50 protein-coding genes, 2 tRNA genes and 7 pseudogenes are annotated in these 44,509 nt (G+C 37.2%); 23 read left to right on the top strand and 36 right to left on the bottom strand.

The window, feature by feature from the left end; translation table 11 throughout:
- Positions 1-353: 353 nt before the first annotated feature.
- The 5 genes and pseudogenes from IPU53_RS16845 (at position 354) to IPU53_RS16825 (ending at position 4,014) form a co-directional block, all read left to right on the top strand.
- Positions 354-1,338 (top strand): annotated as a pseudogene (locus IPU53_RS16845) (IS30 family transposase).
- Between the two features lie 208 nt (positions 1,339-1,546).
- Complete coding sequence (locus IPU53_RS16840; RefSeq protein ID WP_242698363.1) at positions 1,547-1,729, top strand: hypothetical protein; 183 nt, start codon at positions 1,547-1,549, stop codon at positions 1,727-1,729.
- 402 nt (positions 1,730-2,131) lie between these two features.
- Entirely contained in the window at positions 2,132-2,827 is a 696-nt protein-coding gene (locus IPU53_RS16835; RefSeq protein WP_242698362.1) for an MgtC/SapB family protein, read from the top strand.
- A 53-nt stretch (positions 2,828-2,880) separates the two neighbouring features.
- Positions 2,881-2,953, top strand: a tRNA-Ala gene (locus IPU53_RS16830).
- Positions 2,954-3,525: 572 nt separating this feature from the next.
- Positions 3,526-4,014 (top strand): hypothetical protein, encoded by a 489-nt coding sequence (locus tag IPU53_RS16825; protein WP_207452166.1) that lies wholly within the window; start codon positions 3,526-3,528, stop codon positions 4,012-4,014.
- A gap of 638 nt (positions 4,015-4,652) precedes the next feature.
- Here the strand turns inward: IPU53_RS16825 and IPU53_RS16820 are convergent.
- The 3 genes from IPU53_RS16820 to IPU53_RS16810 all read right to left on the bottom strand — a co-directional run bounded on the left by IPU53_RS16820 (position 4,653) and on the right by IPU53_RS16810 (position 6,132).
- Entirely contained in the window at positions 4,653-5,024 is a 372-nt protein-coding gene (locus IPU53_RS16820) for a pyridoxamine 5'-phosphate oxidase family protein (protein ID WP_242698361.1), read from the bottom strand.
- A 154-nt stretch (positions 5,025-5,178) separates the two neighbouring features.
- Positions 5,179-5,424 carry a PepSY domain-containing protein gene (locus IPU53_RS16815; protein WP_207452165.1) on the bottom strand — a complete coding sequence of 82 codons (246 nt, stop codon included), beginning with the start codon at positions 5,422-5,424 and terminating at the stop codon, positions 5,179-5,181.
- A 198-nt stretch (positions 5,425-5,622) separates the two neighbouring features.
- Complete coding sequence (locus IPU53_RS16810; RefSeq protein ID WP_207452164.1) at positions 5,623-6,132, bottom strand: DUF3231 family protein; 510 nt, start codon at positions 6,130-6,132, stop codon at positions 5,623-5,625.
- Positions 6,133-6,487: 355 nt separating this feature from the next.
- Here IPU53_RS16810 and IPU53_RS25475 point away from each other — a divergent pair, with 355 nt between their 5' ends.
- The 5 genes and pseudogenes from IPU53_RS25475 to IPU53_RS16790 all read left to right on the top strand — a co-directional run.
- Positions 6,488-6,679, top strand: coding sequence for a hypothetical protein (locus IPU53_RS25475; protein ID WP_313886512.1), 192 nt, complete (start codon positions 6,488-6,490; stop codon positions 6,677-6,679).
- Positions 6,680-6,688: 9 nt separating this feature from the next.
- Positions 6,689-7,192, top strand: coding sequence for a catalase (locus IPU53_RS16805; RefSeq protein ID WP_313886511.1), 504 nt, complete (start codon positions 6,689-6,691; stop codon positions 7,190-7,192).
- Positions 7,193-9,154: 1,962 nt separating this feature from the next.
- Positions 9,155-9,718, top strand: coding sequence for a helix-turn-helix domain-containing protein (locus IPU53_RS16800; protein ID WP_207452163.1), 564 nt, complete (start codon positions 9,155-9,157; stop codon positions 9,716-9,718).
- Between the two features lie 56 nt (positions 9,719-9,774).
- The gene (locus tag IPU53_RS25675) at positions 9,775-10,062 is read left to right on the top strand and encodes an IS3 family transposase (RefSeq protein WP_207452162.1); all 288 of its coding nucleotides are present in this window, start codon (positions 9,775-9,777) and stop codon (positions 10,060-10,062) included.
- Positions 10,044-10,544: pseudogene (locus tag IPU53_RS16790) on the top strand (IS3 family transposase); the annotation flags it as partial. The gene IPU53_RS25675 and the pseudogene IPU53_RS16790, both read left to right, overlap by 19 nt.
- 78 nt (positions 10,545-10,622) lie before the next feature.
- Here IPU53_RS16790 and IPU53_RS16785 read toward each other — a convergent pair.
- Positions 10,623-10,769 carry a hypothetical protein gene (locus IPU53_RS16785; protein WP_207452161.1) on the bottom strand — a complete coding sequence of 49 codons (147 nt, stop codon included), beginning with the start codon at positions 10,767-10,769 and terminating at the stop codon, positions 10,623-10,625.
- Positions 10,770-10,938: 169 nt separating this feature from the next.
- On the opposite strand from IPU53_RS16785, the gene IPU53_RS16780 reads away from it, so the two are divergent.
- Positions 10,939-11,361, top strand: coding sequence for a hypothetical protein (locus IPU53_RS16780; protein WP_207452160.1), 423 nt, complete (start codon positions 10,939-10,941; stop codon positions 11,359-11,361).
- 155 nt (positions 11,362-11,516) lie between these two features.
- Here the strand turns inward: IPU53_RS16780 and IPU53_RS16775 are convergent, their stop codons facing one another.
- Complete coding sequence (locus IPU53_RS16775) at positions 11,517-11,714, bottom strand: hypothetical protein (protein ID WP_207452159.1); 198 nt, start codon at positions 11,712-11,714, stop codon at positions 11,517-11,519.
- A 177-nt stretch (positions 11,715-11,891) separates the two neighbouring features.
- The gene (locus IPU53_RS16770; RefSeq protein WP_207452158.1) at positions 11,892-13,001 is read right to left on the bottom strand and encodes an MGDG synthase family glycosyltransferase; all 1,110 of its coding nucleotides are present in this window, start codon (positions 12,999-13,001) and stop codon (positions 11,892-11,894) included.
- Between the two features lie 136 nt (positions 13,002-13,137).
- Between IPU53_RS16770 and IPU53_RS16765 the strand changes: the two genes are divergently transcribed.
- A complete protein-coding gene (locus IPU53_RS16765) occupies positions 13,138-13,749 on the top strand; it encodes a YkoP family protein (protein WP_207452157.1) in 612 nt (203 codons plus the stop codon).
- Positions 13,750-14,180: 431 nt separating this feature from the next.
- Positions 14,181-14,254 (top strand) — tRNA-Gln (locus IPU53_RS16760).
- A 151-nt stretch (positions 14,255-14,405) separates the two neighbouring features.
- On the opposite strand, the gene IPU53_RS16755 is transcribed toward IPU53_RS16760, so the two are convergent.
- Positions 14,406-15,254 (bottom strand): metallophosphoesterase, encoded by an 849-nt coding sequence (locus tag IPU53_RS16755; protein WP_242698360.1) that lies wholly within the window; start codon positions 15,252-15,254, stop codon positions 14,406-14,408.
- A gap of 371 nt (positions 15,255-15,625) precedes the next feature.
- Here IPU53_RS16755 and IPU53_RS16750 point away from each other — a divergent pair, with 371 nt between their 5' ends.
- Positions 15,626-16,645, top strand: a complete 1,020-nt coding sequence (locus IPU53_RS16750) for a DUF3231 family protein (RefSeq protein WP_207452156.1) — start codon at positions 15,626-15,628, stop codon at positions 16,643-16,645.
- Positions 16,646-16,756: 111 nt separating this feature from the next.
- Here IPU53_RS16750 and IPU53_RS16745 read toward each other — a convergent pair whose 3' ends face one another.
- From IPU53_RS16745 to IPU53_RS16730, 4 genes are all read right to left on the bottom strand, one after another.
- On the bottom strand, positions 16,757-17,203 hold the full coding sequence (locus tag IPU53_RS16745; protein ID WP_207452155.1) for a hypothetical protein: 447 nt from the start codon (positions 17,201-17,203) through the stop codon (positions 16,757-16,759).
- Positions 17,190-18,431 (bottom strand): replicative DNA helicase, encoded by a 1,242-nt coding sequence (locus IPU53_RS16740; protein WP_207452154.1) that lies wholly within the window; start codon positions 18,429-18,431, stop codon positions 17,190-17,192. Before IPU53_RS16740 ends, IPU53_RS16745 begins: the two co-directional genes overlap by 14 nt.
- Positions 18,421-19,254 carry a DnaD domain-containing protein gene (locus IPU53_RS16735; RefSeq protein ID WP_207452153.1) on the bottom strand — a complete coding sequence of 278 codons (834 nt, stop codon included), beginning with the start codon at positions 19,252-19,254 and terminating at the stop codon, positions 18,421-18,423. The genes IPU53_RS16740 and IPU53_RS16735 overlap by 11 nt, the downstream gene beginning before the upstream one ends.
- A 107-nt stretch (positions 19,255-19,361) precedes the next feature.
- On the bottom strand, positions 19,362-19,631 hold the full coding sequence (locus IPU53_RS16730) for a hypothetical protein (RefSeq protein ID WP_207452178.1): 270 nt from the start codon (positions 19,629-19,631) through the stop codon (positions 19,362-19,364).
- Positions 19,632-19,853: 222 nt separating this feature from the next.
- Between IPU53_RS16730 and IPU53_RS16725 the strand changes: the two genes are divergently transcribed.
- The gene (locus tag IPU53_RS16725; RefSeq protein ID WP_207452152.1) at positions 19,854-20,252 is read left to right on the top strand and encodes a hypothetical protein; all 399 of its coding nucleotides are present in this window, start codon (positions 19,854-19,856) and stop codon (positions 20,250-20,252) included.
- On the top strand, positions 20,249-20,755 hold the full coding sequence (locus IPU53_RS16720; RefSeq protein WP_207452151.1) for a hypothetical protein: 507 nt from the start codon (positions 20,249-20,251) through the stop codon (positions 20,753-20,755). Before IPU53_RS16725 ends, IPU53_RS16720 begins: the two co-directional genes overlap by 4 nt.
- 6 nt (positions 20,756-20,761) lie before the next feature.
- Here the strand turns inward: IPU53_RS16720 and IPU53_RS16715 are convergent, their stop codons facing one another.
- The 5 genes from IPU53_RS16715 to IPU53_RS16695 form a co-directional block, all read right to left on the bottom strand.
- Positions 20,762-21,220: a CBO0543 family protein gene (locus IPU53_RS16715; RefSeq protein WP_242698370.1), complete on the bottom strand. Its 459-nt coding sequence runs from the start codon at positions 21,218-21,220 to the stop codon at positions 20,762-20,764.
- Positions 21,221-21,567: 347 nt separating this feature from the next.
- Positions 21,568-21,936 carry a YybH family protein gene (locus IPU53_RS16710; RefSeq protein ID WP_207452149.1) on the bottom strand — a complete coding sequence of 123 codons (369 nt, stop codon included), beginning with the start codon at positions 21,934-21,936 and terminating at the stop codon, positions 21,568-21,570.
- 97 nt (positions 21,937-22,033) lie between these two features.
- Positions 22,034-22,495, bottom strand: coding sequence for a hypothetical protein (locus IPU53_RS16705; protein ID WP_207452148.1), 462 nt, complete (start codon positions 22,493-22,495; stop codon positions 22,034-22,036).
- Positions 22,496-23,101: an ABC transporter ATP-binding protein gene (locus IPU53_RS16700; protein WP_207452147.1), complete on the bottom strand. Its 606-nt coding sequence runs from the start codon at positions 23,099-23,101 to the stop codon at positions 22,496-22,498.
- Positions 23,102-23,184: 83 nt separating this feature from the next.
- Entirely contained in the window at positions 23,185-23,880 is a 696-nt protein-coding gene (locus tag IPU53_RS16695; protein WP_242698359.1) for a response regulator transcription factor, read from the bottom strand.
- A gap of 372 nt (positions 23,881-24,252) precedes the next feature.
- Between IPU53_RS16695 and IPU53_RS16690 the strand changes: the two genes are divergently transcribed.
- Complete coding sequence (locus tag IPU53_RS16690; protein ID WP_207452146.1) at positions 24,253-24,510, top strand: GlsB/YeaQ/YmgE family stress response membrane protein; 258 nt, start codon at positions 24,253-24,255, stop codon at positions 24,508-24,510.
- Positions 24,511-24,785: 275 nt separating this feature from the next.
- Here IPU53_RS16690 and IPU53_RS25315 read toward each other — a convergent pair whose 3' ends face one another.
- The 4 genes from IPU53_RS25315 to IPU53_RS16670 form a co-directional block, all read right to left on the bottom strand.
- Positions 24,786-25,655, bottom strand: a complete 870-nt coding sequence (locus IPU53_RS25315) for a GH25 family lysozyme (RefSeq protein ID WP_207452145.1) — start codon at positions 25,653-25,655, stop codon at positions 24,786-24,788.
- A gap of 397 nt (positions 25,656-26,052) precedes the next feature.
- Positions 26,053-26,298, bottom strand: coding sequence for a hypothetical protein (locus IPU53_RS16680; RefSeq protein WP_207452144.1), 246 nt, complete (start codon positions 26,296-26,298; stop codon positions 26,053-26,055).
- Between the two features lie 241 nt (positions 26,299-26,539).
- Positions 26,540-26,785, bottom strand: coding sequence for a GerAB/ArcD/ProY family transporter (locus tag IPU53_RS25670; RefSeq protein ID WP_396019960.1), 246 nt, complete (start codon positions 26,783-26,785; stop codon positions 26,540-26,542).
- A 633-nt stretch (positions 26,786-27,418) separates the two neighbouring features.
- Entirely contained in the window at positions 27,419-27,700 is a 282-nt protein-coding gene (locus tag IPU53_RS16670) for a hypothetical protein (protein ID WP_207452143.1), read from the bottom strand.
- Between the two features lie 410 nt (positions 27,701-28,110).
- On the opposite strand from IPU53_RS16670, the gene IPU53_RS16665 reads away from it, so the two are divergent.
- Both IPU53_RS16665 and IPU53_RS16660 read left to right on the top strand, forming a co-directional pair.
- Complete coding sequence (locus IPU53_RS16665; RefSeq protein WP_207452172.1) at positions 28,111-28,899, top strand: hypothetical protein; 789 nt, start codon at positions 28,111-28,113, stop codon at positions 28,897-28,899.
- 5 nt (positions 28,900-28,904) lie between these two features.
- Positions 28,905-29,363, top strand: a complete 459-nt coding sequence (locus IPU53_RS16660) for a hypothetical protein (protein WP_207452171.1) — start codon at positions 28,905-28,907, stop codon at positions 29,361-29,363.
- Positions 29,364-29,517: 154 nt separating this feature from the next.
- Here the strand turns inward: IPU53_RS16660 and IPU53_RS16655 are convergent, their stop codons facing one another.
- Both IPU53_RS16655 and IPU53_RS16650 read right to left on the bottom strand, forming a co-directional pair.
- On the bottom strand, positions 29,518-29,817 hold the full coding sequence (locus IPU53_RS16655) for a hypothetical protein (protein WP_207452142.1): 300 nt from the start codon (positions 29,815-29,817) through the stop codon (positions 29,518-29,520).
- A gap of 390 nt (positions 29,818-30,207) precedes the next feature.
- Positions 30,208-30,776, bottom strand: a pseudogene (locus IPU53_RS16650) (TerC family protein); the annotation flags it as partial.
- 369 nt (positions 30,777-31,145) lie between these two features.
- Here IPU53_RS16650 and IPU53_RS16645 point away from each other — a divergent pair.
- Entirely contained in the window at positions 31,146-31,616 is a 471-nt protein-coding gene (locus IPU53_RS16645; RefSeq protein ID WP_207452141.1) for a hypothetical protein, read from the top strand.
- A 333-nt stretch (positions 31,617-31,949) separates the two neighbouring features.
- Here the strand turns inward: IPU53_RS16645 and IPU53_RS16640 are convergent, their stop codons facing one another.
- From IPU53_RS16640 to IPU53_RS16625, 4 genes and pseudogenes are all read right to left on the bottom strand, one after another.
- On the bottom strand, positions 31,950-32,018 hold the full coding sequence (locus IPU53_RS16640; RefSeq protein WP_207452170.1) for a PTS transporter subunit EIIB: 69 nt from the start codon (positions 32,016-32,018) through the stop codon (positions 31,950-31,952).
- Between the two features lie 487 nt (positions 32,019-32,505).
- A complete protein-coding gene (locus IPU53_RS16635; protein ID WP_313886510.1) occupies positions 32,506-33,426 on the bottom strand; it encodes a glycoside hydrolase family 2 protein in 921 nt (306 codons plus the stop codon).
- Positions 33,410-33,652: pseudogene (locus IPU53_RS16630) on the bottom strand (SOS response-associated peptidase family protein); the annotation flags it as partial. The gene IPU53_RS16635 and the pseudogene IPU53_RS16630, both read right to left, overlap by 17 nt.
- A gap of 348 nt (positions 33,653-34,000) precedes the next feature.
- Positions 34,001-34,522, bottom strand: coding sequence for an ATP-dependent DNA ligase (locus IPU53_RS16625; RefSeq protein ID WP_207452140.1), 522 nt, complete (start codon positions 34,520-34,522; stop codon positions 34,001-34,003).
- 321 nt (positions 34,523-34,843) lie between these two features.
- Here IPU53_RS16625 and IPU53_RS25665 point away from each other — a divergent pair, with 321 nt between their 5' ends.
- Positions 34,844-34,930 (top strand): putative holin-like toxin, encoded by an 87-nt coding sequence (locus tag IPU53_RS25665; RefSeq protein ID WP_396019959.1) that lies wholly within the window; start codon positions 34,844-34,846, stop codon positions 34,928-34,930.
- Between the two features lie 869 nt (positions 34,931-35,799).
- On the opposite strand, the gene IPU53_RS16620 is transcribed toward IPU53_RS25665, so the two are convergent.
- The 8 genes and pseudogenes from IPU53_RS16620 to IPU53_RS16585 all read right to left on the bottom strand — a co-directional run bounded on the left by IPU53_RS16620 (position 35,800) and on the right by IPU53_RS16585 (position 41,296).
- The gene (locus IPU53_RS16620) at positions 35,800-36,429 is read right to left on the bottom strand and encodes an ATP-binding protein (protein ID WP_242698356.1); all 630 of its coding nucleotides are present in this window, start codon (positions 36,427-36,429) and stop codon (positions 35,800-35,802) included.
- A gap of 31 nt (positions 36,430-36,460) precedes the next feature.
- Complete coding sequence (locus IPU53_RS16615; RefSeq protein WP_207452138.1) at positions 36,461-37,483, bottom strand: HAAS signaling domain-containing protein; 1,023 nt, start codon at positions 37,481-37,483, stop codon at positions 36,461-36,463.
- Positions 37,470-37,817, bottom strand: a complete 348-nt coding sequence (locus IPU53_RS16610; protein ID WP_191161915.1) for a PadR family transcriptional regulator — start codon at positions 37,815-37,817, stop codon at positions 37,470-37,472. The genes IPU53_RS16615 and IPU53_RS16610 overlap by 14 nt, the downstream gene beginning before the upstream one ends.
- A 412-nt stretch (positions 37,818-38,229) precedes the next feature.
- Positions 38,230-38,690 (bottom strand): annotated as a pseudogene (locus tag IPU53_RS16605) (SRPBCC family protein).
- Between the two features lie 214 nt (positions 38,691-38,904).
- Positions 38,905-39,519: a DUF2306 domain-containing protein gene (locus IPU53_RS16600; protein WP_207452137.1), complete on the bottom strand. Its 615-nt coding sequence runs from the start codon at positions 39,517-39,519 to the stop codon at positions 38,905-38,907.
- A 26-nt stretch (positions 39,520-39,545) separates the two neighbouring features.
- On the bottom strand, positions 39,546-39,980 hold the full coding sequence (locus tag IPU53_RS16595; RefSeq protein WP_207452136.1) for a hypothetical protein: 435 nt from the start codon (positions 39,978-39,980) through the stop codon (positions 39,546-39,548).
- Positions 39,981-39,996: 16 nt separating this feature from the next.
- Entirely contained in the window at positions 39,997-41,001 is a 1,005-nt protein-coding gene (locus tag IPU53_RS16590; RefSeq protein WP_207452135.1) for a DJ-1/PfpI family protein, read from the bottom strand.
- 46 nt (positions 41,002-41,047) lie between these two features.
- Positions 41,048-41,296 (bottom strand): hypothetical protein, encoded by a 249-nt coding sequence (locus IPU53_RS16585; RefSeq protein WP_207452134.1) that lies wholly within the window; start codon positions 41,294-41,296, stop codon positions 41,048-41,050.
- 239 nt (positions 41,297-41,535) lie between these two features.
- Here IPU53_RS16585 and IPU53_RS16580 point away from each other — a divergent pair, with 239 nt between their 5' ends.
- Together IPU53_RS16580 and IPU53_RS16575 are read left to right on the top strand one after the other, a co-directional pair.
- Positions 41,536-42,222, top strand: a complete 687-nt coding sequence (locus IPU53_RS16580; protein ID WP_207452133.1) for a response regulator transcription factor — start codon at positions 41,536-41,538, stop codon at positions 42,220-42,222.
- A 1-nt stretch (position 42,223) separates the two neighbouring features.
- Positions 42,224-43,549 carry a sensor histidine kinase gene (locus IPU53_RS16575; protein ID WP_207452132.1) on the top strand — a complete coding sequence of 442 codons (1,326 nt, stop codon included), beginning with the start codon at positions 42,224-42,226 and terminating at the stop codon, positions 43,547-43,549.
- A gap of 22 nt (positions 43,550-43,571) precedes the next feature.
- Here IPU53_RS16575 and IPU53_RS16570 read toward each other — a convergent pair.
- A pseudogene (locus tag IPU53_RS16570) lies at positions 43,572-43,895 on the bottom strand (VOC family protein); the annotation flags it as partial.
- 401 nt (positions 43,896-44,296) lie between these two features.
- Positions 44,297-44,481, bottom strand: a pseudogene (locus tag IPU53_RS16565) (ATP-binding cassette domain-containing protein); the annotation flags it as partial.
- Positions 44,482-44,509 lie beyond the last annotated feature (28 nt).

The following is a 44,509-nucleotide window of genomic DNA, read 5'->3' as shown; positions in this document are numbered from 1 at the left end:
GTCAAATTCTTGTCCATCGCTTCGACAGCGACCCTATTAATATAACATCTTTATTTTTCGAAGTCAAGAGTTTTTTAATCTTTTTTTCGAAGGTTGTCCTTTCTTTGTTTCACTTGTTCTCTTAAGGACGTTTTATACTATACCATGGATATTTTTAACATGCAACCTATTTCTATAAAAAACTTTATGTTTTTTATTATGCTTCATTGTAAATTGAAATGCAACAGCTAAATAAATAGAAAGCCATCGTGAAACCACGTATAGTTAGAGTTGACCAAAACCATAAACATACGGAGGTAAATCACGATGACTCACTCTCATTCTAACACGAAAAACGAAGCTATACACATTTAATAGAATTCGAAAGAGGCCAAATAGCTGCATACTTGGAACAAGGACTGTCTTTAAGGGATATCGCAAAGAAAATAGGGTGTGATCATAGTACAATATCACATGAACGAAAACGAGACACAGTTGAACAACTTGATACGAATCTCCAAGCTTACAAGAAATATTTCCCGGATGTTGGTGCACATGTATACGAAGAGAATCGGAAAAACTGGGGTGCTCCAACCATCTTAATGGTTTCTTGAAAATTCATTTTATATGCCGAAGAAAAAATACTGAAAGACGATTGGTCCCCTGATGTGTAGTGGGGCACGCAAAAAAGCAAAATGAATTCGATTCCGTCCTTTGCCCGAAAACTCTATATAACTGGATTGATCACGGCGATGTTAAAGTGAAGAATATGGATTTAGTTTTGAAACTACGTCGAAACACAAAGTCTTCAACATCCAGAAATAATAAGAAAAACCTTGGTACTAGTATCGAAGAAAGACCGGAATCCATTGAAACGCGTAAGGAGTTTGGTCATTGGGAAATCGATACCGTACTTGTCCACAAATCTAAAGATCAAGCACTCCTAACTCTTATAGAAAGAAAGACGCGTAAGGCCATTGTCCAACGTATATCAAGTAAGAGTGCACCAGCGATAAGTGATGCTTTACAAGGGAATTTCAAGAGTACTCGAATGTTCAACAAACGTTTAAAAGTATAACAGTTGATAACGGAACCGAGTTTAGTGAACTTAGCGAGCAAGGAAAAGGAATGGGAATAGATGTTTATTTTGCGCATCCATATGCATCTTGGGAAAGAGGGACGAATGAGCGTCATAATGGGCTGCTCAGACGCTTTATAAAGAAAGGTCAACCGATTCATGCATACTCCGACCAGCACATTGCAGAGGTTGCCAATTGGATGAATACATTCCCCCGGAAAATTTTACATTACGAGACGCCAGAGGGAATTTTCGCGCAATTTGTTGGTTGTGTGGCCTAGGCCACACAACCAACAAATTGACATAAAAACCTTATACAGTGGTTTCACATAAAGTGTTGCATTTAATATTTCAATTTAGGCTTTTTTATTATTTAAAATAAATGCATTGCTTTCCCTACTATAATTATTCCCATTATATGGCCTAAAACCTTATACATATTTATCAACCTATCTACATATATATTAGCAATCCATTTTAGTAGGTGAAATGATGCTACCATCTATCGGTCTCTATACGGCAATTATTACAGCAGTATATTTATTTTCTTTTTCTTATGTTGAAGCATTGCGAATATCAAATGCAGAAGAAAAGGTCTATGGCGGAACCTTTATCTTTTCGTCTATCATGGCATTTGTCTTTTCTGGATTAACCTATCTTTTCATTGATTGAATAGCATCACTGCAGATTAAAATCTCCATCTCAATTTTATAAGGAGATGGAGATTCATTTTTCACTGATTAGGAAATAACTTATGGGTATGTTGCATAATGATTCCGTTGATAGTGCCATCGACGTTGCAACATATTATAGGACATACTAGTGCAGACGCGAAGCAACAGGACGTCGTGAACTTAGCCGATGTTCTGCTTAACAACCAGGGCCAAAGAAAAAGAACGCCTTTCTTTGGCCAGAACATTTGCTTGTCGAAGGTAGCAGGCACCTTTCCCTTCTTATTCTGCTAAATATACATATATTTTCTATCACTTGCTTTTTCATTATATAAATATGATAATATCATTTTATAATGAAAACGTTATATGCCATTTTAGAAAAAATAGAGGAGAGATTTATTTGTTCGACTTTGTGGACTCAGAACTATTAATTAAGTTAGTCATATCTGCTTTGCTTGGTTTAGTGATCGGGTTAGAAAGGGAACTTAAGAGCAAACCGCTTGGATTGAAAACTAGTCTCGTGATTTCAATCATTAGTTGCTTATTAACGATCGTTTCTATTGAATCAGCTTACGTACTTCCTGGCAGAGATGATATTATGATCCGAATGGATCCTCTTCGTTTAGCAGCACAAATTGTATCAGGTATCGGTTTCTTAGGAGCTGGCGTAATCTTAAGAAGGGGTAATGACCATATTTCTGGTTTAACAACTGCTGCGATGGTGTGGGGAGCTGCTGGAATTGGAATTGCAGTGGGGGCTGGATTCTATGTCGAAGCTGTTGTAGGTGTGATCCTTCTTATTATTAGTGTAGAACTTATTCCTTTTGCAATCGTCAAAATGGGGCCTAAAAGTTTAACCAAAAGAGACTTAATCATAAAAATTACAGTCTCTCAACAGGAAAGCCTAGAGAAAATTGTTGAAAAAGTTCAAGCAGAGAAAATTTCTGTCACCCATATACGAATTAAAGATATCAAAGACAGCTCTATGCATATGCTTGAATTAAAGACTAGAGTTAATGGCAAACGCCCTGTTACAGATATCTATTACACAATCGCTAAAATGAAAGATGTGGACGCGATTGAAATTGTCAGTTAGAGACTTGCTTTTTTTGTAAAAGTTACTATAATAAATAGTGGAGTTACAAAATTGGGGCATTAGCTCAGCTGGGAGAGCGTTACACTGGCAGTGTAAAGGTCAGCGGTTCGAACCCGCTATGCTCCATAACCAAAACCCTTGAGACATCAACGTTTCGAGGGTCTTTTCTTTCTCGAATTCCAGCTCCAAAATTGAGTTGTTGACGAATTGTTGACAACTCTTTTTTCGATTAGTGAAGCAATAATATTTCACACTGCTGGCCAGGGTGTAACTTAGCCACTTCAACCCTGAGACATCAATGTGTTGTGCTTGTATTGTGTTGTTGAGATCATCCAAATATAAGCGTGAATATATTCAAAAACAATTGGGAGTAAGTGCGAATACTTTGTCAAATTGGAGTGTTGGAAAAACCTATCCAACTATGGATAAGGCATGCGGCTTTGCTGGATTGCAATATAGAAGATTTATATAAAAGTACTGAGGATAAAGAAAACAGTAAATAGAAGGTGAAAAATATGGATGATTTATTTAAATTTTCACAGGATTATTCGTACAAGGAAGGTATTAGAAGAACAATTCGGGAAAATAAGAAAACCTCTTGAAGAAATGGTAAAGAGTTATAAAAGAATATAGAGGTAACAAATCAAAACAAATTCAATTTTCAGCAACACTTTGATTTTCCCACTTTCACAAAGTCAATGGAAAAACTGAGAGAAGGTATCAGTGAAACAGAGGAAGATTTAAAGCTATTTAAAACAGCAATTGTTGATCTAGGATATCCTCCACATGAAGATATGGATATAGGTATAGTAAGGGCTATTGCACAAGCTTATCGAGAAGATAAAGTTTCTCTTTTGGATAACATAGATGAATTCATGTGTGAATACTATAATAGTGAATTAATTTCAGATATATCAAATCAATGGGAAAAAAATGTAATGCTCAAAAAAAGACTACCTATATTAAGAAATATCATTATGTCACATAATCAAGGCATGTATTACGTATCAATTCCCGCCGCGCTTTCACAACTAGAAGGAGTATTGATTAATGCTTTCAGCATAAAAGGAAAAGTGAATGGTGATGTGTTAAATATTTTGTTAAAGGAATTATTAATGCAGAATGAAGTAGAGAAAATTTATAATTTTGATATCGAACCCACGAATACTATAAAAAGTATGTTCTAGTTTATTTTCAACATGGAAAGGAAATAAATTCAAGTATAAGCAGGCATGCTATCTTACACGGAGCAGACTATTATTACGGAAAACAAAGCAACTCTATAAAAGTAATTTTATTATTTGAATATATCGCATCGAAAATTGACTAATTAAATGAAGAAACAGTTAGAAACACAAAAATAAAAATTAGAGAATATAGAGATAGACATAAAAAGAAAAAAAGTAATCCCACTAAAAATGGAGCTGTCCAATAAGTCTTCAGAAACGAAAAAAGAAGGGAGAAATGAAATGAAACAAAACAATCCCTCCTTCTTTTTCAAACGCTAAGAAAATCGCCAAAAATGGCGACACGCCTGCGGGAATAGCATCAGCTGAAGACCCCACAGCGAAGCTTCGCCCTCCTGGATCTTGCCGAACTCTCATTTCCTGCAGGAGTCTATGTATATTTCCTTCGCTAAGGTAATACATTGTTCGTCTTTGGAGCTTAACGTTTTAGTTATGTCCCAGCCTGGTCTATTCTTCGTATCAATTTTTACTCCATGATCTTTTCACTTTTCCTTCTATTTGTTAATGCCTTATGCCTTCACTTAATTTTCCCGTAATCTTTTCAATCTCCACTTCAAATAGCTCTATTTTGGAGATAGCTACCCCTTCGCAAATTCCCATTCAGGATCTCCGTATTTTTCCATAAGACGGTCAAAAAAACCATTCTTTTTGACTTCTTGTTTTATATGAGTAATTGTTCCAAATACGACTACACTATGGTAAACCAATGCGGATTGACAGGCATATTTTTTACCCCGATGAACATCGCCCATTTCACTAACTTCAATGCAAACACGTGGGTCATGCTTGATATTAGTCCAAAAGTGACTTTCTCTTATGTTTCCGATATGTAGATATAACTTTGTTCCTTGTTCATACACATATACGAGCGGAATCACATATAAAAAACCATCCTCCCCAACGGTTGCCACATGAGCGACCTTTCCCATTTTTAAGAAGTGATAGACCATCTCATCCGAAACTTTCCTCTTTTCGTTATCAATATCTCCTCTCAACATTCTTATAAAAGTTTATGACTATATCACAAGTATACTCCTTTTATTCATAAGGACAACGCTTGGACTTTTTCCAAGCGTTGTTTCCTTTGATTAAAATCCAAAGAACCTAATCTAGATCATCTTCCTCTTCAACTTTTAAAATCTTACCTGATTTTGCAACCACTTCCACTTCAAAAATCCGATTTTGCGCATCCATAATAAATATTTCATACACTAATACACCATGTTCCATATCCATATCGACATGGACAATTTGCCCAGGTACACGCTTCAAGGCGATTTCCTGTGCTTGTTGCTGAGAAACTCTTTGTCTCGTCATTGGGGTCTGGTACTGGTGGAAATTTCCATACATTATTTTATATCCTCCTCATTCAAAATTTTACTCATTTATCCATATGAATAAGGCAATAGTTTGGTGATCAAAGTTTCTCCCCTGTCTTTCTATGAGATTGGTTGCGGGTCCATTACGAATTTATTATTATTTTAGGGAAATAGATCGCCATCAATGATTAAAATGAATAGGGCCCCCTATTACGGGAGCCCCTTTCCTTTAACAATCAGCTGGTGACTGATGAAGAGGTGGAGCAACCAACCATCCCTTATCCTTGTTCAAACGAAGAACTTTTGCACCGAATGCTGCTTTTTGTGTATGCATTTGTCCAAACATCATGGCAATATCTTCTCGGATGGATTCTCCTATGATCGTACTGCATGCCACCAAACCAGCAGCCACATCCGCCGCTAATGATGCAGCAATCTCTTGATCCATAAAACGTGCACCCACTGGAATACTTTCAAGATTTGCCTTAGGCCGCTCTGGTGGAGTTGGGGGTAAACCAACACCATTTTCTTTTAATAATGTTTCAATTTGTTTAACCTCTTGTTCTTTTTGCTTAAGGGCTTCTTCGAGTAATTCATGAAGATCGGTATCTCCGGTATGATTTAAATGTGTTTGGTAACAAGCAATCATTCCTTTTGCCTCAACTAAAAAAGACCATATACCAAATACTTCTCCATAGTGCATCGGTTCATTCTTTGGATTTCCACTTAAGATTCCCATTATAGCCTCCCCATTCAATTTTGCTTTCACAACTTGCACAGCCTTATCTTTCCTCTAGTTTTAAAATCCATTCATTTTGAAAAAAGCTTCTCATTCATTGTTATCCATATTTGCCAAATGAAAAATCTATTGACACTGGAGGTATTTATCGCGTACGACAATTATCTTGACTGGTGTATTTATCGGCAGTACAGCCAGTGTAATATTAACTGGATAGGTAAGGATGCGTACGGTTCTGACTCATTGATGTACATTATTTCGTTTCAATTACATGAAATATGAGAATATTAAATATAGCGTTAACATATACATTGTAAGCGAGATGGAATAAATAAATGGAAAGATGGTGACCTTTATGGATAAGAATTCATCTTCCGAAAACAAAGAAAGACATCATAAAAATCTAAAAAATCAAGAGATGGGTGAGTTCCGTGTTCAAAATACCGGAAAGCCAATGACAACAAATCAAGGGAAAAAAGTATCCAACGATGAGGAAATTTTAACAGCCGGTGAACGCGGACCTGGATTACTAGAGGATGTCCATTAATTTGAAAAAATGACGCATTTTGTTCATGAGGAGATTCCAGAAAGAAAGGTCCATGCTAGAGAATTTGAATGTTACCGATCTTTGCAACATTTGACAAAAGCTGGATTTTTACAAGAAGCTGGGAAAAAAACATCCGTATTTGTCCGATTTTCCACTATCCAAGGTAGTAAGGGTTCAAAGGATACTGCCAGGGACTTACGTTGTTTGGGTGTTAAGTTTTATACAGAAGAAGGAAATTACGATCTAACAACGATTGCGATGCCTATATTAATTAATAGCGATCCGATGAAATTTCCGGATGTGATTCATGCCTACCAGCCTGAGCCGCGTACAGAAATGCCACAGGCCGCTGGAGCACATGACAATTTTGGGGACTATGTAGCTAATAATCCGGAAGCGCTTCATATGACACTATGGGTCATGTCTGATCGGGGCATCCTCAGAAGTTATCGAATGATGGAATCATGGGGAATTAATACGTATCTCCTAGTTGTTATTTTATCACTTAACTAAGATGTGTCCATGGAACTATACTAATGCATAATAAACTGTGATTTAGCTTTTCTCCACATTATCCGAACTACTTAGATTTTTATAGTGCGTGTTCAAGGATAAAAAGGACCAAGTCGGCTAAAGACGCTGACGTCCTGTCAGCAACGCCGACACTAGTACATCCTGTACGTCGAAAGTTCGAGGCGGTGAAGCCTTGAGCAGCAGAAAGGCAAGCCAACGAACTTCCACAGGATGTGGTGACTTCGACGTTCGACACAGGACGTGTCGGTACTTAGTCGAAGATCCTTTATCTCGAAGTGTCATTTTTACCGGACTTTTTGAACATCCTCTTATAGACCTTTTGATAATTTCAATGAAAAAGCCCCTCTAATTTAGAAGGGCTAATACAAGGAGGTGCTAACTATCAATCATCATGTTGACGATGTTCTTCCTGGCAATGGCATTCAAAGCGCCTTCGCTGTTCTCTTTCATGTCCATGTCTCATTTCATGACATTCGCAAATTAACCTGCGCAGTCTCGCCTTTCACGCCTTTCTTCCCCATCTAAAAAATCGTCAGCATAATTACACATATCTCACCGCGCCTTATATATATTATATTAAAGCCGACCGACCTTAATACATATAAACTTTAAAAATGTTCTACTTGATTGGTCAGACTATCTGTGAAAATGAGGATTTTTCTTAACTCTTTAATAATTACTTCAAATGGAACTAATCCATATTGATCCCGTGCAAGATTTAAACTTCATAGTCAAGATAAAGTGATTTTAGGATAACATAACGGGCAATATTTTTCCCTTGAGCAACACCAATCTTTTGGTAGCACTGAAAGTTCACCTATCCAAAAGTAGCCTTCACAGTTCTTACACCCATCCTTATTCTCCAATGCGGAAACAGCTCCTTTTTATTTGCTAATCAACAATACTATGCTACACCCCGTCATTGTCTTAAGGGTGGGCTTCTACCTATTCCCTTGAAATTAAACTATCGCCAATAGAGGTTATCCTATTTTTTTATCTGTCTACCTTAAAAGGTGCATATCAATCTTTTCTCTCCACTGCTTTTCGACACTAAGTATTATAAGAAAAGAGAAGCTTCTTAACATTTACAAGATTATTTTTCTACAAAGGAGTTACAACCTCGTTTTGTTACCTCAGATGTAGCCATTGTTCATGGGGAGGCAGCAGCGAAACTTCCTGATCCCGTTCAAGATTCAGGAGATAGAGATTCAATCAGTACGAATGTTCTGGTGAAAAAGGAGAGAAAATGGCTGATAACAGCTTTTCACAACTGTCGAGTTCAGGATCCCTCCTAATAGCAATTAATATAGCTTGAGAGGGTCCACAAGGCGGAGGAGGCTTGACAATCGCCCCACGGGAAACACCCTATTTATATTGGATCTACAAGAAAAGCGTAAGGCGCCCGCCTATCGGCGACAAGCAAATGTTCTGAGACAAAGAAAGGCGTTCTTTGCCTTTCATTGGCTCAGGTTATTTGGCCTCGAGCCGATGGCGCCTAGAGCTGGACAACAACTGCCCAGCCTTGAAGCAATTTAAGAAAAACTTTATACTTTCTTATCTTTTTAAAAAAAGGCGAGCCTCCAAAAAAGTCAGTTTATTGACCTTTTTGGAGAGCTCCGCCCTCTTAATGCCCACAGAATTATTATGACACATTGTAACTTTTTCATTCCGAGAATGAACTTTAAAAAATTTACTTTAACAGTACATTATTAAACGATAATTGAATATATGTTAAAATGTCGGCGTGCGATATATTCCTATAACATCCTTGCTTAGTTTACGTCGATGCCTCAGTTTCGGTTGTACTCCAAAGGTAATACAACAAAGGCCTGACTGTACCCACTATTTTCATCTGCCCATGCGCGCGGGCACAAAAACCCCGGCAAATGTGATGCACCCCAAAAGTTAGAGTTGAAAATCTACCTTTTGGGGTGTTTATTTATGGCTAAATATAGTGATGAATTTAAGATGATTGTAGTTCGAGAATATCAAGAAGGAAAACTTGGATATCAACGTTTGGCTAAGAAACATGGCGTGAAGTCGCATAAGCAGATTATTAACTGGGTAAAAAATTATGAGAAATTCGGAACGGAAGGGATCATAAAGAAGAAACAGAATAAAACTTATTCTGTTCAATTCAGGCTGGATGTATTAAGCTTTATGAAAAGAACAGGGTCTTCAGTAACAGAAACAGCCCTTCAATTTGGGCTAACAAATCCTCCTATGATAATTGCCTGGAAGAAAACATTTTTAGCTGGTGGTGCTGAAGCTCTGGATCGATTGAAAGGACGGCCACCTATGTCTGATAAAGCTAAGAACGGAAAGAACAAGCACTCAGTTGAAAAAGAAATGACATATGAACAACAATTGGAACGAGAAAATGAGCTTCTTCGTTTAGAGGTAGAATACTTAAAAAAGTTACGAGCTTTTCAGATGAATCCGGACGTCTATCTCGAAAAGCACAAGCAGCGTTATCATTCGAACTCAAAGAAACGTTCCGATTAAAGGATGTCCTGCGGGTAGTTGGTATACCAGAATCCTCTTATCATTATCATATAAAAATGACAAAGAAGGAGAATCCCGATCAGGAACTAGAAGCATGTATTTTCTCTATCTTTGAGGAGAACAATGGCAATTATGGTTATCGTCGTATCCACTTGGAATTGAAAAACCGAGGACATAAAATCAATCACAAAAAGGTTCAACGTATCATGAAAAAACGTGGCCTCAAAGGGGATAAGTTCATAAGAAAATCACGTAAGTATAGTTCTTACAAAGGGACTGTGGGGACCATTGCGAAGAACCGTATTAATCGACGTTTCACACAAATGTATGTCATCAAAAGTTAACTACTGATATAACAGAATTCAAGTGTTTAGACGGTGTAAAACTATATCTGAACCCAATCATGGATATGTTTAATAGCGAAATTCTTTCATATGGTATAAGTACACGTCCAACCCTAGAACTAGTTCTTAAACCACTCGAGGAAGCTCTCGAAATCGTAAAAGATTTTAAGTACAGAACAACGATTCATTCGGACCAAGGATGGCATTATCAGCATAATAAATGGGTAAAAGCACTTAAGGAAAACAAAATATTCCAGAGTATGTCACGGAAAGGTAATTGTATAGATAATTCACCAATGGAGAACTTTTTCAGTTTATTAAAACAAGAAATGTATTATGGTGAGGAACTGTGCTCGTTCGAAGATTTAAAGAAGAAGATTGAAGCTTATATAAAGTATTATAATACCAAACGTATAAAGCAAAAATTGGCAGGCATGAGTCCTGTTCAATATCGGATTCATACCAGCCAATTAGCTGCTTAATATAAAACTCTAACTTTTAGGGGTCACCTCAAAAATGAAGGGGTTCTTGGTGTAATCAGCTCTTATACAGTTCTTTTATTACTCATTATTGTTATTATCTTGTTGTTGCTCTGATGGCTCTTCTGTTGGATCTGGTTCATTTTCATCAACACCATTACATCCAAATAATAAACCAAAAGAAAAAATTGCTGATAGAAGCCCAAGAAAATATTTCTTATTTTTCATTTTAATTCTCCTTTCCTGATTTCTCTTTTTCATAAATAGCATATCCTAATTTTTAAAGTGTACTCATTCAGAATGGAAATTTGTTTCAGTATAATTTTAATGAATTTATTAAAATCTATAAGTGTTGGTCATTTTTTGGGGACTAAAATAATTCAAAGGTGTGATTCTGATGAATAAACGTGGAGGTATAATGTCTTCTTTACTTGCTGTAGGTGCAACTGGTGCGGCTATATACGGTGTTACAAGAGGCATCCAAAATGGATCTTTTCAACGTTGGCAACAAAACATTTCTAATGCAATGAATAATCCACAAGTCAAACAATTAATGCAATCCTTTAAAAACATGACAAATAACCAAGGTGTTCAACAATTAGCAACTAACTTACAAAGTGGGACAATTAACCAAGGTGCTCAGCAGGCAACTAACTTACAAAACGGAACAAGTAACCTAGGTGTTCAACAGGCGACTAACTTACAAAACGAAACAAATAACCTAGGTGTTCAACAGGCAACTAACTTACAAAATGGGACAAATAACGAACAAAAACAAGCAGGTAGTAACAATTCAAATTATAATAATGATTTATTGTAAAGGATGATTTGAGAGGTCTATAAGAAGAGGATTGATTAATACCTGACTATTTTCTTATGGAAAAGCGACTAGTTATAGCCCCCACAATGTGAGGGCTGTTTTTTCATCTTGAAAAGGCCCCTCTCATTTGAAAGGGGCTTAAGGGGAGGTGCTACCTACCAATCATCACGTCGACGGCGTTGTTCTCTACAACGACAAATGAATCTCTCGCGATCACGATCACGGTCCCGATCACGGTCTCGATCACGGTCACAATCATCCCAATCCCGTACTTCTCTACACCTACAGACTAATCTTTCGCGTCTCCGTCTGTCTCTTTCTCCACCAAAAAAATCATCTTCATAATAAGACATATACTCATCGCACCTCCTATATATATATTAAAGCCGGCCGACCTTAATACATATAATATTGGAAAATGCGTTATTTGATTGGTCAAATTGGCTGGTGAAAAAGAGGATTTTTTATGCAACGCCTTTCACACTTTCACAAAGAGACTTTTTTATCGCCTTAAGATAGAACTGATGCTCTTAAAACCTACCTCCTAAAATCTTGGTGATAAAAGGCACTGGGTCCTCCAGTTCAATTTCCGTCATATAATGATGAATCCTGTTTATCATCTCTTGCTTCTTAGATTGTAATACGGTCAATATTTCTTCTTCAATTTTTTCTTGTGTCTTCCACTTATCTAAATGATAAACCAAACCCTCGTTTATTAAAAAGTTTAAATTTTGTTCTTCTTGTCCAGGTAAAACATCATATATAATAATTGGGATTTTTTTGGTCAAGCCTTCGCTAATTGTTACTCCACCTGGTTTTGTAATGATTATATCAGTTAAATCATATAATCGATTCATCTCTTCTTTTGAATGTATATAGGGAATCGGCTGTATTAGGGGATGGTTCAAGTTTCTGATATGCTGAAGCAACTTATCATTTTTTCCGCATAGTACTCTGTATAAAACCTTCCCTGCTGGCATTAACCGGTTAAGTAACTGGAAAATCGATCCTGCTCCCATATTTCCTCCACTAAGCAGAGCTGAAAATTGCTGCTCTTTTTTTAGCGTTTGACTTTTTTGTTTGAACAGTGGATGAACTGGGATACCAGTGATAAAGATATTCCTTGGATTTACTCCATGAACTACAAGTTGGTCCTTAATTCTCTTGCTCGGTACGAAGTGATAATCAATTTCTTCGATTCCCCATAGGTTATTAATAAAGTAATCAGTATAAACATTAATAATGATCCCTGTCCAAAGTTGCAACTTTTTTAGGCGAGCAACCAAGTAAGAAGGTAGAGCATGAGTGCAAATAACTAAATTTGGTTTTTTGTCTTGTAATAAATGTCTAAATACGTTCATAAACAAAATTTCATAGGTTTGAAATCGTTTATTTAGGTTCGAATGCTTCACTGCAGCTAGCTGATAAATTGTGCTATACATTTTTGGCAGCTTATGGATCCATTGCAAATAAATGGAGGAGATAAAATTTTCAATGTTGCCGTAACCGTATGATAAAATATCGATTTTTTCACAATGAAAATCGTCATTAAATTGTTCTAATTGTAACTTTATACTATCTGCAACATGATGATGGCCTGAAGGAATTTGCAGAAATGGTAAAAATAATATTTTGTGCATGGAAACCCCCCCTTTCGGATTAGTTTGCGAAATATAAGTGATATTATCCTCCTCCCCTTTTTTTCCAATAATATTTGTTAGCGTTTTTAATCAAAATAAAATAGCTTCTATAAATCATTATCTAAGGAGAATTGGAATGAAAAGAATCAGACAACTTTGCATTGCCGGATGGAAAATGATAGATCCAGTCTACTTCCATTTCACACGATTACAATATATTAAGAAGAAATGCGGCAAAGAAACCATTATACGAGTGAGATTAACCAGATATCAAGGCAAAAATATTGTTTTAACTGATGGGACAGAGATCCGTAAGAATGACATCCTTGTAAAAGTTCATTTGCAAAATGCAAAATTATTATCTGAAATTATGCATTATAAAAATGAATTAAGAAAAGCTAAAATCGTTTATTCCAGAGTGAAGGATTCACTCCCGGCTGTCGTTGATTACGTTCAAGTGAGTAAGCATAAGGATGAAATTAAAGGTTTAATTGGGATTACTACACTTTATAAAGGTTGTAAGAGATTGGGATTCGAACCTCATTCCATAATAAGCCCTGCCTATAAAAAATTTAAGCAGACGGCTCTCCTGCCGATTTATTTTCTGTCTACTAACAACCAATTAAATCAAGGACTTCCTGAACCTATGTATTTATTCATGTCAAAAGACACGCTTTTTCAAAAATATAGTAGTGCTTCCATAGTTGGAAATGAAAATAAAACGTTAGAAAGTAACCTAATTAATTAAAGGATTGTACTTTTTCGGTTTTCATGGGCCCCCCATAAGCAAATAACTGGGACCATTTAATATAGAAATAATCGGTAAATTGAGCAATCAATATCAACAATAAGTATCAGAACATTTAGGACATGCCAACAGTATGCGTTCTATAGACAATAATTCATTGCGTAGAATTGGAATTCTCAATGGCAATAAGGGTACCAAGACCCCTGTCAAAAAACCTTTTCTACTAGTATGAATAAACCTTAATGTTGTGATCATAATAACAGTGGTAAGGTAAGACAAACCAGGCTGTTGAAGCTGCTCAACAGCAGCTTCAACAGGCTTAACAACAAATTCAGCAAGCACAAGCTACAGCTCAAATACAACAAAGTTCAAAGCAACAAAATCAACAAAATCGTTATCAATAATCCTTCTCCCCTTTAAAGGGGATTTGTTGGACTATAGCCAAGCGGTAAGGCAACGGACTTTGACTCCGTGATCGTTGGTTCGAATCCAGCTAGTCCAGCCAAAATTTACCTAATAAAATCTTCTTAGAAGAAAGATTCAAGACACCGATACTATTTTAAAATGAATAAACCTAGCAGTTTATTGGTCCCCCTCCTTTCCCTCTAATAGACTGCTCCTATGTCGAAACACCTCAGTAAAAGCCGAGATACGATTTATCCAGCTTTTATAACATCTATTGAATGAGGCAAATGGACATTATGAACGGTTATTTCCGGACGGCTGCCTATCCTGATATTTACGCCGGTTTGTCCAAGCCCCTCGCTTATATAAAATCGTTTTTCTTCATAACTGTGTAAACCTTTCACCATATTCATCTTTACCAGTTTGCCCATTTTTACCAGATGATATGGCTTTGGCCAATGAATTTGGCCACCATGAAAATGACCGGACAGCAAATAATCAAAATGGTAGTCATGCATTGATAAAACAACATTTGGATCATGCGTAATGATCAGATTATATCCTTTATCCAAGCCATTATAGGATTCCATTAAATTACTTCTCTTAGTACTAAAATCATCAATACCAATAATATTTAATGGAACTCCATCTATATCAATCCTATCGTTTTCATTTTGCAAAATTCTTATTCCATTATTTACCAACACGTTTTTTAATTGATTTAGATCATCTTTCCGCAAAACATAATCATGATTGCCAAATACAGCATAGATTCCATAAACAGGCTTTAGTTTATTTAAAACTTGCAAATATGGCAAAAGCTTTGGGATACTCCGCTCTTTATCCATAAAATCACCGGTTAAAGCGATTAATTCAATCGGCTGCATTTTGAGTTTCTCATATAGTTGTTCTGGTGATATTGAAATGTTTTCAAGATGCATATCAGAAATACGCAATATCCTTAATGGCTCTTCGCTTTTCTTTGAACCTTTTTCACAATCTATATCAATGTAATTAATGACAACTGATCGGGTATTCTTATTGCCTATAAATAAGAAAAGACTTAAAGCTATGAATATTAATATTAATATAATAGTCAATTCTGTTTCCCCTCCTTACGTATATTATACGTGGAAGGAGTAGAGATTTTAACCTGTAATATATGGATAGAATGTCAATTGCATAAAAACTGGTTGTAGCTCCTTAATGAAGGATCATCCCATTTGCAATTCATTTCTTAGCTTTGGCGTGGAAACCTTGCTAAATAAGAGCCGTATGCACTCCAACTACACAGTTTTTTACATTAAATCTCCGAATACTCTTAATTAACGATTTCAGAAATTTTTGGTCCTAGACTGCATAATGGATTCAACAGCTGCTTAATCTAATAACACTTGTATAGTATGTGGCTAATCTCAAAGCTACTGGGCACAATAAACTTACATAAATGAATGAGGAGGGTTCTATCATAATGAACGAAAAAAAGATACATCTAACGTCAAGTGAAATCGCTTCCCTCTGGACAGGTTATATGAATGATAGCATGTCTGAGACTATTTTAGGTTTTATGCTTAAGAATATTGAGGACCCTGATATCAAAACGGTCATTCAATATGCTTATGATATTTCAAGAAATCATCTGGAGCAATTAGTGTCTATTTTTGAAAACGAACAATACGCCATTCCGATCGGATTTACGGAACAAGATGTAAATATGAACGCTCCATGGCTTTTTACAGACATGTTTTGTTTAACCTATGTGAATCATATGGCAAAAGTGGGTATGTTAGCATACAGTGGTTTTGTTTCAATGAGTTATCGGGAAGATATCTGTCATTATTTTTCTCAAAGCTTAGCTGAGACCAATCATCTTTATAATCAATCGCTCAAAATTGCTCTTTTAAAAGGGTTAAACGGTCGTCATCCTTATATTGAAGTTCCAAAACAGACAGATTATGTAGACAGTAAAAAGTATTTAAGTGGGTTAAACCCTTTTAGCGAAAAACGTCCATTAAACGCGGTTGAAATTTCTCATTTGTATATGAATATATTGACAAACTCGATGGGCGTTAAGTTATGCCTGGCTTTTGCCCAAACTTCCCCATCAAAAGATGTTCAGGATTTTATGTTACGCGGAAAAGAAATTTCACAAAAACATATTAAAATTTTTGTGGATACGCTTTTGAAAGATCATATCGAAGCGCCACAGGTACCAGATGTCGGTGTAGGTGATTCGATCACCCAAACATTTTCTGATAAATTGATCATGTTTCATATGTCCCTAATCACTTCTTCTGGGATAGGTAACTATGCGACTGCCGCGGCGGCAAGCCAACGAAGTGATTTAGCGGTGAATTATGAACGACTATCGTTAGAAATCGCCAAGCTAGCTAAAAGCGGAGCAGATATTATGATTACACACAACTGGCTAGAACAACCACCGGGAATTAAAGATCGGGAAAAGTTAGCGAGAAGTAAAGAAAAAAGCTGATCTTAGCCAGTCAGCTTTTTTGCTCGTATTATCCATAACAGAACATGAAAGAACCATTAATGTATTCTTATATCTAACCTGCATATACATCCAGCAATAATATAGATATGCTCATACAAAAGCTTTGTTTCCAGGATATTTCTCATACACCCCAACCAAACAAGGAAATTGCGTTTGTTCTTTTTTCAACTCTCGAAAGTTAAGAAAGCGATTGCCGGTAAAAACCACTTCATCTGGTGAGAGTTCCAAACAGTTCAATGGATTTTGGCCTGTTTTCATATGCAAGTGTTGCTGCGCGTCTTCCGCTGTCTGAGCAAAAATAAAGACCCATTTCTGTCTCCCCGTCTTAAGTGAAAAAATGTTCATCTGATGAAAGCCAAGGTAATTCATTTCCAGCAATTTCTCCAATTTCTCTGGATCGGGGTTGATTTGCAGCAAAACTGCATCATCCTGCTCTAACTCAATCTTCCCCTCCTGAATCAAGCAGAAGATCGAATGGGCAAGGAGCGATTCCTCATACTTGATCGCATCTTCATATAGCGCCTTAATCGTGGCCATCTAGAATTCCTCCAGTAAATTGATTATAACGCGCAAACACTGTGCCCATCGGACCATTGCGGTTTTTTGCAATAATCAGTTCCAAATGTTTTGGATCTGCATCCTGATCATAATAAGCATCTCTGTAGAGAAAGATCATCACATCCGCATCTTGTTCGACACTGCCAGATTCACGAATATCGGACATCATCGGTCGTTTATTTTGCCTTTGCTCCACCGCTCGGTTCAATTGGGCCAATAAAAGAACTGGACAATTCATTTCCTTCGCCATCCCCTTTAGCTGCTTCGAAATTTCTGTTACCTGCATATGGGCATTCCCGCCATAATGATGTTCAGGTCGAATCAACGTTAAATAGTCAATCAACAGGAGTGGCTTTTTATCCGGGTATTCGTGCATTAATTTCCTTGCCTTCGCGCGCATCTGGGCGACCGTTTGCCCCGCTTCATCAAACATCTGGATATTGGTTTCCGACACGCGACCGATCAGCTCTGGCCACTGTTCCTTTTGAGCCTGGGTGAGGTGTTGATAGGGATTCCGCAGTTTCAAGCGATTGATGGCCCCTGTTGAAGCGATTAGTCTTTGAATCAAGCTTTTATTCGGCATTTCCAGTGAAAAAATAATCGGCAAATCCCCATTCAAACCGGCTTGCTTAGCAAAATGAAGCATCACATCTGTTTTTCCCATCGAAGGCCTTGCCGCCAGCACCGTGAGCTCCCCATCCTGGAAACCATTCGTCATTTGGTCTAGACGCATTATTCCGGTTGAAATCCCCTTGACATGATTTCCTTCTTGCCATGGGGCTTCATAAAGATCGGCTAACCCCGTTGAAATCGCTAGGTAATCATCGATTTTCGCCTCATTGATTTGGTCTAAAGCATGAATCACCTTTTGAATCTCCCAGTCTTCCTCCTTGGCGATTGTTAAAATACTCCTTTTCTCCCGTTCTTTCCATTTTTCAAGCACCAACTCCTCATATTCTTCAAACTTTTCAACATTCGCGAAGGATTGCAAGTCATGGAGATAGGAGATGCCGCCAAACGGTTCCAAGTCCACTGTTGTAGAGAGTGTGACGAGATCAATCGTGCCACCTTGTTGATGCCGATCTCGCATTTGTTTAAATAAGGCTTGATGGCGTGGATCTGCAAAATGTCCAGATTTGATCATCGTGTCCCCGATCAAATGATTTTCTTTCATCATGCAGCCAAGGAGCGCTTTTTCAGCTGTCATTCTGCTCTTCCCCCTCTGAAAGATTGTGTTGATAAAGTTTTGAAAGATCCATATCCAAGGCCTGTTGGCCAAAATATTTTTTCTGCTGCTCAAGTTCCCGGTCCAAGGCGGCCACATCCTCCCATGTTTTCACATTGTGATGACGCCATCTCTTCAAAATCCCATATGTATATCGCCAATTTCGATTGCCAGAAGCTACGGAAATTTTCATAGCTTCGACCACAAGCACTTCCCCAAACTCCTCTAACGCATCCACCAGCTCTTCTGCCATATAAGGGCTCAGCATTCCAATATTCTGTTGATAAAAATCAATCACATTTTCACCACCACCATTCACTCTTTGCGATTCTTGTTGTTCTTTTTCTACTTCTTTTTCTTCTTCTTGTCCCCGCATCGTGCGCGTATCGTCATACGACTCATACAACCTGCGAATTTGCTCGTGTTTCACATTCGCCCCAACAAATTCAATCAAACTCCGGTCTTTTACCTTACTCAACTCAGCTATCACACAATCTTCCACAGGCTTGCCACCACGATTAAAATTGTATTTCCCCCAATTTCGAATCGCCAATTCCCTTGTTTGTGGGTTATACTTCAGCAGTTTATGCTGATGAATCAAGCGTTCAAAAATACTTTGCACCGTCTCCATTGAATAACCCGTATCAAACGCCATTTGCTTCTTCGTAATAGAGTAAATACCAATTTGCGTTGTATTTGAGTTCGTCAACAAATACAAAAACAGATACTTATCCTCTGGTGTCATCTCCTCCACCACTTTCGGATCATTCCAAAACCCAATATCAATCATGCGAAATTTTGCCATCGTTCCTCTCCCTTTCTTATTCATCATTTTCGTAAAAGCAACATAAAGGATCAAAGGCTAAGATCGTTAAAGGAGCAACGGCTATGATTGCCACGTCCTATTGGCCTTCAATGTGCATATATGGAATTCACCAAAATTTGGACACCTTTTATAAAAAATTTTTCAAAAAAAGGCCTCCACACCGAAATTCGGCAGCAGAGACCAATCGAGACATTTAAGTTGGAGTGCACATTAGCAATGAATTCAACATTAAAACCAAAGATATATTGTCCATTATAGAATTGACCAAAGCCAGCCATCGTTTCGGACCATAGAAGGGCAACAATCGGTGATTTAAATTCATGATGTTCGTTATTCATCCCGTCTATCGTATCCAATCAACTCAGTCATCATGTTTTTCTATTTTTCCTATTAACGTCAAACCTATACAAATGGAGAAAAGTTCTGCTAACAGCAAACATCTTACATATTTACATTTTTTATACAGATAATAGAAGAAAGTCCGGTAAAAATGTGAGTTGACAAACATGTTCCTTATCATTCTGAATATCATGATCCTTTTTTGCATCGCCTTTTTCATTATAAAGAAAAGGCTTAGCTTGCCTGAGAACCTATTTATTTTCATGATACAAGAACTGATCATTACGAGTTGTTTTTCCGTTTTATATATCAATTTAAAAGTATGGGAAATAACGAATAGGATTCCATTATTTATTATTTTTCGACTTTACGAATTCATCGTCATCCCCTTGTTATACGTAATGTTTTTCAATTTATTGGCAGCGATTCAATCTCGTTTCAACAAATGGTTGTTCACGATCACTTATGTAGCCATTCTATATGGGGTTGAGTTTCTGCTTGTGCAAGGGAAGGTCATTCGCTATAATGGGTGGGATTTTTGGCAATCCCTCTTCTTAATTGCTGTTGTTCTACTCATTTCGTATATTTTGCAATTTTGTTTCAGCCAAGTCTTACGAAAGGAAGGGATTAGAAGATGATGCCCTTACAATTACCAAAAACATTTGACGAGAATGAATGGTTTATTATCATTGGGCTTATCCTTTCTTATTCATTTATACTTTGGCTTCCTAAACGGTTTCCTTTAAGTCTCACGATACTTCTTTTACTCTTTGGCTCAACCGTTGCGCGAATTTATGACCATTTATTATCCTCACCGGATTTGAATTTATACAACATTATGGATTCAGGAAAGTATGAATGGTTTGATGTCATTTCATATTTTTTGTATGCACCATTCTCTTATCTCTATGTCTATTTGTATGAAAGATTAAATGTTCGGGGGTTCTGGATATTGCCTTATATTATCATTTCTTCCATTATTGGAACGCTGTTTGAGGGAGTAAACGCGCTATTTCATGTTTTTAACTACCACGGATGGAAATTAACCTACTCCTTTAGTGTTTATTTATTTGTGCAAGCATTGACATTGCTTTTTTACCATAAAATTAAACATTTTCATCATATGCAAAAGAAGATGTAGGCTTGGCTAATTCGCTTGATTTTTTTCAATTTTACGTATCCACTTATAGTATAGTACTAACGTAATCAGTAGAATTGGGTCAACAATTGCGGAATACCCTAACTTCCACCAACCATAATGGAAATAACCCCAAGGCCCGGGGAGTAATGCGAATGATTCGTACATTAGTAGTGATATTGTCCAGCAAATAATATAAAGGGTCTGTTTCATAAGTGATCTCTCAAGGGGATACCAATTTAAAAACATGACATTGACAGCAGGTATAATCATGATCAGGGTTGGAATAGAACGCAAGTCAACCGCTTTTGAGTAATACCAGTAAGCATGGTATTTAAAATCCAAATATAAATCAACAAGTGTCTGGAATGCGATTGTAAATACGATGATATGGACGATTTGATTGATAGATAAATTTCTAACTTTTAAAAGAGCAATCACATTAAAAACAACAATCGCGATAATCATTCCAAGCAATATGTACACTTCCTTTTAGTCCCCTTAGTCTTTTTAACAGTATATCCAAGTTTTACAAGACATAAAGAGAGAACTATAATATGGACAATCGATATTATCAGAGAGGGAAATGAGTGTACTTTTTGCATGTCTTTTATCCGCTGGTGGAACTAAGGACACCACCATATTTTGTATAAAGCCCAAAATATCAAGGGCTTGAAACCCTTGATATAACTGGTCTTACATATTAATGCATCAAAAGGATTTGAACCTCCGCTGATTATTCAGCTACCAGGCTCTCATTAAAAGAATCCATTTTATTTGCGTTTAAAGTTTTTTCAATAGAAGTCGCATTTGTATTAATTTATAAAGGTATTTTGATCATAGGTCAGAAGCCATTCATCATTTTCTTTTTCAAATACGAGGTGGAGATAATAATCTTGATGGTAAGGGGTTCCTTCTTCGTCACAATCATCATAATGAATGAGTAATACCACGAATGCCATTTCTTTAGATTCTTGTGATTTTACTATATCATATGTGATTTTCCAATCTGTATCCGAAAACCAGTCTTGATTAAATTGGATAAATTCTTCCCGGTTTTGAATGAACTTCCCATTTGGTAAGATAAGTATGATATTATTCTGATGAATGGTATCCGAAAAACCTACAATATCCTTTTGCACCATGGCTTGCATATGCCTTTCTAAAGTTTGATTAAAGTCCATTTTATTCTCCTCCCATAAGTTGCATTTTCTTTAGATTAATAGTTCGTTCATTAAAACCTAATAACTTTTATAAAGTTCCGATAGTTTGGCGCTCGCTCTATCCCAAGTCCTCTTTCACTTTATATCTAGCTGCAATAAAGGAAAATAATATTGTGAAAATGAGCGCCACACCAGCTACGTGAAGGACATCATTCATGTTATTGAAATCTTTTGTACTGACAATCGTATTCACCAGCAAATATGAAGACAGATTTACATCACCAACAAGGGATTCTAGTGCCCCCACAATCATCCCTAGGACATTTAACCCGAGGACTACCCCAATTACTAAGCTGGTAATTAAATTTTTGCTGATTATTGAGATACACAGGATCACAATTGAAAATGCCCAATGGAGTAAAAACTGACCAACAAGCAATTTTACAAAATACCCCAAATCGCCAATAGTTGCATTATTGAAGAAAATGGCTCTTCCGATCAGATCAGAAATAACCATCGTTACTAACATGAGCAACGTGAACATGCCTAGAATAAGGATTTTTGAAATGACGGAATACATTCATGCGTTATTCATGGACAACTCTTCCAGGATATGGCTGGAAATAATGATGGTTATTCCCGTTTTGTTCAATTCGAAAATCAACTTTCTGATCTCGAAAATACCTTGTGGATCCAAACCGTTGATCGGTTCATCCAAAATCAAAACATCCGGGCTTCCCATCAACGCAACTGCAATCCCAAGTCTTTGCTTCATCCCCATGGAATAGTTTTTGACCTTGGTCTTGTTTGATCCATCCAATCCGACAAGCTTCAGTAGTTCGTTAATGGGCTTTTTTCGGTTCTTCAGCCCATAGATAATAGCTATCAAATCCAGATTTTCATATGCGGAATAATAAGGGTACAGCCCCACATTCTCAATTAGCAAGCCCATCCGTTCAAAATAAGAATGATTATCCTTCACTACACGATCAAATAAATGGATCTTTCCAGATGACGGATACATTAATCCCCCGATCATCTTCAGTAAGGTGGATTTTCCAGCTCCATTTCGGCCAATCAAACCGAAAATTTCGCCTTTAAATATTTTGAAATCCGCCTTATCCACTGCTACTTTCGATTTGAACTGTTTGGTTAGCTGTTTAACTTCAATAATTACTCTTGACATATTTGCACTTCCTCTTACACATTACTTTAAATAAAAAAAGCTAATATATCGTCAAGAAAAAGTTAAGAAAGTTCAAAGAAATATTATGTACTCAACCTGAAACCAATTCCCCAAACAGTGTCGATATAAGTCTCTTCAGTATGATTTCTAATTTTATGACGGATATTACTAATGTGAACAGTGATTGTCTTGTCTTCTCCTATATACATATCCTCCCATGCAAACTCATATAAATCCTGCTTTGTAAACACTCGGGTAGGATTTTTCACCAAGAGCTCAATAATTTTGTATTCCCGTCTAGTAAGATTCAACTCAACATTATTGACTCTAACGCTCATTGTATCACTGTCTAGAAGTAAATTTTTATGCTTGTATTGAGAGACGGATTCGGTTTTAGCATTTCTTTTTAAATGCACATTGATTCTGGCAAGCAATTCCTCCACTTCGAACGGTTTCGTGACATAATCGTCGGCTTCCAAATCAAATAAGTTTAATTTATGATCCAGTTTTTCCTTGGCCGACAATACAATAACCGGTGTATCGCATTTTAATTCCGTTCTTAATTCATACATAAAAGCTTCCCCCGTTAGACCGGGAAGCATTAGATCTAATACAATAAGCTCATACATATGACGAGTAACGTTCATTTTCCCCTCGCTGCCAGAATACGCCTGCGTGCATAAAAAGTTCTCTTTTCGCAGCACGTCATATATAATGTTGTTGATATGCTCATCGTCCTCGATAATCAGAATCCTAGGCCGATTCATCTCATCGCCCATGTTCATTCTCCCTTTCAGTTTTGATAAAAACCACACTGATGCAAAATTGGTTACCTTTCAAGTCAGCATAAACATAAATGATCTTCGACTAAGTACCGACACGTCCTGTGTCGAACGTCGAAGTCACCACATCCTGTGGAAGCTCGTTGGCTTGCTTCTCCGCCTCGAACTTTCATGTACAGAATATGCTAGTGTCGGCGTTGCTGACGGGACGTCAGCGTCTTTAGCCGACTTGGCCCTTTTATCCTCCTTTTTGAACACGCACTTTAAGTATTGTCTTCACACTGTTCACCTGCTTATCCCATTTGTTTTGTTTTTCAAGAAAAGGGTAAACAAATAATACAACACAGACAAATTAAAGGAGGAAAAATAATGAGTATTCTTTGGACGCTAATTGTTGGTGGTGTGATCGGTTGGTTAGCCGGATTAATCGCTGGACGTAGTGTTCCGGGCGGCATAATCGGAAACATCTTAGCTGGTATTGTGGGATCTTGGTTAGGTACCTTCCTCCTTGGTTCATGGGGACCCGTCATAGCTGACTTTGCCATTATCCCTGCTATTATTGGAGCGATTGTCGTTGTGCTTATTCTTAGTGCCATCTTGCATGGTACAACGAAAAACAGAGCATAAAGAAAGTAGGTATACACTTGATTCAGTAGATATCTAATTCTACTGGATCAAGTTTTTTGTGTCTGTATCACTGCCTTACCATTTTTCAAAAACCAAAATAAATCTTTAAGCCTGATGATTTCGCAAAGAATGCAAGCCTTCTTGCAGGGAATAGCAATGCCCCAGGAAAGCGGCGCAATCCAGTAAAAAGTTGCGCAATACCCCAGTTAATGTCGATCAGATTGTTCCAGCATTCAATAGAATAGCATTAAAAAAGATTGCTTTCGCTTCTAGCTCTAGCAATCTTTTTTGACAGTATCTCCAGGTTTCACAGTATGATAGACGGGCTTTGCTTTTTCTGAAGAAGATCCGGATAGTTGAATCTTTTGCCCAACCTGAATCAGATTAGGATTTTTAATCCCATTGAGCTCTGCAAGCTTTTTCACTGTGGTCCCGTATTTGACTGCAATCTCACTTAAGGTATCCCCTGCTTTTACGGTGTAGGTGTGTGTCATACTTTCAGGTTTGGTCACTGGCTTTTTAGTCGCATTCGAATTCTTCTTTGGCAAGAAATCATGATAAGCTTCATTCATATCGACATGGCCGGAAATGCCAGCAACTTGTCCTGTGCTACTGTATTGCCACATTTGGTATGAACCTTTATACGTACATTTCGGGCCCCACTGTGCCACCCACTTATCAAATCGATCTAATTTCCTGCTTTTGAGGGAACCATTTAACCAGCTCAAACTTGCGTACAATGATACGAAATACCCTGCATCCTCAACAGCTTTTAGCCATGTAAAACAAATGTCGATCAATGTCGCTTTCGAAGGCATGCCCCGTTTGCGTTTGTAGTTGTCGGCATCCTCCATATCGAAAGCGATTGGGTATGTCGGATTTTTACCTCTCAACAACCGAAAAGCGTGATCAACTTCACTCCTTGCTTCATCTATGTTCATGGCATAGCTGTAAAGATAAGCTCCCCATGGAAGGCCAACACGCTCACATTCATTCACATTACGCTCAAAATATTGATCATCTTGACCCTCTAAATCACTTCCAAACCCCATGCGTATGATCGCAAATTCTATTCCCTCCACTTTCACCTTGTCCCAATCAATCTTTCCTTGATGTGCAGATACGTCAATCCCTTTTTTCGCCACTATTCCATCTCCTTCTATAGGATGTTCAAAAAGTCCGGTAAAAATGACACTGCGAGAAAATGATCTTCGACTAAGTGCCGACACGTCCTGTGGAAGCTCGTTGGCTTGTTTCGCCGCCTCGAACTTTCGACGTACAGGATGTACTAGTGTCGGCGTTACTGACAGGACGTCAGCGTCTTTAGCCGACTTGGTCCTTTTTATCCTCCTTTTTGAACACGCACTCTATTGAATGATTTATACATAACGCTACTCACCCTCAAAATATAAAAAGAGTCCTGAAAAGGACTCTTCTATCACAGTTGTTTATTTAAAATTTCAGCATTAGCTTCAATTAATTATCGCTTTCTTGCCATTGTTCGCCTCCACATTTGGTTGCATCTATTACAATTTTGAGTGCTTACTTTCCCTTTCTCTCGATCGTATTTTTCGTACCGCTATACAATCCACTTGCAGATAAACCTAGTATCGTCCCAACCAAAATTCCTTGCTTCAAATCATATTCTGTTACATAAACAATTCCGATCACGATCCCAACTCCAATCGCAATCAATGGCAGAAATCTTTTACCTACGCCAGCTATCTTAAATGCCTCAACCAGCCCCACAATCAAGGGAATCAGCAAAACGTTATGAACCTCAAACACTTTCTTTCCCTCCTCTTTATTATTTTATGAACGCATGTCCTATTGGGAACGGCAACACTCTACCTGCTATAAAAATCAGCTATTTCTCTACTACTCGTCATATATAAAAAGAGCTCTTAAAAGGACTCTTCTAAAGAAAAACAGGAATTCCTCGTTCTACCTGTAACCACAATACCCTTGTGTACTGCATATATTACAACGAAGATCAACAAAAGATTCGTGATTACAAGTGGGGCCTGAGCTAGCCCAGAATTGCAAGCATTTCGCTAAAATCGCGAACCGCTCTAGCGGTATGATAGAGTATAAATACATGTACATAAGGAACAAGTTTTATGAAGAATTTCCCCAGAATTTTTTGTGTGTAGATTGTTGGTAATAGATCAGGATAATAAAGGGCATATTGAATAAAAAATATATCAAATCCACCCACCATCCCAATAAGGATGGTGAGCCAGGCATTTTGTTTAGTTTCAACACCGAGTGGAATAGGAAGTAGTTTTATTGAAAATTATAGGAATGACCATTTTATATATGGTTTTATTGATTCCGGCTACAATTTGTATGAAGTTATTTTTTGGATATGATGTGAGAGGAGCGGGGTTAGAGTGAATACGGCCATTTTACGCCATAAGTGTTGCCGAAAAAGCGTTTTATTTTCTTTATATTCTATGCATTCTTTTACAGCCCCTTGTCAATTATTTTATGGAAAAAAGAAAAAAGACATCATAATCATTCAAATGGCAGTAATGCTCCCATTTTTTTGACCCGCAAAAATGGAAGCCCCTTGGGAGATGTAGCAAGCCCCAAGGTTACGTTTCAAAAGTAAGATAGCATGTAAATGGAAAATCTATAATGAATTTGAGGAGATTATTTAGGATGGGGATGAAATGGAGAAATGGCAAAATGAAACGAGGGTAAATTAATCCTATCGTAATTTATATATGTAACGATAATTAGGGGATAGAACTCAGCCTTTGAAAATCCCTTTGATTCCATGTAATGATAGCTTTAATATCAATGAATTCTCTATTTCGTTGCTTAAAAAGCATTAAAGAAATTTGCTAAATATTTCCTTTAATAAGGGAAAGCTGATCGCTCAACTTTCCCTCGTACATTTCTCTTATTGCATTTTATTTTGTTGTGATTGAGCAGTGGCCTGTGCTTGCTGAACCTGTTGTTGAGCCTGTTGCAATTGCTGCTGAGCTTGTTGCAGCTGTTGCTGTTGCCCGGCATTAGCTCCTGCTTGGTTTTGGAATTGTTGTAATTGTTGCTGAGCTTGTTGTAGCTGTTGTTGAGCTTGTTGCATTTGTTGTGGGTTCGCACTTGATTGTGCCGCCTGAACAGCTTGTTGTGCAGATTGAATCGCTTGCTGCATTTGTTGTTGCTGGTTTTGTTGTGTCATTAGATGATAACCTCCAGAATGAAATGTTTGAAAAATTTCTTCAACATTCATTAAACTTTACAATTCAACCGGAATTTATACAAAATAACTTCAAAAAGGAAGAATGTCTGTGACCGTTGGATGCCCTTTACGCATTTCCGCTTCAACAAGTGCGCTCGCTACATGAAAATATTAACCTTTCATCAGCATTTCCCCTGCTTCCCATCCGAGAATGGCAGCACCAAGATAACTGATCCACGTATACTTGTCCATTATTTTCACAATTATTTTTTGAACCAAATACCATAAAATGAAATTTTGTAGCAATTGAACGATGATCACGGCAAAAAGCCAGTTGATTCGGGATAAAAAGACACCCTTCGGGAAAAATAATATTCGTTAAATATTTTTTCATGAGGGAGTGGCTTTATATAAACAATTACACGAACGATAATCGTGCCAGACGTTATAAAGCACATGTTAGCATAGTCGGAACCACTCAACTTCATTTGCGAAACCCTTATATCATTGCATGGTGGTCGGCAGCTTTTCCCGGATTTGGTCATCTGCTACTATCAAAATACCTTAGAGGATATGCCTTATTTATATGGGAGGTTATTGTCAATCTAAATGCTCATGTGAATATGGCGATGATTTATTCCTTTCAAGGGAATATCGACATGGCGAAAGAGGTTTTAAATACAAGATGGCTCTTGATGTATATTCCTGTTTATCTGTTTGCCATTTGGGATAGTTATCGAACGACGGTTGATTTAAATAAGGTATTTCTTTTAGCAGAGCATGAGGGACATCGTTTCAATACATTCAGTATTGGGGCAACAGAAATTAATTATCTGGATAAAAGAAACCCTTTACTTGCCGTCATGTGGTCGTTATTTCTACCAGGTCTTGGGCAACTTTATATCAATAGGATTATGACCTCTTTTTTTGTTGCCGTTTGGTTAGTCACGTTTTTCTATTTTTCACATTTTCTAGAAGCCGTTTCCCTATTGTTCTTAGGTAAAGTAAATGAAGCCACCTCGGTTATTACCCCAGAATGGCTCTTATTTATTCCTTCACACTACGGTTTTGCAGTGTATGACGCTTATATTAATACGGTCGAAAATAACAAACTCTATGAATGGGAACAAAGACAATACCTAAAAGAAAACTATCAAGCAAAAGGGTTTCAAATCCAAAAAGGTCAAAAAGTGAAGTGATGAATGTGCAACTACTTTCAACCTTTGAAAGTAACATTTTTTTAGAAATGGCCATCTCAACAATAGAAAAAGCAGGCATAAAACAAGAAAATATATTTGCAGTTCCATTAGATAATCGAACAGAGGAACGTAAAATTTTCGATTCCCACTATCGCTCCGACGGTACATCCCTAATTGATATCGGAGTTGCATTAGCCACGGCATTTTCTGTTATTGGAGCCAGTATCGGATTTACATTGACATGGGGGCCCATTTATTGGGGATTGATCAGTGCCGTTATTGGCTTTGTTTTGGGATTCGCGATCAGACTTTATACAGAAAAAATTTTCAAAAAGAAAAAAAGGCTCCTAAGAGGGGAAAAATCCGAAATTATTCTGATTATTGATTGTAAGGATTCGCAAGCTGAATTAATTGAAAAAATCCTTTGGGATCATTTTGCCTTGGGTGTAGCCAAAATAACTTGAACCTTCTTTAATGGGGTTTACTGGCAGTTATACTCATGCCATTCGCTGCACTCAAGGCAGGAAACGTTTAGAACACAATTGATGAAAACCTGCATTGTAGTTGAATGTTGCAAGGTTCAACGGATGCAATTCCTTCTTCATTTTCGATTCCTTTTTACTCACATAGCTTTCTGATTATTTCACGAACATCTTTTTCTAATTTTAGGCGTTTACTTTCCTTTTTTTCGATCGTATTTTTGGTACCGCTGTACAATCCACTTGCTGATAAACCTAGTATCGTCCCAACTAAAATTCCTTGTTTCAAATCTAATTCTGTCACATAGACAATTCCGATCACGTTCCCTATTCCAATCGCAATCAATGGCAGGAATCTTTTACTTACGCCTGCTATCTTAAATGCCTCAACCAATCCAATAATGAGTGGGATGATTAAAATATCATACATTTCAAACATACCTACTCCCCCCTTCTTCTTATTCTATGAGCGCCTGTCCAATTGGAAGCGGCAGAGCACCATTCCTCCATACAAATCCGTAAATGCCTGCATAGCGTACAAAATGTAAAGGTGCTGTTAGCTGGAAGGAACGGCTCCTCTAATTTTTCGAACGGTGAATAGGAATACCCTATCCTAAAAATATAAAAAAAGCCCCTAAAAGGACTCTTCTATCAAAATTCACACTAAAATTTATTTGTCTTATAAGACCCGAAAGGATCCTTAATGTTCACGCACTTTTGTTATAGATTTTCCTTTTTTCTATTTTTATAAAAACCCAATCCTAATACTAAGATGATTAAAAAACAATGACTACATATTCCAGGGTTTTTCCTATCCCTATTGTTGATCCAGTTGCTTATCTTTCATCAGCATTTCACCGGCGACCAATACAAGAATAGCGGACTCGACATAACTTATCCAAGTATACTTGTCCATTATTTTTACAATCAGCTTTGAACAAAATATCATTACTGGAATACTAATGGAATATGTCCATCCGCTGCCCCTGTAATCGCCACGACATTATCTAAACTCATCACCGCATCCGCCAGTATGATCGTACCAATCGCTTTCAGCAAACTCGTTTGCGCGGAGGTCTGATTGCCTTCCTGATCATCCCCCACTAACACTTTATAGGCAATCCACAGAAGTAATATCCCGGCGATAATATGCACGAATGGGATTTGCAGTAATTTGACAATGATCATTGCAAAGAGAATACGCAGCACCACAGCGCCGGTAATTCCCCAAAATATGGCTTTATTTTGTTCCTCTTTAGATAATTTTCTCGTTGCCATCGCAATCACAATCGCATTGTCGCCTGAAAGGATGATATCAATTGCGATTATTTTTAATAAGGCAAGTACAGCGGTTGAAGAAAACATGATTTCTGCCAAAACAAATCCATTATGGCTCATCGGACTCCTTCTTTCCCCAAAATTTTAACACTGTATTATATCATACCCTTCTTCGATTCAGGAACATTTGCTTGTCGCCCCTAGGCAGCCGTCTTCCACTTTTCTTGTAAAAATGTGAGTTTGTTCTAGAATGTTTGTCCAATCAAAGCTTCCTTTTCCTAATATGATAAATGAAGACGGGTTAATTCACGATAGAAAGGGTGCATTCCATTCTCCAGGCAGAAAGCCTCAAGGAAATGCTACCTATTTTCCAAAAACTCCTAAAAATGTGGGTTTGCCCTAGATTGTTTGTCCAGTCATTATGCTGTTTTCCTAATAAACTAATATGGAAAGCTGGCCAGCTGAAGAATAAGGAAGGAGCGATTCAATTTGTATTACGAAGAAGAATTTTTCTTAACAGAAGATTTTGGTAGAAATAGACGTAGATCGAATGATTTTTCAGATTATGATTCTGACAGGGATCGCAATTCAGAATGTGGTTGCGGACGTAGAGATCCTGAAAGAATAGAAAAACATGTGTACCATCATATTGTGGATGAAAAACCGGTACACAGAAAAGAGCCAGTTGAAAAATGTTGCCCTACTGAGCCTACTCATAAAGGTTGCTGTGATGATCAATCATGCTATTGTCAACAATTAAGGAACATGGCAATAAACACACCTGTCACACTTATTATTGAAGGAGCAACAATTCCAATTCCAGGTATCTTTATGGGATTCGATAACAAAACATGTTGTGCCACCTTCTCTGTTGCTGCTGTAGCCCCATTGGTTGCAGGGACACTAGTCGTTGACTGTAAGAAAATTCAAGCATTACTTTTAACCACTATTGGTGGATAATTAAAGCTTTACCGCGGGTGAGTATTGAAAAGGTTTCTTCTATTGGAGAAACCTTCTTTTTTTGGTACTCATTATTTGAATTGACGTTTTTCCGCTTTTCAGCCAATGCAGATGTCGATGGATGGTGTTATTTCCAATGAGGATCAATGAATGTCGCTAAGTGAGGAAATTTTTGAAGATTACCTTGAATATTATAATTCGGTGGAAACGATTATCGTAGGAGGGCATTCTTATGCCGGCTTGGCCCAGCATTGGCAAAGCGGAGGCTGGGAGCGGATACAATTACATTCGGTACATCTCTACCTCTTGAGAGCCAGGGCTAAAATGTAGCAGTTACAGAAGCCTAGTAGGACAGTGAAATACATATTCAATATTTTCTTTTCCACCGAGTGCCTCTATCATTTGTTTGATGAGAGTTTCATATTTTAATTTACTCACACAAATCCACCCCTTTTTTGGTTTCTATTTTCACCAAAATAATGATCCTTTAACAGCGCTTTCTTTTTGTTTTTCATCCCCACCTCATTTCCTATATACGTTTATGAGCAATAAATATCTTATCTACTTCTATCATAGCAGTTTCAAAAATACGCCGTGGTTCAAAATATGAACGATCTTTTCTATAACATATTATTTGTCCTTTATAAAATAAACAAATATTCCCCACTAAAAACTGCCAATAATGTTTTTATATGATCAATGCCAAAAACGGGACATCACTCTAAATGACTGTCCCGTTTTTTCATTTTAATAACCCTTTCAATCTCTATTTATTTACTCCAATATTTTTTTACAGTATCATAGGCTAACTTTGGCCTTCTGTATTGATCAACTATTCCTTTACTGTTCTGTACTCCTGCTCTCATCATAAGCCATCCTTCACCTTCCGTTACACGGCAATCGGCAAATTGCCAAATAAACATTCCCGAAACAAACTCCCGTTCCATATATGCTGTAAATTCCTCTCGATAATCTCAACCTGACGCTCTTCGGTTCCTTTTACTTTTGTTGGAGAACGATAACCATAATAACCATCTGCCCCAAACTCACTCATAATCAAAGGTTTTCCTTTGCCGCCAAGTTCGTCTGCCCATTTTCGTGCTTGATCAACCAATTGACCAGGATCTTCTTTTGTATACCATTGGGGATATAGATTGAATGAAACAATGTCTACTAGATCAAAACAAAGCTCTTCTTCCCGATGATGGGAAGCAAAACTAAGTGGGCGTGTTTGATCCATGGAACGTATTTGTTCTAACTGCATTTTATAATGCATTTTGCCTTCCTCAGTATTACTAGCACACTCATTAAGAACACCCCAAATAATTATACTTGGATGATTATAATGATTCTCTACCATTTCTTCATTTACAGCTCTGCATTGTTCCACAAAATTAGGGTGTTGCATCTGTTCAAGGGAAAGACCTCTTCCGTGATTCTCCTCCCAGACATAAATCCCTTGTTCATCACATAGATCCAAAAATCGCTCATCATTTGGATAATGACTTGTTCTAATCGCATTGGCTCCCATATCTTTAATCAATTCAAGATCATTCACCATTAATGGTAAAGGAAAAGCCGCCCCTACTATTGGGTGATCCTCATGTCGATTGAATCCTTTAATGATTATATCTTCATCATTTACTTGGATCTTACCGCTTTCAGTGGCGATTGTTCGAAAACCAACCCGTTCAATATAGTCATCTGAAGGTGTCGATTCACCATTTACAAATAAATTTACTCCGAGCAAATATAAGTTAGGGCTTTTAGAAGACCAGGGAAGGACATTTGAAAGTCTCGCTTCTTGCATTGATCATCTTGTAGCCAATTTTAATATCTTTAGCCCAACCTGGGATCAAGCCCCATCGGAGAAATCCCAATCGGTTTTTAGTACCATCATTGATGACTGTTAATACGGATTGAGAAGGAGCTACATTGTAATTAGGGCTGTACAAATCTTTATCAATAAACTGATCAATATTAAATCTCATTTGTATTTGCTCAATCGGTGCAGTAAGTGTAAATCGACCACACATAATCATTATCACTCCATAAAAAAATTTTTTGAAAACTAGCACTGCGCATATACCCATTTTTGCTTAAACATTGATATTTAACTTCACAGTTTATACAGGGATCAAGATAAATATAGTCTTTATCCTCACCCATAACCAGCTGTTTAGAAATTTGTGAGAATGCTTGTCTTTCTTTTTGAGGCACAAATTCCAATACCCCTTTATAAAGATCATCATCCCCAACCATTAATCATTCAAACTTACGCTTGCGGACCGCGGCTATTTTGACTGTAGCATACCTAAAGTTTTTTTATCTTTAAAAAAGACTTGACTGGTCTAGCATCCATTGTATAAGTCTTGTCGAGATTTTTAGATACTATATTCAAGTTCAAGTAATTTCACACGCTCAAATAGTTCTTGGCCGTCTGAGTAAGTCGGACAAGTAGAAAGGTAGGCCGTATTTATTATAATATTGTCTAGCATTTCTAAGCGGTTTGCTAAAGGCTTATTCAGTAAAGATTGATCATTTAAGTACAAGATATCAAAAGCATTAAAATGAACAGGTATTTCGTCTCTTTTTTCTTCAATTTTATTTGTTTTGCTAGCTCTAAATCGAGTCATCAAACTATCAAAGCAAGGCTTATTGTCTGAGTCGAAGCAAATCATTTCTCCATCTAATATGCAGTTTGAAACGGGAAATTGGAGCTTTTGTAATTCTGGATATTTATAAGTCACCTCATTGCCTTGACGAGTGTATATCTTAATAGTTCCATCTTTAAAGTGTAGCAAAGCTCTATGACCATCAAACTTTAATTGATGGATATAGTTAGATTGCACCGGAATTATTATCGAAGGCGAAACGAGCATTGGTTTAATGGTTGTAAATAACATATTAAAACCCTCCATAATCAATCTTAGCATTTTAATATTGTTGGATAAATGAAGAGTTATTGTAATTGGAGACATAAAAAGGAAAAATAGGAAACTTTGTTAGGGAGGGGTATTCAGGACTTCAGTGTGTTATGACAGAGGGATTAAGATTTTTTAATGAAAGTAGATTCAAAGAAAAAAAGCGACTGGATACTAGGGTTTTTTCTTGTAAGATACAGATTATGAATGTATTTTATTATTGTCAAATGGTATAATTAGAGGACAATAGCATATTGGTTAGCTCAAGGGTGGTCGGCACATCCCGAAATGGGGTGATGCCTTATGACAATTGCAGAAGCGTTAATGCTGATGGTGAGTTTCGGAGCGTTAATTGTTGCGATTATGTCAGATAAAAGTAACAAAAAATAAAATCCACCCTTGAGTTCGCAGCTCGTTTCGGTGGATTTTATTCATCTAACATTCGTGCTGATCCCCCTTGCAGGGAACCGAGCTATTGTATAGGCTGAAGGTGCTATAACACCTTCAGTCGTTTTTAATGTATTCATTTCTAATTATATTATACCCTTTTTTTCTTAAAAAGAAAACACATTTTTTTCAATTAAAAACCTTTTGTTTATCATATGTAAGATCACTGGTAAGATATTCTTGATATCGATGTATTGAAAACGAATTTGAAAGTCTGAAATACGAGACTAAATACTCAATGTCTTCACCTTTCGAAAGACTATCTAAGATACAGCTATTCCTTAAATGTTTTGCTGAAATTTTTCTTAAGTTGGCCAATCTCACTTCGTCTTTTATCATTTCCTGAATTCCCCGAACAGATAATGCCTGTGGCATACTGGCAACATAATTAAATTGAAATCTAAATGTGAGATTAAAAAACGCTACAAAAAGTGGATCGTTGGACCGATATCGAGGTCTAATCATCTTATCAACAGAGTTCCAATAATCATAAATATACTTTATATGTTTATCTTTAAGAGTTAATTTGACATTAGAATCAATTTGAATTGTGTTTTGTGCAAAATTTACGGAATTCATTGTGATCAAGGAAATATCCCTAGGTGTTAATCCATAATACCGCGCTAGGCAAACGATGGCTAGGTTGCGATCTATCAAGTAATTCCTGGCTTCAGATTTGCTTGGTTTACTCATAGAGCTAAGTAGCATTTTCATTTCATTATCGGAGATAAAGTCGTCTTTATTTAAACTTCTGTAACCGTCAAGTAGAAGTAAACAGTTTTCCACAATTAAGGTTCAACAGCTAATCACAATTAAGATTCAACACCTGTTTCCTGAAATAAAGCTCGTCGATATTTCATTCTGATGCTGTCTTGATTTTCATCGAATGTAATGATTTCACTTCGATGGAGGAGGCGATCTAAGATCGCCGTAGTTAATGTTGTATCCCCCAGAAACTTACCCCATTCAGCCGGGCCCGTATTAGAAGTTAATATGAATGCAGTTTTGTCATACATATCATAAATAAACTGAAAGAAAAGTTGGGCATCCTGTGGTTCATAAGCCATATACATGATGTCATCGATAATAATCAGACCCGATGTAGTAATCCGTTTGTATCTTGTTCTTGACTTACTGATATACTCTCTCGTCTTTAGTATGTAGAGTAATTGATCCATGGATACGAACGAAACTTGATACCCTTGGTTAACTGCGTGGATTCCCAACCCGGTTGAAAGATGAGTTTTCCCAACTCCAGGAGGCCCCATCATGATTAATGCGAAGTTTTCTTCTATCCAAGAAAGTTCCTTTAATACATTTAATTGCTTGTCACCAATCGCAGATTGTTCTTCCAACTTAAATTGTATTATATACTGCTGATGAATAAGATGGGGCAAAATCCTGAAAAGCGTTCCTTGCCTTACACAATTTATACTTTCCATAAAAAAGGACATACGTATTAGTTTAAAATGATTAACCCTTTACTCCTTTTATATCTGCTTTAATATTTGCCCTCTTATACACATCGAAAACTCCCCATCCAGCGAACACGACAAAGATCGTGATTACACCCCATATGGCAAAATTTTCAATATGTGCTGGGGTTGTTGTGAAAAGCCCACTTATTTGTTTTAGAAATTCTGGTGTAAAAAGATTGGCGTGTGTAAAAATGATGACCAAGATGATAATTGATGCAATTTGATATATCGTAAAAAATGTCGCCAGTGGAAGCGTCCATTGTTTTTGAAACATTTTATAAAGGGCCAAGGCAACTTCTGCCCCGATCAACATTACAATAAATGGCCAAAAGGAGAGAAGCACTTCTTGATTAAATGCGGGAGTGACAAGACGTAAACCATACTCGCCATTTTCATAAATTCCTAATAAATGATCGGCATAAAAATAAATCGTTCCCCAAATTGCTGTCCATATTAAACCACAGGTCAATTCAAATGTACGAATCGCCTTATACTTAGGAACATAGATAACTTGCTTTAGGTCATCAGGGGACCATGGTTTCCAACTTGTAGATAATGGAGAATTGTCATTTTTCCCATCTATACGTTCAATTATAGCAAACACGACAGTAAGCCAAAAAAATGTATGGATCAACACGGCAATGACTTGCCCTACTCCTTCCAACATAATATCCAACACAGTTCCTAATACAGCACCATCTTCTACAGGACTTAAAAACTTTACTGCTACAATCGAAATGAATGAAACAATCGCCGCAATCGGCATAACCAACTTCAATAATGTGACATACACATCAAAATACTTCGGACCAATTAAATGCATTGGCTGATCTCGGTAACCGCTCGCTAATGCCGCTGGATTCCCTAATTTTTCAAGGACCGTCTTAACATCTTCCTCGCTGTAATCATCAGGTAGCATATCCTCAATGGTTGAACGCAGTTCAAGTGCAATATCCGTACGACTTTTCTCAGGCAGCCTACGAGTGACTTCTTGAATATAAACTTCAATTAAATTCATCTTCTTCATCTCCTTTTAGTAAACCATAAAGTTCTTTCGAATTTTTAATCCATTCCTTTTTTAATTGCAAAAAGATTTCTAGACCGTATTCACTTAAAACATAATACTTACGGGGCCTGCTCTCAGATGTATCCCAACTGCTCGTTACTAACTCTTGCTTTTCTAAACGGCGAAGCAATGGATATAAGGTACTTTGATCAATGTTAATTCCCGATTCCTCCAATAACTGAACAAGTGAATATCCATACTGGGGTGTTCGCAATTGACTTAACACGGCTAATGTTAACGTCCCTCTCCTAAGTTCCGTCGTTAATGAATTCAGTAAAGTACTCATTCCTCCACCTCAATTTTATATACTGTATGATATACATCATATGATTTATACTATGTATAATACACTATTGTTGATAAAATAACAATTGAATTTTAATACCCATTTTTAAGAGCACTTCGCAAACTCATTTTTTACGAAAAGAGTCGATTTTGAAAAAGATGGATCAAAATCGATTTATACAGTTTGATTAAATTAGCTCTATATACCTTAATAAAAAGCAAATTGAAAAAGCGCGTTTTGAAATAAAGATCAATCAAAACACGCCTTAAATATATTCAAATAGAATCATGCTTTTATAAAAAGTTCGATCATTTCTTTAAATGGCACATTTGTGGAGACCAATAACAAACCACTATCATAAAGACGTTCTCTTTAAAGAAAAGCATCTTCTAGGTCAAAAGCATTCTTAACATTAAACGTGGTCATCTGGAGCCTTATCAGCTACAACAGTCAGTATGATGTTGTGCTCAAGAAGTGCCTTTAGCGCGCAGAGCACCATCGTGTATCCTCCCATTGAACCGATAGCATGGTTTACCATATCATCTCCATTGCCTGTAAATCCAGAGTTTGTAATCGAGACAAATGTTTCGTTTTCTGTTCGAGGCGTAAATATCCACTCCGTTTTGGTGTTATCCGCTGATTCGATTCGAATCAGCTTGTTTTGTTCGATTTTTTTACATGGAGGTCGTCAGAGACATCGTACATCTCCCATTCCCACCTAATGTTCTTTCCCTCTTCTAATCTTCCGCTGCTTTTGGTGAACCAAAATTTTGTAGTAATTTCCGGGTCGATAAAAGCTTCAAATACTTCTTCAACCGGTCTGCGAATAAGCATTTCTGATTTAACAACCGGTATATGATTCAGTGTTACCATCTTCATTTCTCCTTTCATCGTTCAAGATTCATGGCTTATATTGTCACCTATTATATCAAAAATAACTATTCAATATAATTTGCTTCATTAGTTTAATTACTATACGAACATAAAAACACCCTTTAGACAAAAATATCCAAAGGGCATTGGGATTATCGTATGGAGAAATTAGTACCGTCGATTTTTTCAAACACACATTCATATTAATATCCAATTATATAAATATTTTTTTTCTTATCATGATTTCTGCAATGGATAAACTGATCATCCAGCATAACCATACAGCAATTGTATAGGAAGTACCATAGGAAAATTGCAAGGCATTGTGTGAAATGGCCACAATGATGTAGATGAACATATTGGCAAAGGTAAGAACGAAGCTTCTTGACATCCATGCACTATGCTTTATCACGTTTTTTCTTCTAATATTGATATAGCCTAGAATTGTTGTACCAAACCATAGTGTATTTAAAACGAGAAATCCAATGGTGCTCAACCATCCTCCTGTTGCAAAAAAAGAAACGTAAACACCAGGAATAAAATTTAACAAAATAGACAGCACATAGACTCGACCATTCCAACGATGAAATTGGATAGATTTAATTCGTAATTTCTTGATCACACCCAAGGGGCCAGTGATTAGGGAGATAATAGCAAAAATGATATGTAATCTGATCATCAGTACCCACAACGTTTCGTTAGTTAGAACTTCATCTTTTTTAGCAAGAAAACCCTGAAAAGTGGGATCAACCATGAAGTTTTTTGAAAATGTATGCATGACCCACATGAACGATACGATTAAAAAAATGATCCACATGTTCTTTTTCATATTATCGTTATCCTTTCCGCTTACATTTAGCCAAATAAACCACGATTTGTCATAACAAATACAACGGTAATAATAAGGAGAAATGTAAACCAGCCCAGTATATTTAGTTTGGCCGTATTTTGCTGCAACACTTTGTCGGGATTTTTTGCTAGAATAACGCTTTTCAAGCCTTTTTGTATCATACCGATCAAGGCACCAATAAGCATCAACAGGATCAATGATAACACCACCCATAACAAGGAAGGATAAGTGGCATATCCCATTACCATCCATCCTCCTGTAATGATTAACAAAATTAATGCATAATGGCCAAAGCGGGTAAAATCTACCAATGTTTTAACAGTTATTTTTAATTCATTACCTGAGCGTGACAAAAGAGATTTAAACGCAATGGGAAAAGCTAGAAAACTACCAAGCCATAAAGCACCTATTACATGAGCAAATACAATAAACGGATACATAACTACAACTCCATTCTTAAGAAAGACGATGTCCCATTAATTTGGATGAGGGAAGCATACCAGCCTTTGCTTCACCATACATATTGTTTCCATCTACAGAAACGATAAATTTTAATGTAAGACGCATAGGCTTCGTCGCTTTCATGGACCACTTTAATTGATTCCCTTCCAGTACTGCGTTGTCCAGCGTCGTAATATCATCTCCTTGCTTTGCAGTTCCCACTATACGACCATCTTCAGAAGATAAATCTAATAAAACGGAAAGATCGCCCATAGGAGTGGAAATGGTAGTATCCCATTTTCCTTGGAAATTAGAGCACTTATCAGGTTGATTAGAGGAGCGAGAACTTGTCGTTTCCATTGGATTTTCATGTTTGCTTTCTTTAGGTGCATTTCCTTCAGCTTTCCAAACTGTACCCCTGCGCTCGTACTCAAATAGTTGCTCCACAGCATGTGCTATACGGGGGCCTAACTCTCGCTCAACTAAATAAAGCGCAACATCAAGTCCCGAAGTAACGCCACCACCAGTGATAAGATCACCGTCATCTACAACCCGGGCATGAACCGGAAACGTATTTGTAACTTGCAACAGCCCCATTCCCAAATGGTGTGTAACAGCATAACGGCCTTCTAGCAGACCATCCATAGCTAATAGGAGAGAACCGCCGCAAACTGTGGATAGCAAAATATCAGGTTTCCGAATGGCTTCTTTTAATACATTACTTAATTCTGTTTCCGTTGCTTGTTTTATTCTTACTGGTATTGAATCTGGTCCATTATCATCTACAGAACCAGCTGCCCCTGGAACAAGAATGATTCCTTTAGAGGATAAATCAATTTTGCCGCTTGCTTGGAGCTGTAATTGATTTACTCCACTTGTCACCATTCGTTCGCCTTCAGCGGAAACTAGGTTAACTATTATGTCCTCTTTTGAGTACATTCCAGCTGCATTAAACACTTCATAAGGAGCAATTACATCCAATAAATCAAATCCATCAAACAACATAATTTGAACATTCATACATATTGCCTCCATTTTTTAAAATTTTAATCAAGTTTTCGGGCAATTAATTTGCCCCCACGCGCCACAAGAACCGTTCTTTTATTTTGTAAGAAGCTCTTTGATACTCAGCTTCATCAAGTTCTCCCTTGGCTAACCGATTTTTAAGAATCATGGTGATGTCCCTATCTTTCTGATTGTAATCCTTATAGCGACGGCGAATTTCAAAGATTCGAACCACCATAAAGCAGAAAAGTGTAAGGCAAAACAAAGCACCGAATGGAAAGAATGAGAAACCGTGAGTTTCGAAACCCATTTCTGTAACCTCCTTTCGAATAGTAATAAGTGAGACAAAAATTATAGTGAATATTCGCCGATCGTTTCACAATTAAAGAATAACCTTTAAGTGTCTCAAATAATGGTACAAAAAGGTCACAAAACAATCACAATAAATTGATGTGAAGTCATCATTGTTGAAACAGTGCTATACTGAAAGCAGGTTTCGATGGGATGTTCGTTTCTTTATAACTAGCATCGAAGGGAAGGTAGGATTTTGTGAAGGAAATACAGACGATTCTGGTTGTGGATGATGACAAAAGCATTGTCGAACTACTAAGAGACTTCTTGGAGAATGACGGTTTCTATGTAAAAACTGCTTATGACTCCGATCAAGCACTGTCCATACTGAAACAGATTACAATTGATTGCATCATTCTTGACATCATGATGCCGAGACAAAATGGTTTCGAGTTCTGTCGGCAGGTACGAGAGGAAAGTAACATTCCTATCCTCTTCTTGAGCGCCCTCGGTGATGATGTAGATAAAATTCGCGGGCTGGCACTTGGAGGGGATGATTATATAGTTAAAACCGCATCTCTGGGTGAGATCATTGCCCGAGTGAAGGCGGTATTGCGACGCTCTGGTTCCCAGAAGGGATTTAGCAGGAGGATCTTGGATTACGGTGGGCTCACTTTGGATTTATCCACAAGAGAAGTATTTGTAGAGGGGAGATACATCTCACTTACACCAAAAGAATATGAATTATTACGACTGTTTGCCGAGCATCCGCACATTGTTTTTACATATGATCAATTGCTTGAAAAATTTTGGGAAGGAATTGGCGATAAACATACTGTCCGCGTCCATATTAGCCGCCTACGTGAGAAAGTTGAGTCCGATCCAAACGAACCAAACTATATAGTCAATGTCTGGGGTATAGGCTACCGTTTTAAAGGAGAATAAAATGAGATCAATTCGGATTCGTACATTTTCTATACTTAGTTTGCTTTTAATCTTGATGTTGCCATGGGTATTTTACGTAACGGCCCACTTACTAACAACAAAATCACTTAGTTTCGATACGAATGAAGCTCAGAAAGAAGATTTAAATAAAATAAGCCACTTCATTGAAACAAATACAGAAAACTGGTCTGACCCCAAATGGCAAAATGATTTGAGAGGAAAGTTACAAGCATTGGACATGGGTGTAGAAATTTTAACCGATTCAAATCAAGAGATTTTTCAATTTTTCCCTGAGAAGGATCACTCATTAACGCGGACGGAACAGTTTTCAATTATGCAAGATGGTCGCATATTTGGAAGAGTAATGACTTTTCAGCAGAATTCGAGAGTGGTTCAGATGATTGTGGCATTTGCGGGATTATTGTTAGCTTTTTTTATCATTGGTTATGTTATGCGAAGGTTCATTCTCAAACCGCTTGAGAAAATGAGCCTGGCAGTCCGACAAGTCGCAGAAGGAGATTTGGACGTCCAATTACCTATGTCCCCGATCAAAGAAATTACGGAAGTAAATGGCGGAATTCAAATAATGACAGATAGTCTCCAAGAATCCATGCAAAAACAAGTGGAATTGGAAGAAGAACGACGATTTATCATTGCTGCAGTCGCCCACGATTTACGGACACCATTATTCGCCTTACGAGGTTATTTGGATGGTCTAGAGGAAGGAATTGCTGATTCTCCAGATAAAAAAGCAAAGTATCTGGAGGTTTGTAAGGAAAAGTCAGCACAATTGGCCCGTCTTGTAGAGGATCTTTTTTCATTTACCAAGACGGAATATTTAGAGATGGATCTCAAAAAAAACACGGTTAATCTTTCAATTTTATTAAAGAAATCGATGGATAGCCTGAATCCACTAGCTAAGCAAAACAACATCTCTATTATCGCAAACTATTTTGGGGACGATTGTATGATCATGGGTGATTCGTATTTATTAGAGCGTGCCATAAATAACTTATTGGATAATGCTGTCAGACATACACCACACTCTGGTAAAATTTTTATACAATGCTATAAGGACGGTAACAGAGTGGTCTTTACTGTTCAAGATACGGGGAAAGGTTTCGCTTCAGAAGAGCTTCATCATGTTTTTGAGCCACTATATCGTGGTGAAACATCACGAAATCGTTCAACCGGAGGGGTCGGGTTAGGGTTGACTATTTCAAGAAGGATCGTTAGACGACACGGAGGTGACCTTGTCGTAGATAACCATTCAGAAGGTGGTGCACTGATAAAAGGTTGGATACCAGCTCACTGTTCTAATGCTTAATAACCCTTATCTTAAAATAAAGTTAACTAAAATAAACTATACTAACATCAATAACTCCCCCACGCCGATCACCTTCAGGATGATCTTGTACAGCCTCCAGTTCCTTTGCACCTGCATCAATAGCTTGTGCAAAAAGAGCATCAGCGTCCTCGACATATAGGAAAATATGCATCGCAGTTCCCCCCAATGACTGCGGACTTTGCATAATCGGGTATTCCGGAAATTCGTCAATAATCATAATTGCCGAATTTCCACTCTTGATCTCTGCATGCTGAACCTTTCCGTTGTCGTTTGTTACACGCATCAATTCAGCTGCTCCAAACGCTTTATTGTAAAACGTTATGACTTTGGCTGCATCCTAGATAATGATGTATGGTGTCACAGTATGATGTTCTTCCAGTACGCTTTTTGTTCTAGACTTCATAAAATATTCCTCCATTTCATTAATAAAGTTTGATGCTTTCATTCTAAAACAAGTACTGAGAACGGTTGCATCAAAAATTATTTTTAATTAAATTGGAATGGGCTGTATTGTAAAAAAATGACCCTACTCAAAAAACGGAACATGATTTAAAAATCCAAAATAAAAAAGCGGAATAAAACTAATCAAGGTGATAATTTAGCGAACGAACAATCATCTGACAAAAAACGTGATGAAGTCTTGTAACGCTGTTTCATGTCAAGTTCGTCATAATACCTCAAATACTCACAATGCAGCTTCAAGTTATCAAGTTGCAGTTAAATGTTCAAAATTTCTCCTTTTGTTGGTCTTGTAATCCCCGTTAGCATTTTCATAATTGACGTTTTACCTGCTCCATTTTGACCAAGAAGCCCATAAATCTCCCCTTTTTTAATATGAATATTTATATCAGATACAATTTCATTGCCTTTGATTCTTTCGTTAATCTATTCGTTTGTAGGATGTATTCCATAATCGATTCCCCTTTGTCTCAAGTCTAT

This window comes from Bacillus sp. SD088, from assembly GCF_017355205.1.
Classification (GTDB): Bacteria; Bacillota; Bacilli; order Bacillales; family Bacillaceae_C; genus Lederbergia.
Note: the sequence above shows the minus strand (reverse complement) of the source record. Positions and strands in the feature narration are given on the sequence as shown.

What these genes read in the sequence shown, in the direction of transcription:
- IPU53_RS16735 (WP_207452153.1), bottom strand. Translation starts at nt 19,254, where the DNA reads ATGGCAAAATTTCGCATGATTGATATTGGGTTTTGGAATGATCCGAAA.
- IPU53_RS16775 (WP_207452159.1), bottom strand. Translation starts at nt 11,714, where the DNA reads ATGTCTTATTATGAAGATGATTTTTTTGGTGGAGAAAGAGACAGACGG.
- IPU53_RS16620 (WP_242698356.1), bottom strand. Translation starts at nt 36,429, where the DNA reads ATGGAAAGTATAAATTGTGTAAGGCAAGGAACGCTTTTCAGGATTTTG.
- IPU53_RS16595 (WP_207452136.1), bottom strand. Translation starts at nt 39,980, where the DNA reads ATGTATCCGTTTATTGTATTTGCTCATGTAATAGGTGCTTTATGGCTT.
- IPU53_RS16815 (WP_207452165.1), bottom strand. Translation starts at nt 5,424, where the DNA reads ATGTATGGAAATTTCCACCAGTACCAGACCCCAATGACGAGACAAAGA.
- IPU53_RS16590 (WP_207452135.1), bottom strand. Translation starts at nt 41,001, where the DNA reads ATGAATGTTCAAATTATGTTGTTTGATGGATTTGATTTATTGGATGTA.
- IPU53_RS16710 (WP_207452149.1), bottom strand. Translation starts at nt 21,936, where the DNA reads ATGGACTTTAATCAAACTTTAGAAAGGCATATGCAAGCCATGGTGCAA.
- IPU53_RS16785 (WP_207452161.1), bottom strand. Translation starts at nt 10,769, where the DNA reads ATGAAAAATAAGAAATATTTTCTTGGGCTTCTATCAGCAATTTTTTCT.
- IPU53_RS25665 (WP_396019959.1), top strand. Translation starts at nt 34,844, where the DNA reads ATGACAATTGCAGAAGCGTTAATGCTGATGGTGAGTTTCGGAGCGTTA.
- IPU53_RS16695 (WP_242698359.1), bottom strand. Translation starts at nt 23,880, where the DNA reads ATGGGCGATGAGATGAATCGGCCTAGGATTCTGATTATCGAGGACGAT.
- IPU53_RS25675 (WP_207452162.1), top strand. Translation starts at nt 9,775, where the DNA reads ATGACAAAGAAGGAGAATCCCGATCAGGAACTAGAAGCATGTATTTTC.
- IPU53_RS16720 (WP_207452151.1), top strand. Translation starts at nt 20,249, where the DNA reads ATGATGCCCTTACAATTACCAAAAACATTTGACGAGAATGAATGGTTT.
- IPU53_RS16745 (WP_207452155.1), bottom strand. Translation starts at nt 17,203, where the DNA reads ATGGCCACGATTAAGGCGCTATATGAAGATGCGATCAAGTATGAGGAA.
- IPU53_RS16670 (WP_207452143.1), bottom strand. Translation starts at nt 27,700, where the DNA reads ATGACACAACAAAACCAGCAACAACAAATGCAGCAAGCGATTCAATCT.
- IPU53_RS16765 (WP_207452157.1), top strand. Translation starts at nt 13,138, where the DNA reads ATGAAAAGAATCAGACAACTTTGCATTGCCGGATGGAAAATGATAGAT.
- IPU53_RS16585 (WP_207452134.1), bottom strand. Translation starts at nt 41,296, where the DNA reads ATGGGTTTCGAAACTCACGGTTTCTCATTCTTTCCATTCGGTGCTTTG.
- IPU53_RS16600 (WP_207452137.1), bottom strand. Translation starts at nt 39,519, where the DNA reads ATGAAAAAGAACATGTGGATCATTTTTTTAATCGTATCGTTCATGTGG.
- IPU53_RS16740 (WP_207452154.1), bottom strand. Translation starts at nt 18,431, where the DNA reads ATGACAGCTGAAAAAGCGCTCCTTGGCTGCATGATGAAAGAAAATCAT.
- IPU53_RS16690 (WP_207452146.1), top strand. Translation starts at nt 24,253, where the DNA reads ATGAGTATTCTTTGGACGCTAATTGTTGGTGGTGTGATCGGTTGGTTA.
- IPU53_RS25475 (WP_313886512.1), top strand. Translation starts at nt 6,488, where the DNA reads ATGGATAAGAATTCATCTTCCGAAAACAAAGAAAGACATCATAAAAAT.
- IPU53_RS16780 (WP_207452160.1), top strand. Translation starts at nt 10,939, where the DNA reads ATGAATAAACGTGGAGGTATAATGTCTTCTTTACTTGCTGTAGGTGCA.
- IPU53_RS16625 (WP_207452140.1), bottom strand. Translation starts at nt 34,522, where the DNA reads ATGTTATTTACAACCATTAAACCAATGCTCGTTTCGCCTTCGATAATA.
- IPU53_RS16655 (WP_207452142.1), bottom strand. Translation starts at nt 29,817, where the DNA reads ATGTTTGAAATGTATGATATTTTAATCATCCCACTCATTATTGGATTG.
- IPU53_RS16715 (WP_242698370.1), bottom strand. Translation starts at nt 21,220, where the DNA reads ATGATTATCGCGATTGTTGTTTTTAATGTGATTGCTCTTTTAAAAGTT.
- IPU53_RS16770 (WP_207452158.1), bottom strand. Translation starts at nt 13,001, where the DNA reads ATGCACAAAATATTATTTTTACCATTTCTGCAAATTCCTTCAGGCCAT.
- IPU53_RS16800 (WP_207452163.1), top strand. Translation starts at nt 9,155, where the DNA reads ATGGCTAAATATAGTGATGAATTTAAGATGATTGTAGTTCGAGAATAT.
- IPU53_RS16820 (WP_242698361.1), bottom strand. Translation starts at nt 5,024, where the DNA reads ATGGTCTATCACTTCTTAAAAATGGGAAAGGTCGCTCATGTGGCAACC.
- IPU53_RS16615 (WP_207452138.1), bottom strand. Translation starts at nt 37,483, where the DNA reads ATGAATTTAATTGAAGTTTATATTCAAGAAGTCACTCGTAGGCTGCCT.
- IPU53_RS16840 (WP_242698363.1), top strand. Translation starts at nt 1,547, where the DNA reads ATGATGCTACCATCTATCGGTCTCTATACGGCAATTATTACAGCAGTA.
- IPU53_RS16750 (WP_207452156.1), top strand. Translation starts at nt 15,626, where the DNA reads ATGAACGAAAAAAAGATACATCTAACGTCAAGTGAAATCGCTTCCCTC.
- IPU53_RS16810 (WP_207452164.1), bottom strand. Translation starts at nt 6,132, where the DNA reads ATGGGAATCTTAAGTGGAAATCCAAAGAATGAACCGATGCACTATGGA.
- IPU53_RS16700 (WP_207452147.1), bottom strand. Translation starts at nt 23,101, where the DNA reads ATGTCAAGAGTAATTATTGAAGTTAAACAGCTAACCAAACAGTTCAAA.
- IPU53_RS16635 (WP_313886510.1), bottom strand. Translation starts at nt 33,426, where the DNA reads ATGCAAGAAGCGAGACTTTCAAATGTCCTTCCCTGGTCTTCTAAAAGC.
- IPU53_RS16805 (WP_313886511.1), top strand. Translation starts at nt 6,689, where the DNA reads ATGACGCATTTTGTTCATGAGGAGATTCCAGAAAGAAAGGTCCATGCT.
- IPU53_RS16575 (WP_207452132.1), top strand. Translation starts at nt 42,224, where the DNA reads ATGAGATCAATTCGGATTCGTACATTTTCTATACTTAGTTTGCTTTTA.
- IPU53_RS16705 (WP_207452148.1), bottom strand. Translation starts at nt 22,495, where the DNA reads ATGTATTCCGTCATTTCAAAAATCCTTATTCTAGGCATGTTCACGTTG.
- IPU53_RS16825 (WP_207452166.1), top strand. Translation starts at nt 3,526, where the DNA reads ATGGAAAAACTGAGAGAAGGTATCAGTGAAACAGAGGAAGATTTAAAG.
- IPU53_RS16610 (WP_191161915.1), bottom strand. Translation starts at nt 37,817, where the DNA reads ATGAGTACTTTACTGAATTCATTAACGACGGAACTTAGGAGAGGGACG.